This window comes from Bacillus sp. N12A5 (genome assembly GCF_026790125.1).
Taxonomy (GTDB): Bacteria; Bacillota; Bacilli; order Bacillales; family Bacillaceae; genus Bacillus.
On sequence record NZ_JALAMR010000009.1, the window covers coordinates 230,687 to 288,357 of the forward strand.

Below are 57,671 nucleotides of genomic sequence, written 5' to 3' on the forward strand. Positions count from 1 at the left end.
TGCTTTTATTTTTGTTTCTCCAATTTTAGCATAAAAATTAAAACCTTTAGAATTAAACAGTGAGCTCCAAAAGCCTTCTATGTGAACAGAATCCTCATTTTCTTCTAAAATCTCAATAGTTAGTGTTTGATCCGATAATTTCGAAACAATTTTGCCTTCTCTGTATAAATAATAATCCTGTTCAGTTTCTCTTTCATAAACATACCTACTATAATTTTCACCGTGTTTTATTTTTAAAGCATGATATAGATAGAAATGGCTGACGCTTTTTGTATCTATGATGACGTCGTCGTCAATATAAGATAATACCTCTCGAATCAATGCTAAAAATTCGCGGTATTCATTTTCGTCTAAAGGTGTTTCACTAATATCCTTAATCAATAATTTCCACTTCAAATCATGCATAACCATGTATTGAAGAAACAAAGGTATTTTCTGTTCATTATTTTTAGTGATATCGATTAAATTCTTGGAGAAGGTGATAAGTGAATGGTTAAACCAATTCTTATTTGCTTTAGCAGTCTGCATGGCAGACGATCCATCTTCTCTAACTCTATAATGGTATTTTGCCTCCTTAACCAGACCATACTTTTTCTTTTCCGATATAATTAAATTAACGAGTTTGGCATCTTCACCTATTTTACAATTTTCATCAAACCTGATATTTTTCAAGGCATCTTTTTTTATAAAGGTAGAACAGCAATGAGTTAATATATGATGTGGTTCTTTTTCTACATCCAATATTCTCGTAGAAGAAAACTTATTATTAAGATTATGTTCTCCAGTTCTTCCTTCTGCAAAAAAAATAGGGATTGCCACAATATCAATTTCATTCTTATGTTGGTTAAAGAAGGTTAAAACATTTTCGAATGTTTCTTCTGAAACTAAATCATCCGGATCCAAGAATTGGACATATTTTCCTTCAGCGTACTTTAAACCATAATTTCGGGCACTGCTCACCCCGCCATTCTGTTTCTTTACATATACAATGTTTTTTGGATATTTTTGAGCATATTCTTTACAAATGATTTCACTTTTATCGGGGCTATCATCATTCACAAGTATTAACTGAATATTCTCGAAACCTATAGTCTGGTTAATGACGCTTTCTATCGCATCAGTTAGATATAACTCAACATTATAAATCGGCATTATAACACTGAAATCATAGTTAAAACTCTTTTCGTTCATAAAAGATTACTCCTAACAAAATGTTTATATGAATAAGAATCCGGGTAAATAAAAGTAAAAACAAAGAGAGTGCTAAATTTTTGAAAAAACATAATTAATTTAGTAAAATGTATGAAGAGGATTTCTTACCTATTTTTTCAAAACCTTTGTAAGCAAACTTTTAAAAATGTTTACATGGTTAAGTTCGAAAGCATCATTTGGTGTTTTTAGGACAAAGTCAAATACAAAGGCCCAAATCGGTATTTCGACAACAAAGCCAGCATATCTAAAATCTCTTAATCTATACCCCCATACATCAATTGTTTTTTTCAGTTCTTTTCGTTTGCATTTTTTTAATCTATTAAAATATTTTATATATACTCTGTCGTTTTCTTCCATCTCATAATACTGGTTAATAAAGTGCCCTGTTAATTCAAGTCTAAGCCCTTTTATTTTTGTTGAAGTAACAGTACAAGAACTTTGTAGTACTCTTTCTTTTTTTATATTTTCAAGAGCTTCTGTATTTGCTTCTAATAAGTGAAACATAAATTCTTTATAGTACATCGGCATATCTTGTTCTTTTATAAATTGCGGATCAATAAATTTTAAAATTTTAATAAAATTATCAATAAAAACTTTTTGTTCTCGTTGATCTAAAACAGACTTATAAATATCTCTATAGTTCGGATATAAAAACAGTTTCATATGATATACAATTAAAAATTGCAAATAAGGCAGAACGTTATCATATTTTTTTATTGAATCCATCAACAAAGTCATGTAACACTTATTCAGCAAATATGTGTACCTTTTTTTGTTAAACCATGAACGATCAACTAATGAGTTCTGTTCTTTTCGTTTTCTATAAAAATACTTTCCTTCTGCAACTGCTCCGTATCTTTTTTCTTTCAGCAATAATTGGTTAAAAAAGATAGCGTCTTCCCAAAACTTTATAGATTCATCAAACAGGGCGGTACTATTTAGTGTATGTCTTCTGTAAAAAGTGCCGCCAATATAAAAATGAATAGCCTTATAATCGTTGAGAATATTTATAACTCTTGTTCCTTTTTCAAATCTATTATTTAATTTATGTTCGCCTTCTTTTGCACCTGTGTAATAAACAGGCAATACCGCGATATTTACATCTTCGGAATCACAAAAAAAATCATAAACACTTTGCAAAGCATTTTGAGAGAATGCATCGTCAGAATCAAGAAAACCAATGAATTTAGATTTTTCACTTACATTTGATAACCCACAATTTCTTGCAGCAGAAGGCCCTGAATTTTCAATTTTCACGAATTTAATATTATTAGGATATAGATTCTTAAAGGATTCACAAATTTGAGGACTGCGGTCAACACTGCCATCGTCTATTAATATCAGTTCTATATTTTCCTCAAATCCAATTGACTGGTTAATGACACTCTCTATTGAGTCGCTTAAATAATTCTCAGAATTATATATTGGCATTATGATAGAAAACATGTTAGTACCTCTTTATTTAGAAGTTAAAGGATCGTTTCAATTACTCTTTTAGAAGCCTTGCCATCTTCTAAATTGCAAAATTCATTATAAAATTCCTCATAGTTATGATCTATATAAGGATTATGTAACAACTCTTTTACTGTATTTATAAGCTCTTCACTTGTTTGAACCAAATTCCCTGGCGTTTTCTGTTGAAAATTAAAGTAAAAACCTCTGATGGAGTCTCGATAAGCCGGAAGATCATATACAAAAAATACAATGGGTTTTTTTAAATTCATATAATCAAAAAAAACAGAAGAATAATCGGTAATCAATAAATCACTAATTAAATATAAATCTCGAATATCTTTATATAAAGAAACATCTTTCACAAAATCTTTATATTTCCCTAAATTAAATTGTTCTGAAACTAGATAATGCATTCTGAGAAGAATAACCACAGAGTCCCCAAGTTCCCTCTTCATTTCCTCTAAATCAAATTGGAGTTTAAATTTATACTGGCCAACTTTCTTAAACTCATTGTCCCTCCAAGTTGGTGCATATAAGATTATTTTTTTATCTTCACTAATTCCTAGCTCTTGTTTTACCCTATTAATTAATGATTCTTTATTTGGTGAATATAGAATGTCATTTCGCGGATAACCTGTTTCTAAAATTTGTTTATTAAATTGAAACGCCCGTTTAAAGATTTCAGTCGAATAAGCATTAGGAGAAATCAAATAATCCCATTTTCTTGCTTCCCGCAGAAAATTCTGTTTATATTTTTCGGTTGTGGTTCCGGGCATGTGCACTTCATCCATATCATTAGCAAGCTTTTTTAGCGGAGTGCCGTGCCACGTTTGTACATACAATGTGTTTTTTGGTTTTGGAATCCATAAAGGAAGCCGGCTGTTTGTAATCCAATATTTCGCTGTAGCCATGTACCAAATCCATTTAAGAGAAAACCTTTTTATATATGCTGCATCTACGCCGTCTAATGCCGACAAATATCGTTTATCAATGCTCCATATCAGTTTATAATCATATTGATCTTTATTTTCCCGCAGATATTCGTAGATTGCTCGGGGATTGCAGCTAAACTGTTTTCCAGAATAGCTTTCAAACAAAATTAGTTTGTTGTTTCTCGGCAGAAGAGCAAAAATCTTAAAAAGAACGGAATAAGCCCTAACTAACAAACTTCTGCATTTATTTAAAATAAAAGATTTCATCATGAACTCCTTAAAGAGTGAAAGATTTATATGTGCGCAAGCAAGAAAAAAAGAAGCAACTGAATTTACTTCAAGCCTCTTTTAGTTAGTACTTCTATAAACTAGCCATGTCTTTTTTGATTTGGGTAGTTGAAATGCCTTCTGTTCTTGGAAGGTAAATGACCTCACAATATTCCTTTAAGAAATCAAATTTCCCTTTCCAGTCATCACCGATGACGAATGTATCTATATTGTACTTTTTAATATCTGAGATTTTTTGTTCCCAGTTTTTTTCGGGAATGACTTCATTAACAAAATCGATTGTTTCTAGCATGAATTTTCGATGTTCATAAGAATGATGCGATTTTTTTTGTTTTTGAAGATTAAATTCATCTGTAGACAATCCTACGATTAAGTAATCACCCAGATTTTTTGCCCTTTCCAGCAGCTTCATATGTCCGTAGTGAAATAAATCAAATGTTCCGTACGTTATCACTTTCTTCATTAGATAACATCACCTTCCAACCGTTTTCAACTGAGAGTACCAGAAAAAAACCAAAAATCTTAACAGATTGTTTATCATTTCGACATATTTTTTACGTACCATTAATAATGAACAATAATAGCATAAGTTCCTATAAAAGTTAAGGCTCTTTAAAAATGTCAATCATCAGCATTTTTTGGCATCTACGTTGTATTGATGTATAAATTTTGCAGGCCTAATGTCTCATCCCTACCCATTATAACAAGTTTTCTTTTTGGGAAAAATCGATTCTTTTGTCGCATTTTTAAGTGAAACGATTTTCTTTCTGCTGCGTCATTTATTCTGTACGCCCTCCTCATATTAATTCATCGTCAAAACGTGAAGGAATTGTAATGTGAATGTTAAAAGTTCCTAAAGATTTTTGTGGTAAGATAGAGTAAAATGTTTTCAGGCAAAGAGCGTTTAATCAAACTATACGAATGACACGTGTTTTTTATAGACATATAGATGAAAAGGAGGGTTGATACGATGCAAACGAAACCCATTAATCAATTAGATTTTGTAGACGGTGAACTGACTTCATTTGTATCACATTTAGAAACGTCATATTTGGACCAGAATAGAGGTGCGTTCATCGTAACAGCGAATCCTGAAATTGGATTTGAGGCGATGCAGAATCAGCGTTATGGAGCGGTTCTTTCTTCTGCTGACTTCATTTTGCCGGATGGCATTGGTGTTGTGATGGTTTCCAAAATGATTGGAAAACCTCTTCAATCCAGAATGGCCGGTTATGATTTGTTTACGTCTCTGCTTGAGAAAGCCAATCAAAAGAAAAAACGGGTTTTCTTTTACGGTGCAGCTAAGCATGTGATTGCGGAAACAATTGAGCGAGTTAAACGTGATTTTCCAGGAATTGAAATTGCCGGATATTCTGACGGCTATGTGAAAGATCAGCGTGAGGTGGCGGACAAAATTGCGGCCTCGAATCCTGATATGGTATTTGTCGCTTTAGGCTATCCTAATCAGGAGTTCTTTATCCATAAATACCGCTATTTATTCCCTCAGGCTGTAGCTGTAGGGCTGGGCGGAAGCTTTGATGTGTTTAGCGGCAATGTAAAGAGAGCGCCCTCATTCTTTATCCGTTTTCACCTTGAATGGATGTACAGGCTGATCACAAATCCTGCGCGCTGGAGAAGAATGCTGAGCATTCCTAAGTATGTTACAGCTGTGCTGAAATATGAACGGGCTTCAGCAAAGCCGCAATATACAGGACAGGTCAAAGATCAATCACGCCATCTGTAATCGGCCTTAAAGGAGCTATGGTATGTAATGAAATGTAAGAATCTTTCGCTGTGCCTGCGGACAATCTGTGACAGCCAATTTGAGCTGATGACAGATTGAAATCCTGGATTGCGTTTTTTTATTATTTGTTTGTCAAAGTCATTGGCACATTGCTGTTTTGGGTCAAACCTGGAAGGCAAGTGACCCTTCTTGTTTCTTTTCCTGATAATGCCCGGGCAATATTAAAGGAATATCAGAAGGGGCACTATTCATTTCCCATTCATGTGCTTCTTACCCAGCATGCCAAATCGCTGGAAACAGAATTTCCTGAGCTTACTGTTTCAGTGATTAACGAAAAACACCCGCTTCATATATATAAAGCGGTCTTTTCTATGCTGAGCAGCAAAGCTGTGATTGTTGATAACTATTTTGTTTTGACAACCGTTTTGACCAGTAGGCCTGATATCGAGTGTATCCAGGTTTGGCATGCGAATGGAGCGTTTAAGCGATTTGGGTTAAAGGATATCAACACACAGAATCGTTCACGGGCTGACGTAAGACGCTTTCGCAAAGTGTATTCTTCATTTGACCGGATTGTCGTCGGTTCTGAACATATGGCTGAGATATTCAAGGAATTTTTCGATATAAAAGGTGATAAATTTCTTCGGTTTGGTGTACCTTTAACGGATGCTTACTATGAGGCGCGGGAAAACAGCAATGACCTTAAAAACAAATATCAACTGCCGGCAGAGAAAAAAATCATTCTGTATTGTCCGACCTTTAGGGATCATCAGTTTGAAAGCTTTTCGCTGCCGTTTTCAGAAAAACAGCTGCAGCATGATTTAAATGGAGACTATTTACTTGCAGTCAAACTTCATCCTGTTATGAAGCAATCTGCTGAATTACCTGAGGATAGTGCGTGGATAAAAGATGTTTCAGATCTCCCGCTTGCAGACCTTTTAAAAATGAGCGATCTGTTAATATCAGATTATTCTTCTGTCCCTTTTGAATTTGCGCTGCTGGACAAACCCATTTTGTTTTATGCGTATGATATGGAGGCATACAACAGAACCCGCGGTTTAATTCAGCATTATACAGAGGTGATTCCCGGGGTGCCTTGCTGTGATTCAGGAATGCTCTTGGACCAGCTGAAAGACATGAACAAGCTCCAAGCTGAAGTGGAGCGTTTTTCACGTGAGTGGAATCAATATTCCAAAGGGGATGCCAGCAGGCAGCTTTTAAGCTATATAAACGAGAAATCAAGCTGATCTTTATATATAATAGAGATCGGAATTGCAAAGAATATGAAAACCCTTTATAAAACATTATGAGCTGTAGTAAGGAAGGAGTCATTTTATGATTTATGCTGAGATTCTAGCCGGTGGAAAAGGTTCCCGCATGGGGAACGTCAATATGCCAAAACAGTTTTTACCGTTAAATAAACGCCCTATTATCATTCATACGGTTGAAAAGTTTTTACTAAATGACCGTTTCGATAAGATTTTAATTGTTTCACCTAAAGAGTGGATTAACCATACAAAAGATATTTTAAAGAAATTCATCGGGCAGGATGACCGCCTGATTGTCGTTGAAGGCGGCAGCGACCGTAATGAATCTATTATGAGCGGCATCCGCTATATTGAAAAAGAATTCGGCATCCAGGATGATGACGTGATCATCACCCACGATTCTGTGCGTCCGTTTCTGACTCATCGCATTATCGATGAAAACATTGATGCAGTTCTTCAATACGGCGCGGTTGATACTGTTATCTCAGCCATTGACACCATTATTGCTTCAGAAGACCAGGAATTTATTTCTGATATCCCTGTCCGCGATAACATGTATCAGGGGCAAACACCGCAAAGCTTCCGGATCAGCAAATTGGTCGAGCTTTATAATAAACTGTCCGATGAACAAAAAGCGGTCCTGACTGACGCTTGCAAAATCTGTTCGTTAGCAGGTGAAAAAGTGAAGCTGGTCCGAGGTGAAGTCTTTAATATTAAAGTAACGACACCATATGACTTAAAAGTGGCTAATGCCATTTTACAGGAGCGAATTTCACAATGATTAATCAAACGTATCGTTTAGTTTCTGCCCGACAATTTGAAGTGACGTATAAAGATAAAGTTGTCCATTCAGATAAGGTCGTCGTCCGGCCTACCCATTTATCCATCTGTGCTGCCGACCAGCGTTATTATACTGGTTCACGCGGTAAAGAAGCGATGGATAAAAAACTGCCGATGGCCCTCATTCATGAAGGAATCGGAAAGGTCATGTTTGATCCGACAGGCACGTTCAAAGTAGGAACCCGGGTTGTTATGGTTCCAAATACACCTGTTGAAGAGCATGAAGTCATTGCGGAGAATTACCTGCGTTCCAGCAGATTCCGTTCAAGCGGCTACGATGGATTTATGCAGGATTACATGTTTATGGCGCCGGATCGGCTCGTTGAACTTCCTGACAGCATTAATCCGCATGTCGCAGCCTTTACTGAGCTTATTACAATTGCAGTACACGCGCTTTCCCGCTTTGAGCGCATGGCGCACAAGAAGCGTGACACATTCGGTGTCTGGGGGGACGGTAATCTCGGATTTATCACGACACTGCTTCTGAAGAAGAAATATCCGGACAGCAAAGTGTTTATTTTCGGAAAAACGCCTTACAAACTTGATCATTTTTCATTTGTTGATGCAGCTTATCAAATCAACGACATTCCTGAAGATGTCAGAATCGATCATGCCTTTGAATGTGTAGGCGGACGCGGCAGTGAAAGCGCAATTGAGCAGATCATTGCCCATGTTCATCCTGAAGCGTGTGTAGCGCTCTTAGGCGTATCTGAATACCCTGTTGAAATCGAAACGAGAATGGTGCTTGAAAAAGGGATTACGCTGATCGGCAGCAGCCGCAGCGGACGCGAGGATTTTGCCCGTACTGTGGACTTTTTAGCTCAATACCCTGAAGTCGTTGATTATTTAGAAACATTAGTTGGCGGACGCTTCCCGGTGCGCAGTATTGAGGAAATTACAAACGCGTTTGAAGCAGATTTGACTTCATCTTGGGGAAAAACTGTTATCGAATGGGAAATTTAAACAGTGAAAACATTCCTTACACGAATCGTAAAAGGAGTATTCAGCACTGCTTATAAACTATTGAGCGCTTTATTACCAGTACAGCACAACAAAGTTGTCATAGCTTCCTATCGTGAGGATCATTTAAGTGATAATTTTAAAGATGTCTATGAAAAGCTGAAGCAAGATCCGTCTCTTCGCATCACCCTGCTTTTCCGCAAGATGGATAAAGGATTGGTCGGACGAGCTGCATATTTGCTTCATCTTTTCAGCTCGTTATATCACCTTGCCACTTGCCGTGTGCTTTTGTTGGATGATTATTATTTTCCTTTGTATGTTGTGCCAAAACGCAAGGAAACTGTCGCCATCCAGCTTTGGCATGCTTGCGGCGCGTTTAAAAAATTCGGTTACAGCATAGTGAACAAGCCGTTCGGTCCATCTTCTGATTACCTGAAGATTGTACCCGTGCATTCTAACTATGATTATGCCATCGTGAGTGCACCCGCTGCCGTGCCGCATTTTGCCGAAGCGTTTCAAATGGAGGAAAAACAGATTTTGCCGCTCGGCATTCCAAGGACGGATTATTTTTATCATAAAGAACATATTCGCAATGTACTGGATGAGTTTCATCAGGCTTATCCAGAACTTAAGCATAAGAAAAAGCTTTTGTATGCTCCTACTTTTCGAGGCAGCGGACATCATCAAGAGGGTGACGCTACACCGCTTGATCTGCTACAATTAAAAACGGCGCTAAACCATAAAGATTATGTCGTGATGCTCCATCTTCATCCGTATATGCGCAATCATGCGCACACGGAAGAGGATGATTTTGTGCTGGATTTATCCGATTCGTACTCTTTGTACGATTTGATGGCAATCTCCGATGGGCTGATAACCGATTATTCTTCAGTCATTTTCGAATACAGCCTATTGAAACGTCCAATGTATTTTTACTGTCCGGATTTAGAAGACTACTTGGAAGAACGTGATTTCTACTATCCGTTTGAATCATTTGTACCCGGGCCGATTTCTAAGGATGTTCCATCGCTTGTACACGATATCGAGAGTCATCACGAGGCTGATAAAAAGCGGATTGAAGCATTTTCACAGACGTTTATTACCCATCAGGACGGCAAATCTTCGGAGCGGGTAGCCGATTTTATTTCATCATTTTTAACATCTGGTGCCGATTAGGAGAAAGTGAGGTACAAAGTGAAGCTGGCCAGAAAGATTAAGAACAGACTTTTCAGATCAAAAAAGAAAACGAAAAAAGAAGATGCAGCTGTCATTGTCCATCCGGCAGATAACAGGGTATTTTCTCTTTTCGATAAAACCAAGCGAATTGAAGAAAACCAGCAAGTCCCTGTCAGAAAAATTTCTGAGTTTTCTTGGAATGGATCAATTCTTAAAATTGCGGGTTATATGTATATCAAGGGCCTGCCGCTTCAAAAAGAGGATCAGGTTCGAAAACGTTTGTTATTGGTGAACAATGGTGTTTTATTTACAGCGATTTCATTGCGTGATGTTCCGGTAGATCAGCTGTCAATTGACACTTCTAATGTGCCTGGGGCCTATAAGTGGGCAGGATTTTCACAGCAAATTAACTTTTCTAAGCTGATGAATGACAAGCCTCTTCCGCAGGGCGAGTATAAGCTGTTTCTCGAAATTGAAGCTGTAGATGACCAAAATGTAAAACACCAGGAAGTGCATACGGTTGGAAACGTCAGCAATTTCCTCTCTAATGATGTGTATGCCACAAAGATGGAATTTCATTCTGCTAAAAAGCTGATGAAGTTCAATCTGATCGTTAACTATGATGAGGGCGAAAAGACGATTAACTTGTCCTGCAACAAACTGCAGGAAATTGATCCGAGCCTTTTAGAGCTGGATACTGGAAAAGAGGCAAACCGCTTTTTGCGCAAGCTGAATACAAGCTTGTTCCATTTTGTTTATGATGTGTGCCGCCTGCTGCCGATTAAGTCCAATAAGATCGTCTTTGCCTCTGACAGCCGGCTAGATATGACAGGAAACTTCGAATTTGTTTATGAAGAACTTCTGAAGCGCGAGGAAAACTTTGATTTCAAGTTTTTCTTAAAGAGCAGTATTCGGGATAGAAAAAGCCTGTCTGAGCTGATGTCTATGGCTTATCACTTTGCGACAAGCAAAATCATTTTTATTGATGATTTTTATCCGATCATTTATCCGTTAAAAATCCGTAAAAATGCTGATCTTGTCCAATTGTGGCATGCTGTCGGCGCCTTTAAAACATTCGGCTACAGCCGAATTGGCCTGCCGGGAGGACCGTCGCCGCATTCGAAAAACCATAGAAACTACACAAAGGTAATTGTCAGCTCTGAAAATATACGGAAGCACTATGCAGAGGGCTTCGGCGTCGATATTGAGAACGTCATCGCAACCGGCGTACCGCGAACAGACTTTTTCTTTGATGAAGCGAAGAAGGCATTTGTGAAAGAACGACTATATACAGAATATCCGTTTCTGAAGGATAAGAAGGTCATTCTATTTGCACCTACCTTCCGCGGAAATGGTCAGCAATCAGCTCATTATCCTTTTGAGGTGCTTGATTTTGACCGTCTGTATCGTGAGTTAAAGGATGAATATATCTTCTTATTTAAAATTCATCCGTTCGTCCGAAACGACGCCAATATCCCTTATCAGTACAGCGATTTCTTTTATGATTTCTCTTCTTTCAGAGAAATTAACGAGCTATTGCTTGTAACAGATGTTCTGATTACGGATTACTCTTCTGTGTGCTTTGAGTATGCCTTATTAAATAAACCGATGATCTTCTTCAGCTATGATGTAGATGATTATATTCGCAAACGTGATTTCTATTACGATTACTTTGACTTTATCCCTGGTCCTCTTGCGAAAACGTCCGAGCAAATGATTTCAATCATTAAAGAAGAGAAGTATAACTTTGAGCAAATTGATTCATTTGTTCATTATTTCTTTGATGATCTTGACGGGAAAGCTAGTGAACGTGTTGTCGATCAAATTGTCTTCCCTCAGGAAGAGGAGCCGTCAGACGATAAAGTCCTTAAAAGATAAATGAAAAACACCTTTTGCAGCTGCAAAAGGTGTTTTTTTTATTGATATTCCGGAACATCAAAGTAAAGCGTATAACCGTCCAGCAATGAATACAGGCTGTACATTCGGTTTACTTGTTTGTACGCCCAGCCGATGTCTGTTGCGTATTGGTGTGTGGCTGTGGCTGACCATCTCATTTTGTACAATGTGTCCTGATTGTAAGCCGTGTTGTGGATATACGATGAGCCTATGAATTTTGCGCCGCCGATTATAGCAGCTTCTGGTGTGAACCAGCCCTGCTCATACGCATATTTCGCGCCGTAGTAATTCGGGTTGCTGTCGTAGGCACCAATTCCGTACATGTTATATACGGTTTTTCCATTATAGGTTAAGCCATTGGCTAAATCAGATGTTCCGTTGCCTGTTTCAAGGAGAGCGTGTGAGATTAAATACAGCTCATTGATTCCGTATTTATTGGCGGCATCAATAAATGCCTTTGCTTCCCCTGTCAGGATGCCTTTGCCGGCAAGCACCTTCTGATTGACTTCAGTAGCGTTTAGCCCGGCTGTCTGTGACAGCTTGAGAAATTGGAAGTAGTATTTGCTGTCTCTGGAAAAGTTATTCGGGTCCACGTATTGAACCACTTCATCACTGCTTGCGTTTCGCCAGCCTAAATTAATCTTGGCCCAGCCGTTTGTCTGGCCGATGATTTTTACCTTATCGCCTTTTTTAAATTGGCCGATCACGTTCGTCGGGCTGACTTCCGGCGTTGACCGGATATTTAGTGCATCAGCCGTAACGGTTGATGTTGCTGTATTAATGTACGTGAGCGATACGTAAGCCGCTCCGTCTGTTTGCGGACTCACTTTCATTTGTTTTTGAACCATATCACGAAGCGAAATATTGTAATTTGTTTTCATGATTTGCGGCCCGTTTTTGACTTTCACGATAGATGATGCCCATCCGTATAATTGTTTTAGCTTCGTTGATGCCGCAGCAGCTGCATCATTGCCCGTGAACTGTTCGTTTACGCTGATTTTATAAAGCGTATTGCTTTTCGTTGTGTAGCTCGGAGTTAAACCTTGCGATTTAAGATAAGTTAACCCATTGTTCAATGCAGTTTTGCTGCTGAGCTGGGCTGTCACGATTTTGTATTGTGTATATGCCGTCTGGCCTGTTTTTGCTGTTGTGCCTGCAGCATTGTTTTGTTTAAAAAATGCTAAAACGCGGTTAATGTCTTCCTGGCTGATGATTGCCTCAGTCATGATGTTATAGCTACTTGCTGTTGTCTGACCAGTTTTCTGGCTTGCTGCTGATATATGATTTGATTTAAAAAACGCGAGTGCCTGATTGACTTTCGCTGTATCAAGCAAGGATTCAGTTGTGATTTTAAACGTGTCAGCCAATTGTTTTTTGACTGATTTTGCAGATGCACTCAACTGATTTTTCTTTAATACATTCAGACCCTTTGTGACTTTTGCTTGATCTGATGTTTCTTCTGAGATGAGCTGATATTGGTATACTGCTGTTGTACCAGCTGTAGTTTTTGTCGCTTTTACTTTTTTCTGGGCAAAGAAGGCCGCTGCTTTGTTTGCTTGCTGCTCGCCTGAAATCTTTGCTGTCGTAATGTGATAGGCTGTAGACGTTGTCGTTTTTTTGATGGCAGATGATGTATAATGCCACTTTTTCTTTTTAAAGAAAGTGTCTACTTTTTGCAGCTGCTGTTTTGTTAAACCTTTCATATTTACGGTATACGAGGCGCTTTTGCCAACCTTTTGATAACTTCCAGATACACCGGTGTTTTTCTTAATTTGGCTGATGGCGTCCTTTACCGTATTCAGCCCTTTGAAATAAGCTGATTGGACATTGTATGACTCTGCAGTTGCGTTTTGATTGATAGGCTTGTAGCTTCCTGTAATGCCAGTGCTTTGTTTCAGCTGATTTAATAGATTCTTGGCATTTGTTTCACCTGAAATGGCGGCTGTTGTGATCGTATAGTAAGCTTGTCCTTTGACCGTTTCTGTTAATGATGCCTTAAGGCCCGTTTCTTTTTGGAATGCGCTTTTGATCTGCTCGGCCTTTCTGTCTCCCACGATTGTGCCAGACTGAATGGTGGTGACAGACACTGTGTGGGTGATGGGCTGATATGAGCTTTTAATCCCCGTTTGCTTAGCCAGGCTTTGGATAAGCGCCTTAGCTTTTGCCTCATCAGCGATGTCTGATGTTATCACGTTCACATAGGGCTGAGCTGCTCCGGAAGCTTTTACAGTGCCGGCCACTCCCGTCTCCTGTTTAAGCTTGGTCAGCAATGAGTTTGCCTGTTTTTCTCCGGAAACGGCTCCCGACGTGATGGTGACATACGGCTGTTTGCTGCCGACAGGGCTTGACGTGCCTGTAATCGCAGTCCGTTTATTGAGTCCGCTCAGTATGGCTTTCGCTTCTGCTTCGCTTTGTATGCCTGCTGCGGAAATTTGGTAGGTCGTTGTCGTGCCTGAAGCCTGATAGGATGCATCCCAGCCAGTATCTTTTTCCAGTTTGGCGACAGCCTGGGATGCCTGGCTGTCTGTACTGAACGTTTTTGACGGCTCTACCTCATATGTCGAGTAGTCCGTATATGCTGCAGCCTGTGCAGAACCAGATATGGCAAAAAAGGCAAGGGACGCGGCGGACAGAAGCATCGGTGCGATTAATCTCTTTTTCATTCCTTCTCCTCTTTCTTTTTCAATGAGTATATAAAACTAGTTTATTTATCGGCACGCGTAAGCTTCATTTATAGGTGCATCACTTCCATTTTTTAAATAAAAAAACTTAATCTCGACGTGAGATTAAGTTTAAATATGAGACACGATCAGTGTACATGTTCCTTTTATTATGAAATCGGGCATTTGGGCAGGCAATATAAAGTGATCACCTTCTTTGAGCGGGCATGTTTCGTCTTCATACATCAGCAAACCGCTTCCTTCTATGACGCTGCATAGCAGAAAGGATTCATCCTGAGATAGCTCAGCCTCGCCATTTATGTCCCATTTATATACTGAAAAATATTCCCCTTGGACAAATGTTTTGATGGTTATTCCTTTTCTTGATTCGGTCGATTCATCTATATACCCGTCCACATGGGGAACGGTGGCCGCATTGACCGCTTTGGCAAAATGAAGCTCTCTTGGCTTCCCGTTGTCATCAACCCGGTCATAATCGTACACCCGGTATGTGGCATCTGAATTTTGCTGTGTTTCTAAAACAAGTGCCCCCTTACACAAGGCGTGCAGCGTTCCGCTCGGCACATAATAGAAATCACCCGGTTTAATTTTGATTCGCCTCAGCAGCCCTTCCCAGTCTCCGCTGTTGATCATTGTGACAAGTTCGGTTTTTGAGCGGGCTGTATGCCCGTAAATGATTTCCGCGTTTTCCTTACAGTCGATAATGTACCAGCATTCCGTCTTGCCGAGCTCACCCTCTTCGTATTCTCCGGCATAGTAATCATCAGGGTGAACTTTAATTGACGTATCTTCCTTCACATCCAGCAGCTTTGTCAGAAGCGGAAATCGCTCCCCCTCCACGCCGCCGAATACTTCCCGATGCTCATCCCAAAGCTCAGTCAGTGTCTTTCCTTTATATGGGCCATCCGCGACAGCGCTCGGTCCATTTGGATGTGCGGAAATGGCCCAGCATTCCCCCGTTTTTTCTGAAGGAATACCGTATCCAAATCTATCTCGTAAAGCGGTGCCGCCCCAGATTTTTTCTTTAAACACAGGCGTTAGAAAAATCGGTGATTGCGTCATGATCCGTACCCCTCCCCTATAAATAGCTGATCATTATTTTCCCGATGCGCCTCCCTTACAAACGCCCGTATGTCTGTCTGCTTTTCGATGACAACATATGTACAAAGCATTATGTATCAATGACCCCTTTTGAGAAAACGCTTCCTATTTATTATATCACTTTCAAAAGAAGGTTTGTTTCAGCCTTTTCCTTATGAAGAATAATTCTCCTTTATTGATACAAATTAAGAAAAACCGTCAATTTATGTTTTATAAAGGGGAGAGAAACTATGCAAATCGACTCTGATCTCCAACGCAATATAGAAACATTGAAAAAAAAGTTGGGACAAAACGACGATATCATGTTTTATACGTTTTCATTTGGAGGCAGCAGACAGAAAGCGTGCCTACTGTATATTGACGGTTTGACAGAAAATAAACTTCTGGCGCAATACGTCATTTCTCCATTACAAAAAGAAGCGTTAGACAAAAAAGAGGGCTTGATTGAAGAGTTATCCGCTTTTTTTTTCGGCTATCGCCACAGCGTTGTTTCTTCAATAAACGAAATTGAACAGCTCGTTTTTTCTGGCCAAGCGGTTTTGCTCGCAGACGGTTACGACGGAGGATTGGCATTTGATACAAAAACGATAATGACGCGCAACCTTGAAGAGCCTACATCTGAAGTCTTGGAACGCGGGCCAAAGGTTGGTTTTATTGAAAAACTGCGGACAAACACGGCGCTTTTGCGGGAGCGGTCTAGTGACCCTAATCTCGTCATTAAAGAAATGACCATCGGCAAAAGGACGAAAAAAAAGGTAGCTGTTGCTTATATTCAGGATATTGCTCCTGATTATGTCGTAAAAGAAGTGTTTAATCGGCTAAAATCCGTCATGACAGATGATGTGTCAGAATCAGGTTCACTTGAACAGCTCATTGAGGATGAACCTTTTTCGATCTTTCCCACAATATTAAGCACAGAACGTCCTGATCGTGTAGAAAGCTCGTTGTTAGAAGGACGGGTTTCGATTTTAGTAGATGGTACGCCATTTGCATTGATTGTACCGGCAACGGTTGATGAATTTATTCATTCACCGGATGATTACAACCAGCGCTGGATTCCCATGTCTCTTATTCGTTTGATTCGCTATACGAGCATTCTGATTACCATTTATTTGCCTGGCTTATATATTTCTCTCGTTACCTTCCATACCGGGCTTTTGCCGACGAGAATGGCCATTTCAATTGCAGGCAGCAGGCTGAATGTCCCTTTCCCGCCTTTTGTTGAAGCCTTTAATATGATATTTACGATAGAACTGATCAGGGAAGCCGGTTTAAGGCTGCCAAAGCCGATCGGACAGACGATTGGGTTTGTCGGAGGGGTTGTTATCGGACAAGTAGCCGTACAAGGCCAAATCGTCAGCGCATTAATGGTCATTGTAGTATCAATTACCGCATTGGCATCCTTTACCGTTCCGTCATACGCTTATAACTTCCCGTTGCGGATTATTCGTATCGCGGCAATGATAAGCGCGGCAGTGTTGGGCATGTATGGCGTCATCATGGTCTTTCTGTTAGTGATCGGCCATTTAATGCGTTTGAAAAGCTTTGGCCAGGATTACATTATTCCGATAATGGCACAGCCCGGACAAGATTTGAAAGACACTGTTATTCGCGTTCCCACCCTATTTTTAAAAAGAAGACCTACCCGCAAAGGCACAAAAGATAAAATCAGACAAAGGTGATGGCTATGAGGCAACCAGAGGACAAGCTTACATTTATGCAGACGCTTATTATGGTAAGCAGTACAATGATCGGTGCCGGTGTCTTAACCCTTCCCCGCTCAGCAGCTGAAACCGACAGTCCGAGCGGATGGATCATGATCCTGCTGCAGGGCGTTATTTTTATTATTTTCGCGCTGCTTTTTTTGCCTTTTCTTCAACGAAACAGGGAGAAAACGATTTTTGAGCTCAACAGCATTGCAGCCGGAAAAGTGATCGGTTTCTTATTGAATGTATTTATTACCTTTTATTTTATCGGTATCGTATGCTTTCAAGCACGAGTTTTGGGTGAGGTTGTCGGATTTTTTCTTTTAAAAAACACTCCGATGGCAGTTGTCGTGTTTATTTTTCTGGCGGTTGCCATCTATCATGTGGCCGGGGGCGTTTACCCCATTGCGAAAGTATATGCGTATATCTTTCCTATCACTATTATTATTTTCCTTATGCTTCTGATGTTTAGCTCTCGGTTATTTCAACTTGATTTTATCCGGCCTGTATTTGAAGGCGGCTATCGAAGTTTTTTCTCTTTATTTCCTAAAACTCTTTTATATTTTTCAGGATTTGAAGTCATTTTTTATCTCATTCCCTTTATGAAAGATCCCAAGCAGGTAAAAAAAGCTGTCGCTTTAGGCATTGCAACCACGACTGTTTTCTATAGCATTACTTTGTTTATGGTCATTGGCTGTATGAGTGTAGCTGAGGCAAAAACAGTGACGTGGCCGACGATTTCACTCATTCATGCATTAGAAATCCCGGGTATTTTTATTGAACGGTTTGACCTGTTTTTACAGTTAACTTGGACAGCCCAGCAATTTGCATGTATGCTTGGCTCCTTTAAAGGGGCGCATATCGGATTAACAGATATCTTTCACCTGAAAAATAAAAACAATCCGTGGCTGCTTGCTGCATTGCTGGCTGTTACATTTTTCCTGTCAATGTTTCCTGAAGATCTTAATGCCGTGTTTTATTACGGTACACTTCTCGGATATGTATTTCTAGGTGTCATTGCAATACCATTTCTTATCTGGTTTTTAAGCTGGGTACAGAAAAAACTGGGGAGGGATCAGCTGCAATGAAGACAATGATGAAGCTTGCAGCTATGGTTTTGATGCTGCAGATGCTTTGCGGATGCTGGGATGTCAAAGATATTGAAAAACTGTCTTTTGCCAGAGGACTTGCCATCGATGAGACCGATGACCATCAGTATAAATTAACGTATCAAAACCTTCTTCCCCAAAGTGAAGACAGCCAAGCATCCGGAAAACCCGAATTTGTCAATGTGACGTCCTACGGGAAAACCATTTTAGAAGCAGTCAGTGATGTATCCATCAAGGACCCTCCTATCTATAGCGACCATTTAAAAGTCATTCTTTTGGGAGAAAAGCTAATGAGGAATCAAAACATTGATCAGGTCTTCAACCATTTCATCCGGGATGATGAGCTCCGGCGCAGCAGCTATTTGATGGCTGCCAGAGGGAAAGCCGGAGATGTTTTTACGAAAGGAAGTCCGAAGCAGCAGCAGACGATGCCTTCCGAAAAGCTGATTGAACTGACCAATAACAGCGGGTATAACGGGAAGATTATGATGCCGCTTCGCATCGGCAGGGCTTCTATCTATTGCCAAAATGGCTACAGTTTTCTCATTCAAGCCGTAAAAAATCAAAAGGGAAAAGCGAAGTATGACGGGGCAGGCATTATCAAAAGCGGCAGCAATAAACTCGTTGGATTTCTTTCAGCTGATGAAATCCAGACACTGACATGGGTCATGGGAACGATCCAAGGCGGCGTCATGCCGACGACAGATAAAGGACATCCGATAACGTTTGAGATTAAGAAGTCGAAATCTAAAATCAAGCCGGCGATTGAAAACGGAAAGCCTGTCTTTCAGGTTTCTGTCAAAACAAAGGGTATCCTGACAGAAGACCAAAATCCGAATGAAAACTCCTTTCATAAAAGCTATTTACACAGGCTTGAGAACATTTTTGAGAAAAAGCTTGAACGCGATGTAAAGAAGGTTATGGATAAACTGCAGCATGAGTATAAAAGCGATCCGATCTTTTTATCCGACTACATCCGGATTCAATATCCTGAATACTGGCATAAAGTAAAAGGACATTGGGATGACATATTTTCTGAGGCTGATTTTAAATATGATATTTCTTTCAAAATCATTAACTTTGGCACCGTCGGGAAGTAAACGCTGAAAAGGGTGCGCCTAATTACGCACCCTTTTTTTATGTTCCGGCAGTCTGCTGTTTTCCAGCTGATCCTCCCTGCCCGTTTTTGTTTCTTAAATCCTGCTCAATTTCTTCAAGGCTTTTTCCCTTTGTCTCTGTCACTTTAAAACGGACAAATAAGAACGCCATGATACCGATCGCCGCATAAATCAGGAATAAATAACTGATGCCGATCGCTTCCATTAATACTGGATAGGTTAATGAAACAATCAATGTCCCAACGTGCAGCATCAAGGTAGATACCCCGGTTCCGATCCCTCTGACATGGAGCGGGAATAATTCAGGGAGCATCACCCAGACCACCGGGCCCCAGCTGACCGCAAAGACAACAATAAAGACACCTAAACAAATGACTGTCGTCCATGAGGCAGCAGGAGTGTTATCGAAAAAGAGATTCACCAGAGCGAGTACGATCAAGCTGATGACCATCCCGGCATTCCCGAATAACAATAGCGGCTTTCTCCCGATCTTATCTATGATTTTTATTGCTACTAGTGTTATGAGAACATTAACTGCGCCAATACCGACCGTTCCTAATATCGAAGCAGAGTTTCCGAACCCGACGTTTGTAAAGGTTTTTGGCGCATAATAAATGATCGTATTCGTTCCAATGAATTGCTGCAGAAACGCCAGCCCCAAGCCGGCAATCAGCGCGGGCCTCACCCAAGGATCGAACAGCTCCTTCAGGCCCCCTTCATCCTGCTTTTCCGCCTCCTCAATATCATGTATTTCCTGATCAATATCTTTCGTTCCGCGCAATTTTTCAAGAACCTTTTTCGCTTTTCCTTCTTCGCCATTCGTGAACAGCCAGCGCGGACTCTCCGGCATAAACAAAATGCCAATAAGCAGGAGCAGTGACGGCACAGCAGCCAATCCAAGCATCCAGCGCCACGCTTCGGCATCGGCAAATATGTAATTGACAATGTAAGAAAGAAGGATGCCGACCGTGATCATCAGCTGGTTCAGAGATGACAGCGCCCCGCGCTTATGTTTTGGCGCCAATTCAGATAAATAGAGCGGCACGATCGTAGTCGATGTTCCGACTGCAAGTCCTAAAATGATACGAAACAGCACCATAACTCCCGTATTCGGGGCGAGTGCCACACCCAGCCCTCCTATGCAAAACAGCAAGGCGGCCGCCATAATCGCTTTTTTTCTTCCGAAACGGTCAGTCAGCTTACCGGCCGCCCCTGAACCTAATATCGCCCCAACCAATAAGGAGCTGACGACAAGGCCTTCCGTAAAGGCATTCAAGCCTAAGTCCTTTTTCATAAACAAAATAGCTCCGGAAATCACTCCGGTATCATAACCGTATAACGCGCCTCCAAGAGCGCCGAAAAAATATAGCCATATATTCGACTGCTTTTTCATAAAAATGACTCCCTTTCTCCCTCAGCTGCAATACCTTTGTCTGTAGAGTTTTTTAGAAATCTTTTAACCTCTTTTTCTGGCCGTTAAACCTTTTCAATCCTGCCGATCATGAGTTTCCAATTATTCACTTGTATTTTTTTCAATAGCACCGAAACATTTTGCCTTCTGCGGCGTCCAATATAAGGTGGTTCAGCACTTCATCATTATTCATTTTCAAAAACAGGAACTTATAAATATAGGAATTTTTATCGAAAAATGTCTTTCGAGTAGTTGCCCTATGGCAAAATGAGTGGTACGCTTCAAATATTAAAGAAACGAGAGGTATAGATATGGAAGAACGATCACAGCGCAGAAAGAAAAAAAGACGGCTTAGAAAATGGGTGAAAGTCGTTGCCGGTTTGATGGCTTTTCTTGTCATTGCGGCAGGCTCTGTCGGCGCCTATGCTTATGTAAAGCTGAATCATGCTTCTAAAGAAGCCCACGTCAGCCTGGCGCGCGGAGAACAATCCGTAAAACGGATTAAAGAATTTGACCCTGGGAAAGATTCTTTCTCTGTATTGCTCTTGGGGATTGATGCCAGAGAGGAAAACGGTGAGAGTGTCGATCAGGCAAGAAGCGACGCGAATGTGCTGGTAACATTTAACCGGAAAGAAAAAACAGCTAAAATGCTGAGCATTCCGCGTGACGCCTATGTCAACATTCCAGGCCACGGCTACGATAAATTTACACACGCTCATGCCTACGGCGGCGTTGACCTCACTGTGAAGACAGTTGAAGAAATGCTGGATATTCCCGTCGATTATGTCGTAGAAAGCAATTTCACAGCTTTTGAAGACGTCGTAAATGAACTGAACGGCGTCAAAGTAACGGTAAAAAGCGATAAAGTCATTCAGCAAATCAAAAAAGATACAAAAGGAAAAGTGGTTCTTCAAAAAGGAACACATACGCTTGATGGAGAAGAAGCGCTCGCTTACGTAAGAACACGTAAGGCGGACAGTGACCTTTTACGCGGACAACGGCAAATGGAAGTGCTGAGCGCGATTATCGATAAATCAAAATCATTGAGCTCAATTCCGGCTTATGATGATATTGTAGATACGATGGGACAAAATCTGAAAATGAATTTATCTCTGAAAGATGCCATCGGCCTGTTCCCGTTCATCACTTCATTGAAATCAGTTGAGTCTATTCAGTTGACGGGTTATGATTATAAACCTGCCGGAGTTTATTATTTCAAATTGAATCAGCAAAAACTGCAGGAAATCAAAGAAGAGCTGCAAAACGATTTAGGTGTGTAATGAACGGGATGGCGATGATGCCATCCCGTTTTTACATACTTCCTTGTTGAAAATTATTTGAGTAACGTTTAGCCTTGATTTATATGGTTTATGTTTCTCAGAAAAGCTGAACATACTACACGAAGCAGCTTCATTTTTAAGGAGGTTTCCCCTACATATGAAATTAATTGCGATTGATTTAGACGGTACATTACTAAATAAAGAAAGCGTCATTTCTGCTGAGAACAGAGCGGCTATCAAACGGGCCGTTGATGCCGGCATCCTCGTCACCATTTGCACGGGAAGAGCAACATTTGATGTAAAAGCGCTGCTGGAAGACTTGGATATCCCTATCATTGCGGCAAATGGCGGAACGATCCACGATAAGGGTTACCGTTTGATCAGCCGGACATTAATGGATCAGGAGGCCGGCAAAGCGATCGCTGATTACTTACTCTCAAAAAATATTTACTTTGAGGTCTATACAGATGACCATCTGCTGTCTCCTTTTGACGGCGAAGCCAAGCTGCAAGCGGAGCTTGATATTCTAAAAAGCGCGAATCCAAACGAAAAGACGGATGAATTGTGGCAAGGAGCCATGACGCAGTTCAAGCAGTTTGGCATTAAGCCAATCCCGCATATCGAATCGGTTTTTGACGGCAGCGAAAACATTTATAAGCTTCTTTGCTTCTCCTTTGATATGGACAAGCTGAAACAAGCGAAGGAAGAATTGAAGCATCACAAAAAACTGGCACAAACCTCTTCCGGAAAACATATCATCGAAATCCTGCCGGCCTCTTCAGGTAAAGGACGCGCGCTGACAGAGCTTGCTGACATATACGGAATTGACACACAGGATATCTATGCAATTGGCGACAGCCCGAACGATTTGTCCATGTTTGAAGTCGCGGGACACCGTATCGCCATGGAGAATGCGATCGATGAATTAAAAGAAAAAAGCACCTTTGTTACAAAAAGCAATGACGAAAATGGTGTGGCTTACTTTATTGACCAGCTTCTTTCCGGCCAATATGCATAAAGAAAAGACTCCAGAGATTCTGGAGTCTTTGTCTTTTATTGCACCCGTATACTTCCCGCATATTTATCTTTCCAATACGTGCTCGTGTTCATATTGGTGATGGTCACACCGTTTGATAATGTGACATGAACAACTTGTCCGTTTCCGATATAGATGGCCGGATTTAGGCTTGTTGACTGGAAAAACACGATGTCTCCCGGTTTCAGGTCCGCCTTCTCAATCTTAGTTCCGGCTTTGAACTGGCTTGTTGCGTAGCGAGGCAGAGAAATACCGGCTGCTTTCTGGTACACATACTGGACAAAGCCCGCTGTATCAAAACCTGTCTCTGGAGACACTCCGCCCTGTTTGTAGGGAACTTCTCCGACATAAAGCGTTGCCTCCGACACAATCGGATTTTCTTTTGGAATGGTCAGATTGTCAAACCGGCGAATGCCAGTCATCTTCGATTTCCAGTAATCCTCTGACAAGTAGGAAATGGTTACTTTTTCTGACCGGCTTGCCTGAATAAATCTTCCTCCGCCAGCATAAATGCCTGCATGTGAAATTCCCGTTTTGTACGTATTGCTGAAATAGACGACATCACCAGGCTTTATGTTCTGAGGCGCTATCTTCTCGCCCACTGCCCACTGCTGTTCGGCTGATCGCGGCAGATAAATGCCGAGTGCCTGTTGAAACACATATTGCACGAGCCCCGAGCAATCAAAGCCCTCTGACGGCGTGCTTCCGCCAAACACATATGGAATGCCGATATATTTTTCAGCCTCTTGAACAACAGGGACGTCAGCTGTTGCCGGATCGGCTGCGATTCGTCTCGCCCCGATATAAGTCCCGCTCCAATAGCTGCTTTTTGTGTAATTGGTGATGATAACCCCTTTTGATTGCGTACTGTGAATCATTTGGCCGTCTCCGATGTAAAGAGCGACGTGTGTCGGAGCAGTCCCGCTGCTTCCCTCTTTTTTGAAAAACAATATATCGCCCGGCTTCAGGCCCTCCGGCTTGACGGCCGTTCCGACTTTATATTGGTCGTTCACAGATCTCGGCAGATGAATATCAGCCTTACTGAAGACATATTGAATCAATCCCGAAGGATCGAATCCCTCTTTCGGCGTTTCGCCGCCGTATTTATACTGATACCCAAGCAGTTTGTTTGCTTCGCTGACGATCAATTCAGATGATGTATCAGCCTCCGCAATCTCCGCTTTTGTCATAATTGGAACCAAAAAACAAATGATAACCGCCACAAGCAAAAACTTCTTCCAGTTTGCCAGTGTGTTCACTTTTATTATCTCCTCCTCTTTTTGCAGTTTTAACATCGGTATTTTTTTGAATATGTTAAGAAACTTTTTGATATTTTTACAGAATGAGTATGCTGGGCAAATAAAAAGAGAATGTCTCATCAGACACTCTCTTTTTTGAATTATTTACTTGCGTTTACCATTTCTTCCTGCTGCTGGATTTTATGCATTTCCGTATCAATCTTCTGCTTTTCCTGGTCTGTCAGCTGATCGTTGAATTTAAAAGCTGACATAAACATGAACACGATGGCTACGGCAACAAACGGCCAGATGGCTTTGACAAATTTCATCTTTATCACTCCAATTATTTAGATTTTAGTTTGTGGCTATGATCAACATCAAACATCAATTTTCCGTCTTCTACCTTCCATGCGAAATTAGAATCTTTCGTCAGTTCGCGAATAATGGTTTTCTGTTTAAGGCTGTCTTTTTTCACCGGTGCAGGTGTTGCTTCATGGATATCAATCGGTGTCACTTCAAAGTGGCCTGTTCCATTTTTCTTCAGATGATACTGAACCAGTGCACTGTCTCTCGTTCTTGTCCAGCCTTGGTCAAAGACAAAGTTGCCGAGGCTGTAGAAAATGACAGTTCCGTTATACACTTCAATCGGTTCTAAGACGTGCGGATGATGGCCGACGATGATATCAGCTCCCGCATCAGACATGGCTCTTGCAAGCTGGCGCTGACGGTCGTTTGGATCATTGTCATATTCTTGTCCCCAGTGTGACTGCACAACGACGATGTCTGCGTGTTTTTCTGCTTCTGAAATCATAGGGATAAAGATTTCAGGATCTGCTGGCAGCACGCCCGGTGAATTCTTTTTAGCCGCAAAGCCTTTTCCGGACACATCCGTAAAGCCAAGCGTCGCAATTGTTACCCCATTGACTTCCTGATACGAAATCTTCTTTTTCGCATCGCTTAAGCTGTATCCTGCTCCAACGATATCAAGACCTTGCTTCGCGAATTCTCCAAGTGTATCTTTCATGCCCTCAGCGCCGTAATCCATTGCGTGGTTGTTTGCGCTGTTGAGAACCGTGAAGTTCATATCTTTTAAGACTTGCACTGATTCCTTATTCGTCTGCAGATGAATTTCTTTATCTGCTTGTTTATAATTCTTTTGATAGGTTACCGGGTTTTCGAAGTTCCCTGCTACATAATCCGAAGCTTTAAAGATTGGTTCCACATATTGAAAAATACTGTCTGCCCCTTTTTGGTCCGTTACTTTTTCAACATAGCGCCCCATCATAATATCACCGACAAATGAGGCTGAGAGAACGTCGTCAGAATACGTTTTGACCTTTGGCGTTTCTGCTTTTCCCGCCCACATAAACGCGAACATGAGAACAAAAACGATCGGAATAGCAATAAATACGTGCTTATTGGTTTTCTTTTTTTGCTGTTTTGTCAGCTTCAGCAGCTTTTCATGAAAGCTCAGTTCTTTTTTCATCGTTTGACACACCTTACATTAAATTAAGTAGTAAACAAACATGATAGCAAAGGTCGCTCCGCTCAACAGCAGCGTGCTTCCGAACGTAATGGTTAACCCTTGTTTCTGAATGGTATTGGCAATTAAACCTGGCACGATGATGCCGATTCCTCGAAATTCTGCGATTTCAAATGGTACAATCGGGTATAGGAAATCAAACGCAATTTTCAGGACAATCCCTGTTATCAGCATGGCAGCGAATTTTCTGCGGCCGTACAAAATCATAAATTTGGATAAACCATATTTCACAATGACATAAGTGAGCAAGCTTACTAACAAAACAAGTAAAATAAAGACCGGCTGATTAAACACAAGTCCTAAATATCCCGGTACAACAAGTCCTGCCGGCACGATTCCTGTTTTTTCTGCAAAAATCAAACTGAGTAGTACACCTAAAATTAGTGCAATGTATAAATCTGATCCGAACATGTCTGCATTTCCTCCTAGCTTACGAGCTGCTTAACCTTGTATTCGTGGATTTTTTCAATTAAAGGCTCTGCGGCACCATGAATATTGCCGACGCCATATATGACACGGTTGTGCATTCTTTTCTTTAACAATTCCATAATTTCATCTGTTGACTTATACTCTAGATCATGCAGTTTGTCTGCAGGAATTTTGCCTTCTTCATAGGCTTTTACAATCGGTTCTGTTGTTTCACCGATTAAGATCAGTTCACTTGCTTCAATATAAGGCAATACGTCATTTGCAAATTGCTGTGTCCGATCGACACGGTCTGCGCGGCAGTTCATGATGATGATCGGATCATCGGTCGGGTAACCGATTTCTTTTACACGTTTCCATATATTCAAAGTAGAAGAAGCGTCGTTTGCGGCAAACCCATTAACAAAGTGCCCAGGCTCGCTCGGACTGATCAGCGGAAGAATTCTCATTGCTCCCGGATCTGGCGGCGCATTCAGCATTCCCTTAAATGCTGTTTCTTCGTCAATGCCGAGTGCTTGAGCCACACCCAGTGCCAGAGAAGCGTTATCAGGGAATACCATGTATTCAAATTTACGCAAATATTCATCTGTAATTTTTGAGTTATCAGCAATGATGACTTTTGTGTTTCGTTCTTTTGCTTTTTGTTTAAAGAACTCGGTATATTCACTATCTGTAATAACAAGATGGCCATTATAAGGAATTGTAGCGGTAAACGCTTCCGCAATTTCATCAAGCGTCGGCCCCATGACATCCATATGGTCTTCTAAAACGTTAACAATCACACCAATATTGGCTTGCAGAAGTTCTTCCTGAAAGATAATTTGATAATCGGGGTTAACAGCCATGCATTCACTGACAATCGCATTAGCCCCTCTTTCTACTGTTTCTTTCATGACTTCTTTTTGCTCTCCGATATTCGGTCCCTGAGGTTTCCGTTTAATCGGCTTTTCCTCCGGTGTATCCCAGTAAATCATTCTTGCATCTGTTCCTGTTGTTTTTCCAACAGTCTTGTAACCGGCTTCTATTAAGATACCGGTTGTCAGCCTTGTCACAGTCGATTTTCCTCGGATGCCGTTAATATTCACCCGAACAGGGAGGGCATCAATGTTTTTCTGATGTCGTCGTTTTTCTAATATTCCGATGACCAGTATGACAGCACAGGCTATAATGAGTAACCACATTGCTTTTCGACATCTCCTTCTATATTGTTGTAAATTCATTCATCAGTATATAGAATCACTATGAATTCTCAATCGGCATTATGTAACATAATCTTCCCTAATCCACTAAGCCAAACTTCTCTTTTGGAAGAGATTTTGTACCTATAAACCATTTTCTATTTTTGGAAAAAGACAGGACTTACACCTTATTACTTTTTTTAAAAAATATGAGGAATGCGCTTTCATTTTTCTCCTGATATCCTTCTGGACGAATAGTCACACTATGGTATGTGCATTTAATATGTATTCCAAATCAATCTTTTTATCAGCCCGTGATATCAAGCTTTCCCTGCTGGCATGCGTATTTCCGGTTCTTATGAACATAAAATATTTATCACCTGTTTCTTAAGGACAAGGTCATAATGTCATCCTTTCTGCATGGAAGCGGCAAAATTAGGCCCATTCCAAAATGACTAATGGGACCAGCCATGAAAATGCTAAACATCCGGGTCCGAATTCTCTAACATTATTAAACATTTTCTGGGCGGATAGTCTTTTCTGTTTCTCCTTATTTACAGGTCTAAAAGCATAACTTTGAAACAATTTTAATAAAACTTAATATTTGTTCAAGAAATCTTCATCCAGAAAAGTGAAGACTTTGTCAAAAAAAGAGTGAAAACCTCAAATTTCTCAATTTTATACACAATTTACAATTAGATTTTTAATGATATTTTTATTGCCAACTTCGGATTGCTCATGATAATCTATCTATGTAAACGGTTACATAAACAAGGAGGAGCTGTTTTGGCTACAATTAAAGATGTCGCCGGAGCGGCGGGCGTTTCTGTTGCGACGGTATCCCGCGTCCTGAATGACAACGGCTATGTACACGAAGAAACGCGAACACGTGTCTTAGAGGCGATGGAGAAGCTGAACTATTACCCGAATGAAGTCGCCAGATCTCTTTATAAAAGAGAATCCCGGCTGATCGGACTTTTGCTCCCGGATATCACAAACCCTTTCTTCCCCCAGCTAGCCCGCGGTGCGGAGGATGAATTGAACCGGGAAGGCTATCGCCTTATTTTCGGCAACAGTGACGAAGAATTGAAAAAAGAACTTGAATACCTTCAAACCTTTAAGCAAAATCATGTCGCTGGCATTATTGCCGCAACAAATTACCCGGATCTTGAGGAATACAGCGGCATGAATCACCCAGTCGTGTTTCTGGACAGAACACCAGAAGGGGCCCCTTCTGTGTCCAGTGACGGCTATACAGGAGGAAAATTAGCAGCCGAAGCCATCATTCACGGAAAAAGCAAGCGCATTACGTTATTGAGAGGACCCGCTCACCTTCCGACCGCTCAAGACCGCTTTAACGGTGCCTTAGAGGTCTTACAGCAGGCTGAAGTGAATATTCAAGTCATCGAGACCGTTTCATTTTCTTTCAAGGATGCGCAAGCGATGGCGAAGGAACTGTTTGCCTCATATCCTGAGACAGACGGTGTGATTGCGAGTAACGATATTCAAGCCGCAGCAGTTTTACACGAAGCATTGCGGCGCGGAAAAAACGTGCCGGAGGATATTCAAATTATCGGTTATGATGATATTCCGCAAAGCGAGCTGCTGTTTCCGCCCCTGTCTACAATAAAACAGCCCGCATATGATATGGGGAAAGAAGCAGCCAAACTGCTTTTGCGTATCATCCAAAAGCAGCCGCTGGCAGAAACGGCAATTCAAATGCCTGTCACCTATATAGGAAGAAAGACGACAAGAAAGGAAGATTAAGATGCATAATATTTGTGTGATTGGTAGCTGCTCTATGGATTTAGTGGTCACCTCGGACAAACGCCCAAAAGCCGGTGAAACGGTTCTTGGCACGTCATTTCAAACTGTGCCGGGCGGCAAAGGCGCAAATCAGGCTGTTGCCGCAGCCAGACTTGGGGCGCAAGTGTTTATGGTCGGCAAGGTTGGAGACGATCATTATGGAACAGCTATTTTGAATAATCTCAAAGCTAACGGCGTTTGCACTGACCATATGGAACCGGTTACACATACGGAAAGCGGAACCGCTCATATTGTGCTTGCTGAAGGCGACAACAGCATTGTCGTTGTCAAAGGCGCGAACGATGACATCACCCCAGCGTATGCGTTAAACGCGCTCGAACAGATTGAAAAGGTCGATATGGTGCTGATTCAGCAGGAAATCCCGGAGGAAACGGTTGATGAAGTGTGCAAATACTGCCATTCTCACGATATCCCGATTATGCTCAATCCGGCACCAGCCCGCCCGCTGAAGCAGGAAACAATTGATCATGCCACCTATATCACGCCGAATGAGCATGAGGCTTCGATTTTATTCCCTGAGCTTACCATTTCCGAAGCCTTGGCGCTTTATCCGGCAAAGCTCTTTATTACGGAAGGAAAACAAGGCGTCCGCTACTCTGCAGGAAGCAAAGAGCGGCTCATCCCGTCCTTCCCTGTTGAGCCCGTTGATACAACCGGAGCAGGTGATACGTTTAACGCAGCCTTCGCCGTTGCTCTGGCAGAGGGAAAAGACATTGAAGCCGCATTGCTGTTTGCCAACCGTGCCGCTTCCCTTTCTGTCTGCTCCTTCGGCGCCCAAGGCGGAATGCCGACAAGAAATGAAGTAGAGGAGCTGCTGACATGAAAAAACACGGTATACTGAACAGCCATCTTGCCAAGATTTTAGCCGACCTTGGCCACACTGATAAAATTGTCATCGCGGATGCAGGACTGCCGGTACCTGACGGCGTTTTGAAAATTGATCTTTCACTGAAGCCGGGCCTTCCGGCTTTCCAAGATACAGCGGCAGTACTGGCTGAGGAAATGGCGGTCGAAAAAGTCATTGCTGCAGCTGAAATAAAAGCATCCAATCAGGAGAATGCAAGATTTCTAGAAAATCTTTTCTCTGAACAAGAGATTGAATACCTTTCTCACGAGGAGTTTAAGCTGCTGACAAAAGAAGCAAAGGCAGTCATAAGAACAGGAGAATTCACACCATATGCCAACTGCATCCTGCAGGCAGGTGTGCTTTTCTAGAAAGGAGGATGAAACATGCAAATTGAAATGAAAGACATTCATAAAGCATTCGGAAAAAACCAAGTATTGTCAGGTGTTTCCTTTCAGCTCATGCCTGGCGAGGTACATGCATTAATGGGAGAAAACGGCGCCGGCAAGTCCACGCTTATGAACATTTTGACAGGCCTGCACAAAGCAGATAAAGGACAAATCAGCATAAACGGAAACGAAACGTATTTTTCCAATCCAAAAGAAGCGGAACAGCATGGAATAGCCTTTATCCATCAGGAATTGAATATCTGGCCGGAAATGACCGTTCTTGAGAATCTATTTATCGGTAAAGAGATATCCTCCAAGCTGGGCGTCTTACAAACAAGAAAAATGAAAGCGCTAGCAAAGGACCAGTTTGACAAACTCTCCGTCTCTCTTTCTCTAGATCAAGAAGCAGGCGAGTGTTCTGTCGGACAGCAGCAAATGATCGAAATCGCAAAAGCGCTTATGACAAATGCCGAGGTAATCATTATGGATGAACCGACCGCAGCGTTGACTGAACGTGAAATCAGCAAGCTCTTTGAGGTCATGACAGCGTTAAAAAAGAACGGCGTCTCAATTGTCTATATTTCGCATCGCATGGAAGAAATTTTTGCGATTTGCGACAGAATCACCATTATGCGTGATGGAAAAACCGTAGACACAACAAACATCTCAGAAACAGATTTTGATGAAGTCGTCAAAAAAATGGTCGGACGCGAGCTGACTGAACGATATCCGAAACGCACTCCTTCTCTCGGCGACAAAATGTTCGAGGTAAAAAACGTCACCGTCAAAGGACGTTTTGAAGATATCAGCTTTTCTGTTCGTTCCGGTGAAATCGTCGGTGTTTCCGGATTGATGGGAGCCGGCCGTACAGAGATCATGAGGGCGCTGTTCGGCGTTGACAAACTGGATTCGGGTGAGATATGGATCGCTGGAAAAAAGACAGCCATTAAGAACCCGCAGGATGCTGTGAAAAAAGGGCTCGGCTTTATCACAGAAAACCGCAAAGATGAAGGGCTTCTGCTCGACACATCAATTCGCGAGAATATCGCCCTGCCCAATCTGTCCAGTTTTTCTCCAAAGGGTCTCATTGATCACAAACGGGAAGCTGAATTTGTCGATCTCTTAATCAAGCGCCTGACCATCAAAACGGCATCATCTGAAACACATGCACGCCATTTATCAGGAGGCAACCAGCAGAAAGTAGTGATTGCCAAGTGGATCGGCATCGGACCGAAAGTGCTCATCTTGGATGAGCCGACCAGGGGTGTGGATGTGGGTGCGAAACGGGAAATTTATTCGCTGATGAACGAGCTGACAGAGCGCGGCGTCGCCATCATTATGGTGTCATCAGAGCTGCCGGAAATTCTCGGGATGAGCGATCGCATTATCGTTGTCCATGAAGGCAGAATCAGCGGAGAAATCGATGCGCAGGAAGCAACACAAGAACGAATTATGACACTTGCCACGGGAGGGCGGTAATATGAAAACGGAACAACTGCAAACAGAACAAAAACGGATTCACTTCGACGGAGTCATGCAAAAACTGGGCCCGTTTCTCGGTTTATTTATTCTCGTGATCATTGTATCGATTTTAAATCCCAGCTTTCTTGAACCGCTGAATATTTTAAACCTGCTTCGCCAGGTCGCCATTAACGGATTAATCGCATTCGGCATGACCTTTGTGATTTTAACAGGCGGCATTGATCTTTCTGTCGGCGCTATTCTTGCCCTGTCCAGCGCTTTAGTTGCCGGAATGATTGTATCCGGTGTCGATCCGGTTCTTGCGATCATCCTCGGCTGTATCATTGGTGCCGTACTCGGGATGATCAACGGACTATTGATCACAAAAGGAAAAATGGCGCCCTTTATCGCTACGCTTGCAACCATGACTGTATTTCGCGGACTGACGCTTGTGTATACAGATGGAAACCCGATTACCGGACTTGGCACAAACTACGCTTTTCAGCTGTTCGGACGCGGTTACTTTTTAGGCATTCCTGTACCGGCGATTACGATGGTTCTTGCCTTTGCCATCCTGTGGGTGCTTCTTCACAAAACACCGTTCGGGCGCCGAACATACGCAATCGGAGGCAATGAAAAAGCCGCGCTCATTTCAGGCATTAAAGTAACGCGTGTGAAAGTGATGATCTATTCCTTAGCCGGGCTTTTATCCGCCCTTGCCGGCGCAATCTTGACTTCCCGGCTGCATTCAGCCCAGCCGACTGCCGGGGAATCGTATGAGCTGGATGCTATCGCGGCGGTCGTCTTAGGAGGAACAAGTCTTTCCGGCGGCCGTGGACGCATTGTCGGCACGTTAATCGGGGTGCTGATCATCGGCACACTGAATAACGGGCTCAACCTGCTTGGTGTCTCATCGTTCTACCAGCTGGTTGTCAAAGGGATAGTCATCTTAATTGCGGTGTTATTAGACCGAAAGAAGTCAGCATAGGAGGGGTTTTTCATATGAAAAAGGCTGTATCCGTCATTTTAACGTTGTCATTGTTGTTATTAACCGCCTGTTCGCTTGAGCCGCCTCAGTGGGCAAAGCCGTCAAACTCAGGGAACAAAAAGGAATTCACCATCGGCTTGTCTGTCTCAACGCTTAACAACCCCTTTTTTGTCTCATTAAAAAAGGGCATCGAAAAAGAAGCTGAAAAACGGGGAATGAAAGTCATCATTGTTGATGCACAAAATGATTCATCGAAACAGACGAGTGACGTGGAAGATTTAATTCAGCAAGGTGTTGATGCATTGTTAATCAACCCGACTGATTCCTCAGCGATCTCAACGGCAGTAGAATCTGCAAACGCAGTCGGTGTGCCCGTTGTAGCAATCGATCGATCTGCCGAACAAGGAAAAGTTGAAACCCTCGTCGCTTCCGATAATGTGAAAGGCGGTGAAATGGCCGCGGCGTTTATTTCCGACAAACTTGGAAAAGGAGCAAAGGTGGCAGAGCTTGAAGGCGTGCCCGGTGCATCTGCCACACGGGAACGCGGTTCAGGATTTCATAACATCGCAGACCAAAAGCTCGACGTTGTTACCAAGCAATCAGCTGACTTTGACCGCACCAAAGGCCTGACGGTCATGGAAAACCTGCTGCAGGGCCATCCGGATATCCAAGCTGTTTTTGCTCACAATGATGAAATGGCGCTCGGTGCTCTTGAGGCAATTAACAGCTCAGGAAAAGATATTTTAGTGGTCGGCTTTGATGGCAATAAAGATGCGCTCGCTTCCATTAAAGACGGAAAGCTATCGGCCACCGTCGCTCAGCAGCCTGAATTGATCGGTAAACTGGCTACAGAAGCAGCAGATGATATTTTGCACGGAAAAAAAGTGAAAAAATCAATATCCGCACCTCTCAAACTAGAAACGAAAAAATAAATGCCATGGGTCAGATTTTCATCTGATCCTTTTTATGTTTAGGAATCTTCTAAAACGTGAATAGGGATATAGAATGAATTATTTCTCTTACGTGAGGAGAGGAACGAAATGAACAAAACAACAAAAGTATTATCAACTTTAGCACTTGCAGCTGGAATGACTGCGGCTTCTGCAGGGACTGCAAGCACACTCCATGCACAACAGCCAGAAACAAGTGTAAGCATTGATGATTTATACAGCTATCCGATTGATTCTTATTTGGTATCAGCAGAGGCTCTAAATGTCAGAACGAAGGCTTCCGCATCAAGTCATAAAGCCGACACGCTGCATTTGGGCGACAGCTTAAAGCTAATTTCCTTCGCAAACGCTGACTGGGCAAAGGTTCATTATAAAAACGGCAAAACAGGTTTTGTCTCTACTCATTACATTGTAAAAGAAGCGACAACAGTAAAAACCAAAACATCAACGAAAGTATATACTTCCGCTGAAGGAAAAAACATCAAGACTTTACCGGCAGACACAAGCGTTTCTTTTTTAGGCTGGAGTAAAACGAAAAAAGGCGGTTTTGATTTTGATTGGGTATTCGTTGATTACGGCGGTTCGACAGGCTATATGAAAACAAAAGACTTGCAAATGACAAAATAACTTAAAGGGATTCCGTGTTTTGCGGAATCCCTTTGATTATGGATTGATTTGTCACATTCCCACGATATTTCTCAGGAAATATTGTCGTATGCCGTGCGAAACCATACATGAACATCACCATTTTTGATCACGTTAAAAAATGGAGGTGTAAATATGGATCAATTTGAATCAGCATATGAATCGTATAGAGCTCGGCAAACAGCCGATCAGCAAGCTGCTCCATCTGGAAAAGAAGAAATTATTGCGGTCAGAAGAAATGAGGAAGATAATATTATCGCCGTGAAAACGAACACAGGTAGAGAGCTCGATTATCCCACTGCGCTGTCAGAAGCAAAAGCAGGAAACCTCGCTCATGTTGATGTCTTCCATAAATACGGGCGTGACATATTGCGGAGTGAACCGGACGGCATAAAAGAAAACAATCTTTCTGAGCTGCCTGATTTTTAAATTAAGAAAATGCCCTGCCGCATGCCGGACAGGGCGTTTCTTTTTAAGCAAAAGGCTGCTGAATGTACTCGGCTAACCGCTTTGCACTAAGTGATATATCCTCTGCAGTTGCATAATTCACGCCATAGAAGACATATGGAGGCAGGTACTTCATGCCGATCAGATTACTCGTGGCCTGAAATGGTTTCAAAAGCTCACTGATCGAATAATGATTTGCTCCGCCCGCTTGATATTTTTCCGCTTCGCTTCCTGTTGAGACAGCCAGCATCAACTCCTTGCCATGCAAGGCGTTTCCTTCTGAACCAAAGGCCCAGCCGTAAGTCAGCACAAGATCCTGCCATTTTTTTAAGAGCGGCGGAGAGCTGTACCAGTAAAGCGGGAATTGGAAGACAATCCGGTCGTATTCCTCGCACAGCTGCTGCTCCTTCCCAACATCTATCGCTTCATCCGGGTATTCCTTATAAAGCTCCCGTACTGTGATATTGTCATGTTTACTCAATTCCTCTGTCCATGCCTTATTAACGACTGAGGTTTCCATATGTGGATGAACTGCCAGAACCAATATTTTCATCAGACCACACCTTTACCGTTTTGACATCATTTTATCTAAAATCAGGAATAGAGCCAAATAAAAAGAAAGCCCTGCGTACAAGAGGCTTTCTTTTTTCTTTTATTCAGGGCTTCCTTCAGTTGTTTCAATATCTTTAGCAAAATCAGGATTATCCAGATTTGCATTAAAGAAATCCGCTGTATTCGGAAGTCTGAGATTCATGTTCATTTTTTGAGAAATCGAAACCGTGCAATCCTCAAGCACATAGTCAAAAACGTGTCCGCCTGAATTGCGTCCTTCGTCAATGAAGTGCAGGTGATAGCCGGAAACGGCGATTCCGTTTGCATAAGCTGGCGTCAGAAAACCTACGATCGTTCCTCTCACGTTGTCGAAGTTGAAAATCGGCTGCGTTTTGACCGCTTCAACCATCGGCACGTAAGGTTTTTCTTGGAGTTCTACCGTTCTTGTCTGCACTTTTTTAAACAATCCGTCAATGCGGATCGCATAAAATAAGTTTTTGCTTGGCAGAATGCTGTTGATCTCTTTTTCAAATTCTTCACGTGTCATTGCCGCATCGATTTTATGCGTCATGTCCGGTGTAAAGAACGTAAATGAGCAGAACGGAGAACGGTCCCCGTTTTGGACCGGTGTCGCAGTTCCGTCCGAACGGAGACGGTAAAATTCACCGTCAAACCCAATCAGCTCTCCGTCAAGCTTGTTAAAGGTTCCAATACCGAAGTCTCCGTATTTCGGAATCTCTGACAGTTCAAAGTCTCCGTCATATACTCCGTCTAATAGAGAAGTCATTGTTGATACTTGATAAATCTGGCTCACAGGCTGGTCTTTTTGGCCGCGGCTGAGCACTTGAATATTGCTTTCGCGTTTCATAATTCCCTTCACTCCTTTTGTTTAGTGCTGTTCATAAAACAGTGTCGTGATGCGCAGAGTGCTAGAGAGCTTTTGTTTTCATCCGTTCTCCGAATTCTTTCGGAAGCTTGTCACTTGCTAAAGTAATGTTATCACTGTAGTCAACCGGGACATCAATGATGACAGGACCCTCAGCGTTCATGCCTTGACGCAGAACATCTGCCAGCTGGTCTGGTGATTCTACGCGCAAGCCAGTTGCTCCGAAGCTTTCCGCATATTTCACGATATCAATATTACCGAAATCAACTGCAGATGTACGATTATATTTTTTCAATTGCTGGAATGCAACCATGTCATATGTGCTGTCGTTCCATACAATGTGTACAATTGGCGCTTTTAAGCGTACCGCTGTCTCTAGTTCCATTGCTGAGAATAAGAAACCGCCGTCACCAGAGACGGATACCACTTTTTCTCCCGGTTTTACCAATGAAGCACCGATTGCCCACGGAAGCGCAACGCCGAGTGTTTGCATACCGTTACTGATCATTAGTGTTAACGGTTCGTAGCTGCGGAAATACCGTGACATCCAAATTGCATGGGAACCGATATCGCAAGTCACTGTAACATGATCATCGACTGCGTTTCGCAATTCTTTTACGATTTCAAGGGGATGCACTCTGTCTGATTTCCAATCTGCAGGCACCTGCTCACCCTCATGCATATATTGTTTTAAATCAGAAAGAATATGCTGCTCACGTTCAGCAAGGTCCACCTTAACAGCATCGTGTTCGATTTGATTGACCGTAGATGGAATATCACCGATTAATTCAAGTTCCGGCTGGTAAGCATGGTCGATATCTGCCAAAATTTCATCTAGATGGATGATCGTCCGGTCCCCATTTACATTCCAGAATTTCGGATCATATTCAATTGGATCATAGCCGATTGTCAGAACAACATCTGCCTGCTCAAGCAGTAAATCGCCAGGCTGGTTGCGGAACAAACCGATACGGCCAAAATACTGGTCCTCTAAATCTCTCGTAAGCGTACCTGCAGCTTGATAGGTTTCGACAAATGGAAGCTGAACCTTTTTCAAAAGTTTGCGAACAGCTTTAATCGCTTCCGGTCTTCCGCCCTTCATGCCGACTAAAACAACAGGAAGTTTCGCTGTTTGGATTTTCGCAATGGCCGCACTGATGGCATCGTCTGGTGCAGGACCTAGCTTTGGTGCCGCGACAGCCCGCACGCTTTTTGTATTTGTGACTTCATTCACAACATCCTGCGGAAAGCTCACAAAAGCGGCCCCAGCCTGACCTGCTGACGCTATCCTAAATGCATTTGTAACAGCTTCCGGTATATTTTTTACATCTTGAACCTCTACACTGTATTTTGTAATCGGCTGAAATAGTGCCGCATTATCCAAAGATTGATGTGTCCGTTTTAAACGATCTGCACGAATCACATTCCCAGCAAGCGCAACGACAGGGTCACCTTCAGTGTTTGCTGTCAGCAATCCTGTTGCCAAGTTAGAAGCACCCGGTCCTGATGTGACTAACACGACTCCCGGTTTTCCAGTTATACGGCCGACTGCTTGCGCCATAAATGCTGCATTTTGTTCATGCCGGGCAACGATAATTTCTGGCCCTCTATCTTGTAAAGCGTCAAATACCGCATCAATTTTTGCACCTGGAATGCCAAATACATGTGTGACACCTTGCTCCACTAAGCAATCAACAACAAGCTCCGCCCCTCTGTTTTTCACAAGGGATTTTTGTTCTTTTGTTGCTTTTGTCAACACCCTCACTCCTTATTATGCATTTTAAACATTAAATTTTAAATATATCTTGTGATACGTTTCACTATACACTCTTTGGAAATTGACCTCCAATATCGATTCGCCTTATGATTAATATGTATTACGAATTATTAACCTATGGAAAGGAATGCATATTCATGGAGCTTCGCCATCTTCAATACTTTATCGCAGTAGCCGAAGAGCTTCATTTCGGAAAAGCTGCGCGGCGGCTGAATATGACACAGCCTCCTCTCAGCCAGCAGATCAAACAGCTGGAAGAAGAAGTCGGGGTGACGCTTCTAAAGAGGACAAAACGATTTGTGGAGCTTACCGCAGCCGGCGAAATCTTTTTAAATCACTGCCGGTCAGCTTTGATGCAGATTGAACAAGGAATTGAACTTGCACAGCGGACAGCCCGCGGCGAACACGGCCATCTTGTCATTGGTTTTGTCGGATCGGCTACATATGAATTTCTGCCGCCGATTATCCGGGAATACCGCAAAAAGTTCCCTTCTGTGAAAATTGAACTGAAAGAAATCGCTTCTTACCGGCAGCAGGAGGAGTTGCTTAAGGGAAATATCGATATCGGCATTCTCCATCCGCCGTTAGAGCATCCCGAGCTGCAAATTGAGACAACCCAGAGCAGCCCATGCATCCTTGCATTGCCAAAACAGCATCCGCTTGCATTGAAAGAATCAATCGACATCACAGATTTGGAAAACGAACCGATCATCACCCTTTCCAAAGAAGCGTGGCCTACGTTATATACCGACTTTATTCAGCTCTGTGAAAAGGCAGGTTTTAAGCCGAATGTCGTTCAGGAAGCGACAGAATATCAAATGGTGATCGGGCTGGTGACAGCGGGCATCGGCATTACCATTGTCCCATCCTCGGCCAGACGGCTGTTTAATCTTGATGTTACGTATCGAAGCGTTGACCATTTTCAGCTCAAAGCAGAATGGATCATCGCATATAGAAAAGACAGCCAAAACCCTGTATTGGGACAATTTGTGGATATATGCAAATCATTAAACGAACGGAAATAATCCGCCCGTTCATCGTCAGGATAAAAGATCAAGCTCGCTTTTAAGATAATCAGCTCTATTTACAATATATTCACATATCACATCCGGCTCACGGTCAAAACGCTCAATATCATTCTTTTTATATGGGTCCATCAGGACAAATGGTCTAATTTGCTCATACATCGTCATAATTTTCGGTTTCATATATTCTATCGTAAAAAGAGATTGGAGCGTATTTTCTAACAGATGTTTGTAGGACCTGCGAAAATCGGGTTCATCCAAAATTCGGGCGGTTAATGTATTAAATCCTTGAATTCTTACATAATCGGCAGCCATCCGCTCTCCATGAATATCCCTGCCCCAGGTCGCATCATAATCCCAAGGAATCACCTCAAATAATCCGGTTTCACTGCTTCTGTACAGCGCGTAGTTGTGGACAAACCCGTCATAGTTTGAGGTGAATACAATGCCGGCGAGCCAGCGCAAATACTTATCGATATCAACATGCTTTGTCACTTCTGATTTAAATTGGGCTTTAGGGACCGTATTAATTTTAAAGATCATATCCTGTAAATAAAAATCGTCTTCCTCAGTCCCTGTTTTCTTTTCATATCCATGCTCAAGGGACGTCTTCGTTTCCCTTTGCAAATCGCTCATCAGAGAGAAATTCGCATCATCATCAACCGCGTAAAAAATCGCCCCGTCCGCCAGCTTCCTCTTCGCTAAATAAAACTCATCGACGGATTCAAGTTCAAGATATACCCCTTCGTTTTTCCCATTCACCTTTAAAAACACAAACTCTGCCTTTGGAGACAGTGTTCCAAGCTCTGAGAAAAAATCCAAAGACAATTTGTTCCTCATCATAGAAGGGTCTTTATACTCCGCATTTAAGTGAATCTCCCGTGCACCCCGGAATGTTTTCGGCTGATAGAAGGAAACATGGTACGACTTCTTTTTGAAGTCTCTGATATGTGAACCCCGATAAGCGATATCAATATCAAGCCTTTTCTGATTCACTTTCAGCACTGCCGGAACCGGCTCATCGTCCCATATATCCTTTTTCAATTCCCGTAAATCTTTTGGATGAACAAACAGCTGATAAAGCGGCAAATTGGATTGGTTCTCCATCCGTAATCCCCCTTACAAATTTTAGGCTTTTATTTTTGTGAGATCTCAGCGGAACACTTATACACTTTTTCAAACCGTGCGTACTATGTGGGTAATAAGGATATTCATCCTTAACACATTTTGTAGAAGGAGGAGTTCGAATTGGGCCACTATTCCCATTCTGACATCAAAAAAGCGGTGAAATCCGCAAAAAAAGAAGGTTTGAAAGATTATTTATACCAAGAGCCTCACGGAAAAAAGCGCAGCCATAAAAAGTCGTACCGCTCTCACAAAAAATCTCGCAGCTTCAAAAAATCATACCGCTCCAAGTCAAGCAGCTATAAGAGCTATTCCAAGAAATCACGCAGTTTCAAAAAATCATACCGTTCTTTCAGAAAGTCTCGCAGCTTCAAAAAATCGTATCGTTCATTCAGTAAATACCGCAGCAAAAAATCGTATCGTTCTTACAGCGTACACCGCAGCAAAAACAAATCGTACCGTTCCAAGAAAAAATCATACAGCTCTAGCAAAAAGTCATACCGTTCACACAAAAAATCGTACCGTTCTTTCAGTAAATCGTTCCGGACGCACAAAAAATCACATCGCACACACAAAAAATCATACCGCACGCACAAAAAGTCATACCGTTCACCTAAGAGATACTACGACAAACACAAAAGCTCACATCACTACAAGAAACACGATGATTATCACAGCAAAAAAGAATTCTGGAAAGACGGCAATTGCTGGGTAGTCAAAAAGAAATACAAATAAGCTAAGTTTCATTTTTCAATAGGCTGCCGGCTAACGTACGGAAGCCTATTTTTACATTTCCCCTGTATTAGATATATGTCATGACATAACATATGCAACCCGCATCATTTGGTTTCCTTGAAACCATTTCGTTATAATCAAAATATCCTAACGATAAAGGCGGTTGTTGCCATGTACATATTTGAAGCGGATCAGCTTAGCGCCAAAGACACATACAAGTTATTATCAGGTGCCGTCATCCCCCGCCCCATTGCATTTGTGACCACACTTTCTTCAAGCGGAGCGGTAAATGCCGCGCCTTTCAGTTTTTATAACGTTGTCAGCTCAGACCCTCCGCTTCTCAGTATTTCTGTTAACCGGACGGAAGGACGCCAAAAAGATACAGCCCGAAACGCAGTAGAGAACGGAGAATTCGTTGTTCATGTCAGTGATGAGGCCATCATTGAAGACATCAATGAAACGGCGGCAAGCTTAAGCCCCGACGAAAGCGAACTTTCACGCACCTCGCTTCATCCTGTCGAAAGCAAAGCTGTTTCGGTCCCCGGGATTAAAGAAGCACGCATTCGCTTTGAATGCACATTAGAGCGGCATATCACGTTCGATAATGATCAAGGTGTGACTACAGCAGACCTGCTCATCGGCAGAGTTCTCTGCTTCCACCTCGATGCAAAGGTGTATGATGCAGATAAAGGGTATGTTTTGACAGATGAATTAAAGCCGGCCTCAAGATTGGCGGGAAATCACTACGCGAAGCTTGGCGAAGAATTTACGCTGATTCGTCCCAGCTGAATAAAAGGACTATTTAAATAGAAGAAACTAGTCAAAAAGACCTTATGATTACAAAATATTGTCTGTACAACACTGAAAAAAATAACATAAAAAAGGAACACCCAGAGCGTGCTCCGGGTGTTCTTTTATGAAACATTTTTCCTCTGTCCACCGTATATACAGGTAGATTAGGAGGGATTTATATGACAGGCACTCATTTTTTGATTGTGATACTTATCGGCGCTTTTATCAATACTGTTTTTTATATTTATGCTCGAAAAAAACTAGGCATCCCTAAATTGCCTTGGTGGTACAAACCTGTAAATAGCACACAAGGATTGCTGGAAATCGTCTTGCTTATTTTATTAGGTTTTTCTCTTTTACGGTTTCCTCCAGAGATTATGCTTTTTCTCTTTCTATTTCTGTTAAATTGTTTACGTACATTTATGGAATGGACATATGAGCGTAAAGAAAAACAATATTTACACTACTTATTTAGCACTGTCCTTTCTCTAGTCATTTTTATTTATATTTGTATTTTGTTCTAATATCTCAAATCCCAACAGCTGCCCCATCTCCCCGAGGATCGGCTCCGCCTTGGAGAAAGCCTTCCTCATCCACTTTGATCGCTGCTGCGTGTCCCATCAGCGGATCATAATCACCGACAACCTCCACGAGATGGCCGCTGTCTTTCAGCTTTTGGATTGTGTCCTCTGTGAATCTGCCCTCGACTCTAAGACCTTCATAATCCTCTCCCCACGTTCTTCCCCATACCCAGCGCGGTTCGCTGATTGCCTGCTGTGGATTCATTCCGTAATCCAGCATTCGGGTAATAATGGCCGTCTGGGTCTGCGGCTGGCCCTCGCCGCCTTGCGTGCCGTACAAAATGACCGGTTTTCCGTCCTTGCAGGCCATAGCCGGCATAAGCGTATGGAAGCTGCGTTTTCTCGGTTCAAGCGTATTGACATGTTCTTGATCCAAAGAGAAAAATGACCCGCGGTTTTGCAGTAATATCCCTGTATCACCAGCAGTGACTGCCGAGCCAAATTCAAAGTACAGGCTTTGAATGAATGACACTGCGTTGCCTTCCGCATCGATTACAGCCGCATATGCCGTATCGCTTCCCACCGGCCTGCTTTCTGCCGGTTCTGCCAGATAGCCGATTTCTTCCGCCAATTGTTTTGCATAATTTTTGTCCAAAAGCCTTTCAAGCGGAATGTAAGCAAATGCCGGGTCAGTCAGGAAAGCATTCCGGTCTGCGAAACTCTTTTTCAACGCCTCCACAAGCACATAATAGTATTCAAATGAACCGTGCTCGATATGGTGAAAATCATAGTTTTCCAAAATGTTCAGTGTTAATAAACCGGTAAACCCCTGAGAATTCGGCGGCGCCTGGTACACACTATACCCTCGATAATCACTTGATATAGGCTCCGCCCACTCACCCCGGTGCGCTTTAAAGTCATCGAGTGTCATGTAGCTGCCGTTATGCTGCAAATACGAAACAATCCGCTGAGCGATATCTCCTTCATAAAATGCGCTTCTCCCTTTTTCGGCAATCATGTTCAGACTGTCTGCAAGCTCTTTTTGCACAAACCGCTCTCCCGGGATAGGCGCTTTTCCGCTTCTTGTGAAAATGTCGGCCGTGTAGGGTATGGAGGCCAGCAGTTCAAGATTCGTTTCCGTGTGACGGCACTGATCGGCTGATACTGGAAACCCATTTTGGGCATAATCGCGTGCGGGCTCCAATACATCCGCAAGAGACATACGCCCGTACTCCTTCAGTACCGCATCCCAGCTGTCAACCATCCCCGGCACGGTAATGGCACTGTCGATTCCCCTGAGCGGAATCGCGCTTTTTCCCTTATATACATCTCTCGTTATATTTTTACCTGAACGGCCGCTGCCATTGTAGACTTTTACTGCCTTTGTTTCCTGGTGAAAGGTCAGCCAAAAGGAATCCCCGCCAAGCCCCGTCATATGCGGATACACAACAGCCAGACAAGCACTTACCGCAACAGCGGCGTCAAACGCGTTTCCTCCCTTGTCCAGTATGCGATTGCCGGCTTGAGAAGCGAGATAATGCGGACTGACAACCATTTGCTTTGTACCGATGACAGATTTGTTCATCACAAGTCCCCTTTTTAAGAGATTTTCTTCAGTATAGGGAGCCTGATGTATTGCATCTACTGATCCGGCAGAAAAACTGACGAACTTTCTCCTTTTCGCAAACAACGAGGTTTATTTCTATTCATTTTGAAAACAAATGAAAACTTTTTCGTTCAAAACGTAACTTTTTGTGATAAAATGATGTCTAAAAGGCTACGAAAGCAGGTGGAACAATTGAGTGAGGAATATCAAATTCCCAACCTTGTTCTTGATGAGATCGACAAACAAATTCTCACCATTTTACACGAGGAAGGCAGGATATCTTATACGGATCTTGGCAAAAGAGTCGATTTATCACGGGTCGCTGTCCAGGCTCGAATAAACCAATTAATCGAAGCCGGTGTGATTGAAAAATTCACCGCAGTCATCAATCCCGCTAAAATCGGCATCCATGTATCCGTGTTTTTTAATGTCGAGGTCGAGCCGCAATTTTTAGAAGAGGTGGCACTTAAGCTTGAAAAAGAGCCTGCGGTCACCAGCCTATATCACATGACAGGCCCGAGCAAGCTGCATATGCATGGGATCTTTGCCAACGATCAGGAAATGGAAGAGTTTTTAACAAAACGGCTGTATCCGCTGCGAGGCGTCGTCAGCGTTGATTGCCAGATGCTCATCAAACGCTACAAAAGCCGTATGGGCATGAAGCTGTAAAGGAGAGAAACAAATGAAAAACCATCCATATCGGGATATGACGGCCGCAATGGTGCGCACAGGAATATTAGGGTTTGGGGGCGGACCTTCCGTGATTCCGCTGATTCGCCATGAAGCGGTGAATAAATATAAATGGATTGATGATGATGAATTCGGAGAAATATTAGCGATCGCCAATGCGCTTCCCGGACCGATAGCCACAAAAATGGCCGCGTACCTTGGGTTCAAACTAAAAGGCACGTTGGGCGCAATCGTGGCAACCCTCGCTCATATTCTGCCTACATGCCTTGCGATGGTAGGATTGTTTGCAGCTGTAAACGTGCTAAGCCATTCAGCAGTTGTTGCAGGCATGATAGGTGCCGTCACCCCGGTGATTGCGGTAATGCTCGGCATCATGGCGTACGAGTTTGGTCAAAAAACGCTTAAAGGTTTCGGCTGGGTCACTGGCATCCTGTTTTTCATCATCGCTTTTATCGGACTGCAAACTTTACAGATCAATCCAGGTCTTGTCATTATCATTTTCTTAGCGTACGGGGCGTTTCATTTTAAACTGAAAGACAAAATCACAAATAAACATTCAAAAGATAAAGGAATGTCGGCCTCATGATCATGATGTATTTATTTATGGCATTTTTTATTGCAAACGTACTCGGATACGGCGGCGGCCCCGCGTCTATCCCGCTGATGTTTGAAGAAGTCGTAAACAGATACGGCTGGCTGTCAAACGACCAATTCTCAAACATGCTCGCACTTGCGAACGCATTGCCGGGCCCGATCGCCACCAAAATCGCCGCATATGTCGGCTACAGCGCAGGCGGGTGGCCCGGCTTCCTGATTGCCCTGATCGCAACCGTTGTACCGTCGGCGCTCGCATTGATCGTCCTGCTGCGCATCATCCAGCGCTTCCGCCAATCTCCTGTTATCAAGGGCATGACGCTGTCCGTGCAGCCTGTCATCGCGGTCATGATGCTCATTCTTACCTGGCAAATCGGCGCAGACGGCATCCAGGCGATTGGCTGGGTTCAATCGATCGTGATTGCGGGAATTTCCCTCCTCGCCATGACAAAGTTCAAGATGCATCCCGCATTCCTGATTATCGCGGCGTTTTTGTATGGGGGGCTTGTGATCCCTCATTTATAGAAAAAAGCACCTCTAAAGGTGCTTTTTTATTTTGGCCCTGCAATATAGGGTTTCTCTCATTCTCCCAGATTGACAGCATGAGGCGAATCGATGTTTAAGCCGAAGGCTGCCTATATATAGGAATTAATTAAAAACTTGCAGCTCCGGGCCTGCAAGTGTTACCTGTGTTTTTTCTGATAAAACGTTCGCAAGACATGTGTTTCAAGGTCAGCAAGGCGGACAGGGATCGGCAGTCTGCTTTCATGACTGATCATGCTCATCGTGATTTGATAGCTGCTTTCTAAATCAATGTTATGTCCGCAAGACAAGAAAATAGGCTTCACGTCTCGCCGCGTCCGCAGCGCCCGGCCATATACCTCACCGCCAATGATAATATCTGTGTATGAACCGACTTCATTTTCAGGCATTATGAAATCACAGCCTTTGATTTTGAGATAGGTTTTCGCAATCCCAATTGTCGGCTTACCCAGAAAAAAAGCCGCATGGGTGGCAACGCCCATATGGTTGTAATGCAGATACCCGTTGCCATCAAACAAAAACACATCCGGTTCCGTCTCCAGCTTTTTGGCCGCCTCGATGATTAGCGGCAGCTCGCGAAACGCAAGGAAACCAGACACATACGGCACGCTGATTTTCCCCATGCTGTGCACTTTTTCAATAACTTCTTTTGTATCAGCGTCAATGACGATGATACTGCACACTCCATACGGTTCTCCGTCCTGTTCCCAATAGGCAAGGTCGACGCCTGCGCAGGTTTTGATGGAGTCTGGATGGATCGTGGGGGATAGGTTGATACGATTTTTAAGGGATTGTTGTGTTTGAACAATATCCGATTCATCTTTTAGATGAAAATCGTGAATTTGATGTATTTCCATTTTACTTGTTTCCCTCTCTTCGCGCTCAATTGTCCTGCATGTCGATTCTAGCAATGACACCAAATTATATCATTGAAAAAAGCAGATAGTATAATCTGCTTTTTTATTAATATTCATTTTTCATTTCTTTCATAAAAATATAATCCAATTGTTTAATTAATTCTTTAAGTTCAGTACACATAATATCCTCTAAAGGATTTTCCCAATCTTCGTTTTTTATCAGTTCAATTCCATAGCTTCCGGCTGGATCACCTTCTGGGTACCACCCTACGTCAAGCAGCAAATTTTTTGTCTTATGAGAAATCTGCAGGAGATCTTGATTAAAGTCAAATAACCAAGCATCATCATTTGCCTCTAGCTTCTTAGGATCAGTATCCTTTAATGTAATGTAATCAACAGTCCAACCAGCCGGTATCTTTAGCCTTAAAAAATTGGGAATCTGTTGGCTTAGTGGCTGCAAACCCTCTAAAACCCCGCTTCCCACACTCCAGATTTGATATTCTAACTCTTCTAATAATTGTTCTATTTCATCAAAAGACTCATCTTCATAAATCTTATCTATTTTTAAGCCAGCTACTTTGATATGGTATTGATTATTTTCATATACTGCCTTCATAACAGCATTACGTTTTTCATTTTGTAGTATTAGTAATTCACATTTTTCTTGCATTCTTTTTTCTGAACATAAATTGTTCAGAACTACAGACCAGCCATTACAGATTTTTAATGGCTGCAGTTGAGAAATATGATCTCTTTCCATCCCGCTTCTCCTTCATTATTCTAAAAAATCTGCCAATTGACAACCTAGAAAGAAATTTAAACTATTCTAATATATCAGTAAACAAGGCACTTCTAACGTTAACCTCCTATTGAAAGCTGTATACAATGAGAAACAAAAACGCCAGCCCTTGGTGTCCATAGACTGACGTTTCTTGAAAACCTCTCTTAACCTTTATTAAAAACGATAAAATTCCCGTTAGGATAATCGCCATTCCAACCACACGGGAAATAACCCGCTTTATAAATTTCAAAAACCTTTTCAAAAAAATTATTTGTATTACCATTAATTGCTCTATTAATAGCACAATTGTTTAGGTCAGCTACTATATCCTCAAAAAAAGTCTTGAATTCAGTAGAAGCATGTCTGATGCTCTCAGAAAAAATATCTAATAATGCGTCTATATTTTCCGGCTTTTGATTATCTTCTAATTCGTAAAACCGCTCCCATACTTCACTCATTTCAATTTCCCTTATATCTTTCCATGTATACTCATCTTCTCCATATACTTCTTCATAAGCCAAGTATTCAGCCTTTTCTTGGTCATTAATTATTTGAGTAAAATTAGATACATTAACTGAATTTATAGGCTTGAAGGTTTTTGAAAATTCAATTACCTCTTCCACCAGATTATGATATTTTCCAAAATTCATTACTTGTTATACCACCTTTCCCAAAGATCAACTGTTGCTCCACCGCCTCTTTTCCAAACGGGTTTTCTTGAGGCGCTATCTTCTTTCCTTTCTAGTTTATATGCTTCTAATCCTTTCTCCTTTATTTTCTTTAATTCTGTTTCTAAATAATCATCCCTCATATAAAGAGGCAACCCTTTTTCTTGTAATTCTCTTAATTTTTGTTGTAAATCATATACCTGTTTTTCAATGACGTCTACACTTTGGTTAACATTAATCTCATCTAATTTTTTTCTCACAAAACTACTATAAACTGAATGATATCCCTTATGCCGTGAAGTAGCACTTATATCATCATCCGGGACCCTTAAGAAAAAGCCATTTGACGCATCATCCATATCCATTCCTAACTTCTTCAAAACAGGATGACTTCGAAACTCCTTCGGGATAATATGTTGAGCCTGATATGGAGTACGTTTTGTTGAACGTGGAAGTCCCATTTGCTCAAACATATTTTTACCTAATTTAGTTGAACTCCCCCCTGTAACCTTTCCTGGGGTCCCTGGAATTAATCTTGTGGTAGTGCTTCCACTGCTACCTCTACCCACCATCTTCACAACCCCAAGATCTTTCACAGCTTTCGTTTTCACATCAGCGTGAACAATTGGGAAAGTTGTCCCATCCGGTGTGACAGTCTTGTGGACACGAATTTTCACATTCGTCGGCACTTTGAATTCTTTTACTTGATCTAGAATCTTTCTCCCTTTTTCAACTTTTGCTACTTGTGGCGATTTAGCAAGCGGTATGCCTTTATCTATATGTTTCGCCAATGCACCGGCTCCAACCAGGCTTAACACTGCTTCCAACGCACCCGTTTTCCTCTTCTAACCGCTTTTCTAGTTTTGCAGATGGCTTTTCCGCCTTTGAAAGCACGGCCCTGCCCAGCCGACGACCGGCATGAATCCAGCTGCGGCCATAGCTCCTGCGGTCACACGTTCTGCGGTGGAGAGTTTTTTCTCCGGTAACCGGTCAACGCCTTCGGTTTTTTTAAATCATAATAACCAGTGACTTCGCCACCGATTTCACGAGGCACAGCCATTACGAATTATCTATTTCAAGTAAACATTTTTAATTTTTCAAGCATAAGTACTTTGTAAAAAACAAAAGCACTTGTTGCCTAAAAGGAAATCAAGTGCTTTTTTCTATGCATTAGGAATTCCTGCAACTATTAACTGCAAACATCCTTTTCAATTGAGTAAATAATTAGTTTTGTATTTGAAGTTCCCTTAAAACCTCTGTCCGTAGATCACTCGCAATGTTCCCATTCTTGTATCTATCCAATAAAATATTCATTTTTCTAATATAACTATCTGCATTATCTATGCATTTTGTAAAACAATCCATAAAATGGTCTACTAATGTATCATCAACTAAAGCAATTGGTTCAGGATAATATTTGACGCCTTCTCTTTCATATGCTTTTCTACTAGTATAAGCAACTGCATCTATAATACAGTTCCAAGCTGTTACATCTGTTTCATTAACTGACATCTCTTGAAGTAATGTTATCCCATTTTCTTCATTATCTAGTGATTCATAAAGAATATCCCCTATATTTTCTTTTTCTTTTAGCCAATCCCAACATTTATATATAACTTTCTGAGCTAAAACTTGATCTTCCTTTTGAGAAAATACCGTCAAAACTTTTTCTGAAAGTCCAAGGAAAAATACTACTTTACCGTCTTCTGTTAAACTACTGAAATTTGTATTAGCCATAATTAACCTCCAACTATTCAATATACTTTCCATTTTTAATCATTAGATTAAGCCTACCAGTTACTTTTATACTTTCATCCATTTCCGATGTTACTTCAATTTTCAGATTGGGATATTTTAAACTTAATTGTTTTAATACACCAGGCGGAACTTTATCGTTTGCCAATCCCTGATAACACTTTCTACATACACCGGAAGGATTCGATTGATGAAGTCTTAATGTTCCCGTTACATCTTCTGGTTTTATATCTGCCTTTATTACTGCTGAATCAAATTCATTCAGAACTCCTTCTTCTGCATGCCTAGTGAACAATGGGTTATTACCTGGAGCTTTAATATTCCTGTCAGGCATTATTTCATCTAAATCAGGTAATCCAGCTTCTTTTCTGACTTTCGGCGAACCTCCTTTAAAAGTCAAATCTTCTAACCCTTTTATATCTGTCTTTCCAACTGCAATTGTTTCAGTTTCTGGAACATTCCATTTCTTTCTCAGTGCATCTAGATCAGCTTTTCCAATATCAATGTTATTTCGTTTACCCGTACCCTTAATACCTTTACCACTACTAACCATCTTCACAATCCCAAGATCCTTAACAGCCGTCTTTTCCACATCGACACGTACTGTCGGGATTCCGAATGTAAAGCCCTCCGGAGTTACTGGGCGTTCTGCGTACACGCGGACGTTTGTTGGGACTTTGAATTGTTTTACTTTCTCTAGTGTTTTGTTTGCTTTTTGGACTTTTGAATGGGTTGCAAGCGGGATGCCTTTATCAATGTGTTTCGCCAATGCACCGGCTCCAACGAGGCTTAATGCCGCTTCCAGCGCGCCCGATTTCCGCTTCTCCTCAGACACTTTGTTTCCAAACATGTCTCTTCCTGTCACGGCTTCTGAGAATCCGTTTGAAGCAACAAGGCCGTATGCGCCCATTTCAGACATTTTGAGAATGTCTAAGGATTTGCCTGTTTTGTAGGCATCTAAAGCGTGTTCGGCCGCGATAGCCGCTTTTCCGGTTTTGTAGATGGCTTTTCCGCCTTTGAAGGCGCGGCCTGCCCAGCCGACGACCGGTATGAATCCGGCAGCGGCCATAGCTCCTGCGGTCACTCGTTCTGCGGTGGAGAGTTTTTCGCCGGTAACCGGATCAACGCCTTCGGTTGCTCTTTTATAATCATAATAGCCAGTGACTTCTCCAGTAAAGTTGCAAACTCCATCCCATGTTTTTTCGTACCATGGTTTATTTGCTTCTTCTTCAGCCTTTTCCTGAAGCCGTCTTGCTTCGGCTTGCTGGGCTTTTGCATCAATATAGGTTGTTCCTTGCTTTTCTACTTCAATGACGCTTTTGTAGACTTCATTGCTGTGGAAGGCTTTTTTGTCATAGTACATTGGGGATGCGCTCTTCCCATTGCTGGTGGCCTGCATGAGAACAGAATATTTGGTGAGCACTGCGTTGTCGAGAGATTCTAAATTTTGATATTCAGTGGTCAGGGATTCATCAAGCTGATCGACTGCCGTAATCGTGTCACGCCTGATTTTTTGGGCATCGCCCATCTTATCTGCATAGTCGTCAAGCGTGTACATGTCGAGATCAATAATATCGCTGATGCCTGACAAAATAGAATCGATTTCTTCTTTATGAGCGGAGACTATCTCTGAGGCTTTCAGGTCTCCATTGGGCAGCTCATGATCCAAAAAAGAAGTTTCCACATATGAATCATTCAGTTCTTGATCTTTAATATCTCCTGAAATGCCATTTAAAAACGCAATTTGAGCAGAGACAAGCGTCAGCCAGCTGTCAACGATTTCCCCCTGCCCCTGAAAGAACGCTTTAATATTGTCCGCGCCTTTGCCTTTAAAATTATCGCCTAAATCCGCCACTTCCTGAAACGCTTTTTTCAGCGTGTTCAGCTGCTCTTCAAGCGTCTCATATTGCTTTTTTCTGCTCTTCGCTTCTTCAATTAAAGATTTAGATTCAAATACTTTGCTCATCGCACTGCCCTTTCTGTTCTATTTTACCGCTATCGCCTCGTCCTGCTCTTTGAGTGAATCTACGTTATCCTTTGTATCCTCAATATTTTTCTGTACCGCTTTTTTGTAGTCCCCGAGCATGGTTTTGATGTTCTCCTCACGCTCATGATATTTTTTCGTATAATCGAGGCTGTTTTTTCCGTTGGAGCCCGCGGCGCCGATTGATACGTCAGCAAGCGCGTCTTTGACAGACTCTAATGTTTTGATGACTGTGTCGTACTTCAGCTTAATTTCTGACATAAGAAAAGATCACCACCATTTCAGTTTACTTATATGTTTTCCTGCTTCTTCCACGAAATCTTCTCCCTTAGCAAGAAGATCGCCTGCGGTATTTGCTAACACCAATTCTCCTGCATAAGTGGCTTTTTGGATTTCAAGATCTAAAATTTTCCCACTAATAGACGCCATATACTCGTTATATTTATCATTCACAATCTTGGATGCTTCCGATTTCGCCTCTTCTCTCCCTTTGTCGAAATCATCCGCTTTTGTTCCCGTCCAGTGCTTGCCCAATTCCGGTTTCACAATTTCTTTGATTTCAGTGATGGCCTCTTCTTGCAGTGTGTCTATGTCCTTTTTTGCTTTTTTCAGCTTTTCGATCTTGTCTTCCACGTCGGAAATTTTTCCGTTGAGCGAACTTTTGATATCCGCCAGCATACTTTCATAACCCATCTGAATCACCTCTTAATACTCAAAAAGTCGTATGGAGGGGCTGATGAAGATAGACTTTTCCATACTTTATTTCCATATATTATATTTTAAAATAGCCAGATGGCGGCTTAAATAGGGTAAATGACTTAATTTAGGCGTATAACGCTCTCGAAATGTAGGTATATGATCTTGTTTTTGTTCGTTATACAGCTGATGAAAACGCTTTATAAAATGAAAACTCCTAAAGTCATAGTTAAAAAGGCACTTGAAAGAGACAGATTCTGTTGATCTGTCTCTTTCTATTTAGTGGTAATTAATGTAAAATGATATAAGGTGATGATGATGAGTTTTTTCAGTCCGATGATGTTATTTTTTGTTGTCTTTCCTTTTCTGTCCTTCTTTGTTTTCGGTGTTGCAGGCGCATTGTTATTTCATAAACACGGCCTTTGGTCAATGCCTCTTACGGTGCTCAGCTTATTGGTCATATTTATGTTCTGCATTGACTCGGCAACGCCTGATTTTGTTGTGTGGCTTATTTCATTTCCGCTTTTGACCCTATTGGCATCAGGTGTGACCCTGTTGATCAAAAGCTTGTATTAGCTGCAGTCCCAGTTGTACAGCACGTTTGAAAAGTCTTTTTTCCTTAAATCGTCAGGTGTGATGAAAAAATTGGCGATGCCAACGTCTCCCCACATTGAATCGATATCATCGTCTGAATCAATTTGCAAAAGGAGAACGGTATGTTCTTTATACGCATATTCCCGCGGGTCATGCTGGGTAAAAGATGCGTACCCGCCAATTTTATGGCCGAATCCGTTTTCAGCCAGTTCATTATAAATGTCTTCTTCATCCTCGCCGAACTGATCAAAGAACTCCATTGTTTCCATGCCCGTATATTGCTCAAATTGAAAATCTGTAGGCAGGACCCATTCCGCAGATTTCACAGGCTCGACTGCTGCTTCTGATAAAATCGGAAAATCACATTCGTCTGTGCCGATAAATGAAAAATCCGAAACAAGCTCCTCTTCGTTTTCTATGATATTTTCAAAATAAATCACCCTGAAATTCTTTTGTTCACATTGATCGTCAAAATTCAACCCATACACGTCATCATGCACAGAAATATAAAACTGCAGGATACCCGCGGAAGGAAAGCTGGCAAGCTGGGGAATTTGCGAGAAATTAATCTGCGCCAGAAGCTTCATCGGCCGTCCATTTTCGTCAGTCGGGTATGTTTCATGCTTGGGGAAATAGGGATCACCGGCAATTTTGCTGTCATATCGTCCTGTTGCCCCTTTTCGGAGATTCAATTTCACATATTCTTTTGCTGATTTCTCCAACATGTCTCGATACGGTCCCATTTTTTCAGGCAGATGATTCATCAGATAACTCTCCTTTTCCGGCATCTCCAATTGATTTAGAAGATCTTGTTTTCTAGTTTTTCTATTGCTTCTTCGAATGCTTTTCTTCCTTTTGTTTAAGGAACCTAATTCTGTATCCTTTTCCAAACAATAGTTAAATAGTAGCAAATGAATTCAGCCCCCGCAATAGACGAAAAAAAGACTGGTTCACAACCAGTCTTTGCTATTACATCTATTGAATTGCACCAGACGGAACAACCGCCTTCCGCCCCACTGAATAATACTCTACCCCTGCAGCTGCGGCTTCATCCAATGTGTAGCAGTTTCTGCCGTCAAAAATGAGCGGCGTCTCCATTAAATCCTGATAAGCTGCTAACGGGAATTGTTTAATGTCAGCCCAGTCGGTTAAAATCATGACGGCGTCGGAGCCTTTGACAGCTTCCTCGATCGTCTCCATATATTCAACAGCTTGCGGGAGAACATGCCTCGCATGGCTTGCGGCAATGGGATCGTAGGCTTTAATACGGGCGTCGAGCGCAGCGAGACGGTCTGCAATGACAATCGACGGCGCTTCCCTCATATCGTCCGTATTCGGTTTAAATGACAGCCCTAAAAGGGCAATCGTTTTTCCCGTGACCCCGCCGAGCCTGTTCAGCGCTTTATCCACCAGCATCGCCTGCTGATTGTTGTTGACTTTAATGACCGATTTCAGCAGTTCAAAATCATGCTCGACATTTCCTGCAATTTGCACGAGAGCGTTTGTGTCCTTTGGGAAACAAGAGCCGCCGTAGCCTATGCCCGCTTTTAGGAACTGGCTCCCGATCCGCTTATCCTGTCCCATGCCGTACGCGACTGCTTCAATATCGGCGCCGACCTTTTCACATATATTCGAAATTTCATTTATAAAACTGATCTTAGTGGCCAGAAATGCATTTGAGGCATATTTGATCATCTCGGCGCTTCTGATATCCGTTTGGTAAATCGGGATTTGAAATGGGCGGAAAAGCTCCTCAAGCGTCTTGGCTGTTGTCTGATCTGCTGTTCCGATCACGATTCTGTCGCCGTGAAACGTGTCATAAATCGCCGATCCTTCACGTAAAAATTCCGGATTGGATGCGACAGATATGCTGACAGGCTCCGCAAGATGTTTAGAGATCAGCCCCTCAATCAAATCGTTTGTCCCGACGGGCACTGTGCTTTTCGTTACCACGATGGCATCCCGTTTGATATGCCGGGCGATGCGTTTGGCCGCATCTGTAATATGCTCCAGGTTGGCATGCCCGTCGCTTTTCTGCGGTGTGCCGACCGCTATAAAAATAATGTCTGCCTGTGCCAAGCCTGACTCATAGCTCGTTTCAAAGCTAAGCCGCCCATCAGCTGCATTTTTTCTCATCAGCTCTTCAAGACCCGGTTCAAAAATGGGGGAAATGCCCTTTCTCATTTCATCAATCTTGTGAGCGTCAATATCTAAGCAGGTTACATGATGTCCAATCTCAGAAAGAGAAACACCTGTCACAAGACCGACATAGCCTGTTCCGATGACTGTTATATTCATTGTTTCCCTCCAACAGTTAAATTGCTGCTTTGCAGCTTCCGTATTATCGTATGAGAACATCCTATCATGAATGCGGATGATCTCCCGCATAGCCTGTCGGGTACAGCCTGTACAGATTTCTGAAATGTGATTCAATCATACAATATACTATTATATCGCTCTCAAAAAGAATGTGGTGAAATGAGAACCGGCTGTTTAAAAAAGCCCAAATAATTTTTTTCTTTTGACCGGCTGTGCGGGCTGTCTGATAATCGTCTGATTCTGCAAGAGAAGCTCGGCGTTTTCCGTTAGCATATAAGGAAATTCCGGACCGAATTCTTTCTCTAGCACATATAGGGCCTCTTGAGTGTGGAAAGTTCTCGTTTTCACATTATGGGCATCTGAGGCTACGAAATGGATCAAATTGGCTTCAGCCAGCCGGAGAGAAAATGCTTTCAGCTGTCTGCCGAAAGTCCCCGCAAGACTTCCTGAAGTTATCTGAGATGCTGCTCCTTTTTCTACAAGATGATACAGCAAGGACGGATTCTCGCGAATTTCCCTGTTGCGTTCAGGATGGGCGATGACCGGAATATATCCTTTCAGCTGCAAATCATAAAACAGCTGCTCCGCATATCGGGGAACCTGGTCAAACGGAAATTCAATCAGAATGTACTTCGTACCGTTAAGCGAAAGCAGCTGCCTTTCCGCAAGGTCCCGTTCCAAATTGCCGTATATTCTGATTTCTTGCCCCGGAAGCACGGTTAAAGGGATGTCTTCTTTGATTAAACGTTTGTTTAACTGATCTGCCGCTTCTCTGACTGCGGCTGGTTCGTTTTCATACACACCGTTCTTATGATGCGGTGTCGCAATGATAGTCCGAATCCCCTGGCAAACAGCGGCTTTTGCCATTTCTATGCTTTCGGCTGAATTACCTGCCCCGTCATCCATTGCCGGAAGAATGTGACAGTGAATATCTATCATGTCTTAGCCCCCTTTTTACGCAAAAATAAATAACGGGCAAGATGCACGTTATTTATTTTTGTATGAAATTTTCCTTATTTCCGTAATATCCGTACTCGGAATGCTTCGAAAGCTTTTTGCCGTTCATAATCGCCCCAAGGAGCTTGCTTGTGCACGATTCAAGTGCCTCTTTCGCTTTTGCAGCTTGTTCCTTATCGGTTTTCCCGCTTGAAATGACCAGAACAGAACCGTCTGCCACGTTGCCTAAAATTTGTGCATCCGCTACGGCAAGAATAGGCGGCGTATCAAAAATGACCATATCATATGCCGCACACGCTTCGTCCGTCAGTTCTTTCATCCATTTTGAGGAAAGAAGCTCAGCCGGGTTTGGCGGGACCGGGCCGCTCGTCAGCACGTCTAGATGTTTTTCATTAGAAGCTTGTACAGCCTGTTCCAGTGAGCTTTTCTTTAATAAAACGGATGTTAAGCCAATCATATTTTCAAGGTGGAAGGCCGTATGTACTGTTGGTTTTCGCAAATCAGCATCAATCAGAAGCACTTTTTTTCCCTGCTGGGCAAATACGACAGCCAGGTTAGCAGCCGTCGTTGACTTTCCCTCCCCGGGACAGGCCGATGTGATCATCACTGATTTCATCTGGCGGTCTACTGAAGCAAACTCTATATTCGTACGAATCGTCCGATATTGTTCAGAGTTCAAGGATTTCGGCTCTGTCATCGCAATGACATTCCTGCGCATCCAAGAACCCCTGCTTTTTCTAAACGCCAAAATGTCCACTCCCCGTTTTTTCAGATTGCATACCATGCAAGCTCTTCGCTGTTTTCGGCTCATTGGCAATGGTGGAAACCGTGCCTAAAACCGGTATATCCAGCAAGGATTCGAGCTGCTCTTCCGATTTGATCGTATTATCCAAATGCTCAAGCAGGAAGGCCAGTCCGATGCTTCCCGCCAATCCCGCCGCAAACGCGATGGCAATGTTGAGAAGCGGCTTTGGCGATACAGGGGACGGATGTTCTGAAACCTCGGCTTTTGACAGAATGCTGACATTGTCAACATTCATAATGGATGTAATTTTGTCTTGAAAA

Annotated in this window: 56 protein-coding genes and 1 pseudogene (2 of these 57 running past the window's edge); 26 read left to right on the plus strand and 31 right to left on the minus strand. The window is 42.3% G+C overall.

Annotation, left to right across the window (positions count from 1 at the left end; translation table 11 throughout):
- The 4 genes from ggaB to tagD all read right to left on the minus strand — a co-directional run.
- Positions 1 to 1,191, minus strand: partial view of a poly(glucosyl N-acetylgalactosamine 1-phosphate) glucosyltransferase gene (ggaB, locus tag MOC09_RS12680; RefSeq protein WP_268370715.1) — the 5' portion only. It extends 1,512 nt beyond the left edge of the window; only the first 1,191 of its 2,703 coding nucleotides appear in the window; the start codon lies at positions 1,189 to 1,191; its stop codon lies beyond the left edge, outside the window.
- 129 nt (positions 1,192 to 1,320) lie between these two features.
- The gene (locus MOC09_RS12685; protein ID WP_268370717.1) at positions 1,321 to 2,658 is read right to left on the minus strand and encodes a glycosyltransferase family 2 protein; all 1,338 of its coding nucleotides are present in this window, start codon (positions 2,656 to 2,658) and stop codon (positions 1,321 to 1,323) included.
- Positions 2,659 to 2,681: 23 nt separating this feature from the next.
- A complete protein-coding gene (locus MOC09_RS12690) occupies positions 2,682 to 3,866 on the minus strand; it encodes a CDP-glycerol glycerophosphotransferase family protein (RefSeq protein WP_268370719.1) in 1,185 nt (394 codons plus the stop codon).
- A 94-nt stretch (positions 3,867 to 3,960) separates the two neighbouring features.
- Positions 3,961 to 4,350: a glycerol-3-phosphate cytidylyltransferase gene (gene tagD / locus MOC09_RS12695; protein WP_268359662.1), complete on the minus strand. Its 390-nt coding sequence runs from the start codon at positions 4,348 to 4,350 to the stop codon at positions 3,961 to 3,963.
- Positions 4,351 to 4,857: 507 nt separating this feature from the next.
- Here tagD and MOC09_RS12700 point away from each other — a divergent pair.
- From MOC09_RS12700 to MOC09_RS12725, 6 genes are all read left to right on the plus strand, one after another.
- Entirely contained in the window at positions 4,858 to 5,631 is a 774-nt protein-coding gene (locus MOC09_RS12700) for a WecB/TagA/CpsF family glycosyltransferase (protein WP_268370721.1), read from the plus strand.
- A 95-nt stretch (positions 5,632 to 5,726) separates the two neighbouring features.
- Positions 5,727 to 6,878, plus strand: coding sequence for a CDP-glycerol glycerophosphotransferase family protein (locus MOC09_RS12705; protein WP_268359657.1), 1,152 nt, complete (start codon positions 5,727 to 5,729; stop codon positions 6,876 to 6,878).
- A gap of 88 nt (positions 6,879 to 6,966) precedes the next feature.
- Positions 6,967 to 7,680: a 2-C-methyl-D-erythritol 4-phosphate cytidylyltransferase gene (locus MOC09_RS12710; protein WP_003235520.1), complete on the plus strand. Its 714-nt coding sequence runs from the start codon at positions 6,967 to 6,969 to the stop codon at positions 7,678 to 7,680.
- Complete coding sequence (locus MOC09_RS12715; protein WP_268370723.1) at positions 7,677 to 8,702, plus strand: ribitol-5-phosphate dehydrogenase; 1,026 nt, start codon at positions 7,677 to 7,679, stop codon at positions 8,700 to 8,702. Before MOC09_RS12710 ends, MOC09_RS12715 begins: the two co-directional genes overlap by 4 nt.
- 3 nt (positions 8,703 to 8,705) lie before the next feature.
- Positions 8,706 to 9,875 (plus strand): CDP-glycerol glycerophosphotransferase family protein, encoded by a 1,170-nt coding sequence (locus tag MOC09_RS12720; protein ID WP_268370725.1) that lies wholly within the window; start codon positions 8,706 to 8,708, stop codon positions 9,873 to 9,875.
- Positions 9,876 to 9,893: 18 nt separating this feature from the next.
- Complete coding sequence (locus tag MOC09_RS12725) at positions 9,894 to 11,753, plus strand: CDP-glycerol glycerophosphotransferase family protein (RefSeq protein WP_311766270.1); 1,860 nt, start codon at positions 9,894 to 9,896, stop codon at positions 11,751 to 11,753.
- A 38-nt stretch (positions 11,754 to 11,791) separates the two neighbouring features.
- Here MOC09_RS12725 and MOC09_RS12730 read toward each other — a convergent pair whose 3' ends face one another.
- Complete coding sequence (locus tag MOC09_RS12730) at positions 11,792 to 14,434, minus strand: N-acetylglucosaminidase (protein WP_268370728.1); 2,643 nt, start codon at positions 14,432 to 14,434, stop codon at positions 11,792 to 11,794.
- 129 nt (positions 14,435 to 14,563) lie between these two features.
- Positions 14,564 to 15,514 carry a mannose-6-phosphate isomerase, class I gene (manA, locus tag MOC09_RS12735; RefSeq protein WP_268359640.1) on the minus strand — a complete coding sequence of 317 codons (951 nt, stop codon included), beginning with the start codon at positions 15,512 to 15,514 and terminating at the stop codon, positions 14,564 to 14,566.
- A gap of 269 nt (positions 15,515 to 15,783) precedes the next feature.
- On the opposite strand from manA, the gene MOC09_RS12740 reads away from it, so the two are divergent.
- Genes MOC09_RS12740 through MOC09_RS12750 form a run of 3 tightly spaced genes read left to right on the plus strand, consistent with a single transcriptional unit; the run spans position 15,784 to position 19,468 of the window.
- On the plus strand, positions 15,784 to 17,235 hold the full coding sequence (locus MOC09_RS12740; RefSeq protein WP_268370729.1) for a spore germination protein: 1,452 nt from the start codon (positions 15,784 to 15,786) through the stop codon (positions 17,233 to 17,235).
- 5 nt (positions 17,236 to 17,240) lie between these two features.
- The gene (locus MOC09_RS12745) at positions 17,241 to 18,347 is read left to right on the plus strand and encodes a spore germination protein (protein WP_268359635.1); all 1,107 of its coding nucleotides are present in this window, start codon (positions 17,241 to 17,243) and stop codon (positions 18,345 to 18,347) included.
- Positions 18,344 to 19,468: a Ger(x)C family spore germination protein gene (locus MOC09_RS12750; protein WP_268359632.1), complete on the plus strand. Its 1,125-nt coding sequence runs from the start codon at positions 18,344 to 18,346 to the stop codon at positions 19,466 to 19,468. Before MOC09_RS12745 ends, MOC09_RS12750 begins: the two co-directional genes overlap by 4 nt.
- Positions 19,469 to 19,505: 37 nt before the next feature.
- Here MOC09_RS12750 and MOC09_RS12755 read toward each other — a convergent pair whose 3' ends face one another.
- A complete protein-coding gene (locus MOC09_RS12755; RefSeq protein ID WP_268359630.1) occupies positions 19,506 to 20,879 on the minus strand; it encodes a sugar porter family MFS transporter in 1,374 nt (457 codons plus the stop codon).
- Positions 20,880 to 21,208: 329 nt separating this feature from the next.
- Here MOC09_RS12755 and tagT point away from each other — a divergent pair, with 329 nt between their 5' ends.
- Entirely contained in the window at positions 21,209 to 22,177 is a 969-nt protein-coding gene (gene tagT, locus MOC09_RS12760) for a polyisoprenyl-teichoic acid--peptidoglycan teichoic acid transferase TagT (protein ID WP_268359628.1), read from the plus strand.
- Positions 22,178 to 22,334: 157 nt separating this feature from the next.
- Positions 22,335 to 23,195, plus strand: a complete 861-nt coding sequence (ywtE, locus tag MOC09_RS12765; protein ID WP_268359626.1) for a 5-amino-6-(5-phospho-D-ribitylamino)uracil phosphatase YwtE — start codon at positions 22,335 to 22,337, stop codon at positions 23,193 to 23,195.
- 35 nt (positions 23,196 to 23,230) lie between these two features.
- On the opposite strand, the gene pgdS is transcribed toward ywtE, so the two are convergent.
- From pgdS to pgsB, 5 genes are all read right to left on the minus strand, one after another.
- Positions 23,231 to 24,472 (minus strand): gamma-DL-glutamyl hydrolase, encoded by a 1,242-nt coding sequence (pgdS, locus tag MOC09_RS12770; protein ID WP_268359624.1) that lies wholly within the window; start codon positions 24,470 to 24,472, stop codon positions 23,231 to 23,233.
- 140 nt (positions 24,473 to 24,612) lie between these two features.
- Positions 24,613 to 24,780, minus strand: coding sequence for an extrachromosomal elements maintenance protein EdmS (edmS, locus tag MOC09_RS12775; RefSeq protein ID WP_268359621.1), 168 nt, complete (start codon positions 24,778 to 24,780; stop codon positions 24,613 to 24,615).
- A 14-nt stretch (positions 24,781 to 24,794) separates the two neighbouring features.
- Positions 24,795 to 25,937, minus strand: coding sequence for a capsular polyglutamate synthetase PgsA (gene pgsA / locus MOC09_RS12780; RefSeq protein ID WP_268370731.1), 1,143 nt, complete (start codon positions 25,935 to 25,937; stop codon positions 24,795 to 24,797).
- A gap of 18 nt (positions 25,938 to 25,955) precedes the next feature.
- Positions 25,956 to 26,405: a poly-gamma-glutamate biosynthesis protein PgsC gene (pgsC, locus tag MOC09_RS12785; RefSeq protein ID WP_003227889.1), complete on the minus strand. Its 450-nt coding sequence runs from the start codon at positions 26,403 to 26,405 to the stop codon at positions 25,956 to 25,958.
- 14 nt (positions 26,406 to 26,419) lie between these two features.
- The gene (gene pgsB, locus MOC09_RS12790; RefSeq protein ID WP_174227759.1) at positions 26,420 to 27,601 is read right to left on the minus strand and encodes a poly-gamma-glutamate synthase PgsB; all 1,182 of its coding nucleotides are present in this window, start codon (positions 27,599 to 27,601) and stop codon (positions 26,420 to 26,422) included.
- A 783-nt stretch (positions 27,602 to 28,384) separates the two neighbouring features.
- Between pgsB and MOC09_RS12795 the strand changes: the two genes are divergently transcribed.
- From MOC09_RS12795 to MOC09_RS12830, 8 genes are all read left to right on the plus strand, one after another.
- Positions 28,385 to 29,365: a LacI family DNA-binding transcriptional regulator gene (locus tag MOC09_RS12795; RefSeq protein WP_268359617.1), complete on the plus strand. Its 981-nt coding sequence runs from the start codon at positions 28,385 to 28,387 to the stop codon at positions 29,363 to 29,365.
- Between the two features lies 1 nt (position 29,366).
- Positions 29,367 to 30,248, plus strand: a complete 882-nt coding sequence (gene rbsK, locus MOC09_RS12800) for a ribokinase (RefSeq protein ID WP_268359615.1) — start codon at positions 29,367 to 29,369, stop codon at positions 30,246 to 30,248.
- The gene (rbsD, locus tag MOC09_RS12805; RefSeq protein ID WP_014478163.1) at positions 30,245 to 30,640 is read left to right on the plus strand and encodes a D-ribose pyranase; all 396 of its coding nucleotides are present in this window, start codon (positions 30,245 to 30,247) and stop codon (positions 30,638 to 30,640) included. The genes rbsK and rbsD overlap by 4 nt, the downstream gene beginning before the upstream one ends.
- 15 nt (positions 30,641 to 30,655) lie before the next feature.
- Positions 30,656 to 32,137, plus strand: a complete 1,482-nt coding sequence (gene rbsA / locus MOC09_RS12810; RefSeq protein WP_268370733.1) for a ribose ABC transporter ATP-binding protein RbsA — start codon at positions 30,656 to 30,658, stop codon at positions 32,135 to 32,137.
- A gap of 1 nt (position 32,138) precedes the next feature.
- Positions 32,139 to 33,107 carry a ribose ABC transporter permease RbsC gene (rbsC, locus tag MOC09_RS12815; RefSeq protein WP_268359611.1) on the plus strand — a complete coding sequence of 323 codons (969 nt, stop codon included), beginning with the start codon at positions 32,139 to 32,141 and terminating at the stop codon, positions 33,105 to 33,107.
- Positions 33,108 to 33,121: 14 nt separating this feature from the next.
- Positions 33,122 to 34,039, plus strand: coding sequence for a ribose ABC transporter substrate-binding protein RbsB (rbsB, locus tag MOC09_RS12820; protein WP_268359608.1), 918 nt, complete (start codon positions 33,122 to 33,124; stop codon positions 34,037 to 34,039).
- 108 nt (positions 34,040 to 34,147) lie between these two features.
- Positions 34,148 to 34,684 carry an SH3 domain-containing protein gene (locus tag MOC09_RS12825; protein WP_268359606.1) on the plus strand — a complete coding sequence of 179 codons (537 nt, stop codon included), beginning with the start codon at positions 34,148 to 34,150 and terminating at the stop codon, positions 34,682 to 34,684.
- A 153-nt stretch (positions 34,685 to 34,837) separates the two neighbouring features.
- The gene (locus MOC09_RS12830) at positions 34,838 to 35,131 is read left to right on the plus strand and encodes a DUF3892 domain-containing protein (protein ID WP_268359603.1); all 294 of its coding nucleotides are present in this window, start codon (positions 34,838 to 34,840) and stop codon (positions 35,129 to 35,131) included.
- A gap of 43 nt (positions 35,132 to 35,174) precedes the next feature.
- On the opposite strand, the gene MOC09_RS12835 is transcribed toward MOC09_RS12830, so the two are convergent.
- From MOC09_RS12835 to alsS, 3 genes are all read right to left on the minus strand, one after another.
- A complete protein-coding gene (locus MOC09_RS12835; protein ID WP_268367352.1) occupies positions 35,175 to 35,702 on the minus strand; it encodes an NAD(P)H-dependent oxidoreductase in 528 nt (175 codons plus the stop codon).
- A 99-nt stretch (positions 35,703 to 35,801) separates the two neighbouring features.
- Positions 35,802 to 36,569: an acetolactate decarboxylase gene (budA, locus tag MOC09_RS12840; protein ID WP_268367351.1), complete on the minus strand. Its 768-nt coding sequence runs from the start codon at positions 36,567 to 36,569 to the stop codon at positions 35,802 to 35,804.
- A gap of 61 nt (positions 36,570 to 36,630) precedes the next feature.
- Positions 36,631 to 38,343, minus strand: coding sequence for an acetolactate synthase AlsS (gene alsS / locus MOC09_RS12845; RefSeq protein ID WP_268370735.1), 1,713 nt, complete (start codon positions 38,341 to 38,343; stop codon positions 36,631 to 36,633).
- A gap of 158 nt (positions 38,344 to 38,501) precedes the next feature.
- Between alsS and alsR the strand changes: the two genes are divergently transcribed.
- The gene (alsR, locus tag MOC09_RS12850) at positions 38,502 to 39,389 is read left to right on the plus strand and encodes an acetoin biosynthesis transcriptional regulator AlsR (RefSeq protein ID WP_268370737.1); all 888 of its coding nucleotides are present in this window, start codon (positions 38,502 to 38,504) and stop codon (positions 39,387 to 39,389) included.
- 15 nt (positions 39,390 to 39,404) lie between these two features.
- On the opposite strand, the gene cotH is transcribed toward alsR, so the two are convergent.
- Complete coding sequence (gene cotH, locus MOC09_RS12855; RefSeq protein WP_268370738.1) at positions 39,405 to 40,496, minus strand: spore coat protein CotH; 1,092 nt, start codon at positions 40,494 to 40,496, stop codon at positions 39,405 to 39,407.
- Positions 40,497 to 40,637: 141 nt separating this feature from the next.
- Between cotH and cotG the strand changes: the two genes are divergently transcribed.
- From cotG to MOC09_RS12870, 3 genes are all read left to right on the plus strand, one after another.
- Complete coding sequence (cotG, locus tag MOC09_RS12860; RefSeq protein ID WP_268367345.1) at positions 40,638 to 41,249, plus strand: spore coat protein CotG; 612 nt, start codon at positions 40,638 to 40,640, stop codon at positions 41,247 to 41,249.
- 171 nt (positions 41,250 to 41,420) lie between these two features.
- Entirely contained in the window at positions 41,421 to 42,038 is a 618-nt protein-coding gene (locus tag MOC09_RS12865) for a flavin reductase family protein (RefSeq protein ID WP_268367344.1), read from the plus strand.
- 182 nt (positions 42,039 to 42,220) lie between these two features.
- A complete protein-coding gene (locus tag MOC09_RS12870; RefSeq protein WP_268362971.1) occupies positions 42,221 to 42,565 on the plus strand; it encodes a DUF4181 domain-containing protein in 345 nt (114 codons plus the stop codon).
- Between the two features lie 4 nt (positions 42,566 to 42,569).
- Here MOC09_RS12870 and ggt read toward each other — a convergent pair whose 3' ends face one another.
- On the minus strand, positions 42,570 to 44,147 hold the full coding sequence (ggt, locus tag MOC09_RS12875) for a gamma-glutamyltransferase (protein WP_268367343.1): 1,578 nt from the start codon (positions 44,145 to 44,147) through the stop codon (positions 42,570 to 42,572).
- Positions 44,148 to 44,360: 213 nt separating this feature from the next.
- On the opposite strand from ggt, the gene chrS reads away from it, so the two are divergent.
- Genes chrS through chrA form a run of 3 tightly spaced genes read left to right on the plus strand, consistent with a single transcriptional unit; the run spans position 44,361 to position 45,977 of the window.
- Positions 44,361 to 44,837: a chromate efflux transcriptional regulator ChrS gene (gene chrS, locus MOC09_RS12880; protein ID WP_268360242.1), complete on the plus strand. Its 477-nt coding sequence runs from the start codon at positions 44,361 to 44,363 to the stop codon at positions 44,835 to 44,837.
- Positions 44,838 to 44,850: 13 nt separating this feature from the next.
- On the plus strand, positions 44,851 to 45,444 hold the full coding sequence (gene chrB, locus MOC09_RS12885) for a chromate efflux transporter subunit ChrB (protein WP_268360241.1): 594 nt from the start codon (positions 44,851 to 44,853) through the stop codon (positions 45,442 to 45,444).
- Positions 45,441 to 45,977: a chromate resistance efflux protein ChrA gene (gene chrA, locus MOC09_RS12890; protein ID WP_268360240.1), complete on the plus strand. Its 537-nt coding sequence runs from the start codon at positions 45,441 to 45,443 to the stop codon at positions 45,975 to 45,977. Before chrB ends, chrA begins: the two co-directional genes overlap by 4 nt.
- A 158-nt stretch (positions 45,978 to 46,135) precedes the next feature.
- On the opposite strand, the gene MOC09_RS12895 is transcribed toward chrA, so the two are convergent.
- The 14 genes and pseudogenes from MOC09_RS12895 to tkmA all read right to left on the minus strand — a co-directional run.
- Positions 46,136 to 46,852, minus strand: coding sequence for an endonuclease V (locus tag MOC09_RS12895; RefSeq protein WP_268370740.1), 717 nt, complete (start codon positions 46,850 to 46,852; stop codon positions 46,136 to 46,138).
- Between the two features lie 106 nt (positions 46,853 to 46,958).
- Positions 46,959 to 47,612, minus strand: coding sequence for a hypothetical protein (locus tag MOC09_RS12900; RefSeq protein ID WP_268370743.1), 654 nt, complete (start codon positions 47,610 to 47,612; stop codon positions 46,959 to 46,961).
- Between the two features lie 185 nt (positions 47,613 to 47,797).
- Positions 47,798 to 48,283, minus strand: a complete 486-nt coding sequence (locus MOC09_RS12905; protein WP_187956482.1) for a hypothetical protein — start codon at positions 48,281 to 48,283, stop codon at positions 47,798 to 47,800.
- A complete protein-coding gene (locus MOC09_RS12910) occupies positions 48,283 to 49,119 on the minus strand; it encodes an AHH domain-containing protein (RefSeq protein WP_419900973.1) in 837 nt (278 codons plus the stop codon). Before MOC09_RS12910 ends, MOC09_RS12905 begins: the two co-directional genes overlap by 1 nt.
- A gap of 32 nt (positions 49,120 to 49,151) precedes the next feature.
- Positions 49,152 to 49,337 (minus strand): annotated as a pseudogene (locus MOC09_RS20245) (pre-toxin TG domain-containing protein); the annotation flags it as partial.
- A gap of 188 nt (positions 49,338 to 49,525) precedes the next feature.
- Positions 49,526 to 50,038 carry an Imm6 family immunity protein gene (locus MOC09_RS12915; RefSeq protein ID WP_268360237.1) on the minus strand — a complete coding sequence of 171 codons (513 nt, stop codon included), beginning with the start codon at positions 50,036 to 50,038 and terminating at the stop codon, positions 49,526 to 49,528.
- A 13-nt stretch (positions 50,039 to 50,051) separates the two neighbouring features.
- Positions 50,052 to 52,022 carry a T7SS effector LXG polymorphic toxin gene (locus MOC09_RS12920; RefSeq protein WP_268370745.1) on the minus strand — a complete coding sequence of 657 codons (1,971 nt, stop codon included), beginning with the start codon at positions 52,020 to 52,022 and terminating at the stop codon, positions 50,052 to 50,054.
- 18 nt (positions 52,023 to 52,040) lie between these two features.
- Positions 52,041 to 52,301 (minus strand): YwqI/YxiC family protein, encoded by a 261-nt coding sequence (locus MOC09_RS12925; RefSeq protein WP_010332154.1) that lies wholly within the window; start codon positions 52,299 to 52,301, stop codon positions 52,041 to 52,043.
- Positions 52,302 to 52,310: 9 nt separating this feature from the next.
- Complete coding sequence (locus tag MOC09_RS12930) at positions 52,311 to 52,733, minus strand: YwqH-like family protein (RefSeq protein WP_268360235.1); 423 nt, start codon at positions 52,731 to 52,733, stop codon at positions 52,311 to 52,313.
- A 575-nt stretch (positions 52,734 to 53,308) separates the two neighbouring features.
- Positions 53,309 to 54,094, minus strand: coding sequence for a YwqG family protein (locus MOC09_RS12935; protein ID WP_268370747.1), 786 nt, complete (start codon positions 54,092 to 54,094; stop codon positions 53,309 to 53,311).
- A gap of 211 nt (positions 54,095 to 54,305) precedes the next feature.
- Complete coding sequence (uglF, locus tag MOC09_RS12940) at positions 54,306 to 55,628, minus strand: UDP-glucose 6-dehydrogenase UglF (RefSeq protein ID WP_268370749.1); 1,323 nt, start codon at positions 55,626 to 55,628, stop codon at positions 54,306 to 54,308.
- Between the two features lie 195 nt (positions 55,629 to 55,823).
- Positions 55,824 to 56,588 carry a tyrosine-protein phosphatase gene (locus MOC09_RS12945; protein ID WP_268370750.1) on the minus strand — a complete coding sequence of 255 codons (765 nt, stop codon included), beginning with the start codon at positions 56,586 to 56,588 and terminating at the stop codon, positions 55,824 to 55,826.
- A gap of 52 nt (positions 56,589 to 56,640) precedes the next feature.
- The gene (locus MOC09_RS12950; protein WP_268360232.1) at positions 56,641 to 57,354 is read right to left on the minus strand and encodes a CpsD/CapB family tyrosine-protein kinase; all 714 of its coding nucleotides are present in this window, start codon (positions 57,352 to 57,354) and stop codon (positions 56,641 to 56,643) included.
- Positions 57,344 to 57,671, minus strand: the 3' portion of a protein-coding gene (tkmA, locus tag MOC09_RS12955; RefSeq protein WP_268360231.1) for a protein-tyrosine kinase activator TkmA. Its footprint extends 419 nt past the window's final position; only the last 328 of its 747 coding nucleotides appear in the window; the start codon falls outside the window, past its right edge; its stop codon occupies positions 57,344 to 57,346. Before tkmA ends, MOC09_RS12950 begins: the two co-directional genes overlap by 11 nt.

Bases quoted from the DNA above. Each gene is read 5' to 3' on its own strand.
- cotH (WP_268370738.1), bottom strand. From the start codon at position 40,496: ATGGAGAACCAATCCAATTTGCCGCTTTATCAGCTGTTTGTTCATCCA.
- rbsK (WP_268359615.1), top strand. From the start codon at position 29,367: ATGCATAATATTTGTGTGATTGGTAGCTGCTCTATGGATTTAGTGGTC.
- MOC09_RS12915 (WP_268360237.1), bottom strand. From the start codon at position 50,038: ATGGCTAATACAAATTTCAGTAGTTTAACAGAAGACGGTAAAGTAGTA.
- MOC09_RS12930 (WP_268360235.1), bottom strand. From the start codon at position 52,733: ATGGGTTATGAAAGTATGCTGGCGGATATCAAAAGTTCGCTCAACGGA.
- MOC09_RS12710 (WP_003235520.1), top strand. From the start codon at position 6,967: ATGATTTATGCTGAGATTCTAGCCGGTGGAAAAGGTTCCCGCATGGGG.
- MOC09_RS12945 (WP_268370750.1), bottom strand. From the start codon at position 56,588: ATGATAGATATTCACTGTCACATTCTTCCGGCAATGGATGACGGGGCA.
- MOC09_RS12925 (WP_010332154.1), bottom strand. From the start codon at position 52,301: ATGTCAGAAATTAAGCTGAAGTACGACACAGTCATCAAAACATTAGAG.
- tagT (WP_268359628.1), top strand. From the start codon at position 21,209: ATGGAAGAACGATCACAGCGCAGAAAGAAAAAAAGACGGCTTAGAAAA.
- alsR (WP_268370737.1), top strand. From the start codon at position 38,502: ATGGAGCTTCGCCATCTTCAATACTTTATCGCAGTAGCCGAAGAGCTT.
- MOC09_RS12730 (WP_268370728.1), bottom strand. From the start codon at position 14,434: ATGAAAAAGAGATTAATCGCACCGATGCTTCTGTCCGCCGCGTCCCTT.
- tagD (WP_268359662.1), bottom strand. From the start codon at position 4,350: ATGAAGAAAGTGATAACGTACGGAACATTTGATTTATTTCACTACGGA.
- pgsC (WP_003227889.1), bottom strand. From the start codon at position 26,405: ATGTTCGGATCAGATTTATACATTGCACTAATTTTAGGTGTACTACTC.
- pgsB (WP_174227759.1), bottom strand. From the start codon at position 27,601: ATGTGGTTACTCATTATAGCCTGTGCTGTCATACTGGTCATCGGAATA.
- MOC09_RS12690 (WP_268370719.1), bottom strand. From the start codon at position 3,866: ATGAAATCTTTTATTTTAAATAAATGCAGAAGTTTGTTAGTTAGGGCT.
- MOC09_RS12935 (WP_268370747.1), bottom strand. From the start codon at position 54,094: ATGAATCATCTGCCTGAAAAAATGGGACCGTATCGAGACATGTTGGAG.
- MOC09_RS12920 (WP_268370745.1), bottom strand. From the start codon at position 52,022: ATGAGCAAAGTATTTGAATCTAAATCTTTAATTGAAGAAGCGAAGAGC.
- manA (WP_268359640.1), bottom strand. From the start codon at position 15,514: ATGACGCAATCACCGATTTTTCTAACGCCTGTGTTTAAAGAAAAAATC.
- MOC09_RS12745 (WP_268359635.1), top strand. From the start codon at position 17,241: ATGAGGCAACCAGAGGACAAGCTTACATTTATGCAGACGCTTATTATG.
- MOC09_RS12895 (WP_268370740.1), bottom strand. From the start codon at position 46,852: ATGGAAATACATCAAATTCACGATTTTCATCTAAAAGATGAATCGGAT.
- MOC09_RS12685 (WP_268370717.1), bottom strand. From the start codon at position 2,658: ATGTTTTCTATCATAATGCCAATATATAATTCTGAGAATTATTTAAGC.
- MOC09_RS12755 (WP_268359630.1), bottom strand. From the start codon at position 20,879: ATGAAAAAGCAGTCGAATATATGGCTATATTTTTTCGGCGCTCTTGGA.
- MOC09_RS12865 (WP_268367344.1), top strand. From the start codon at position 41,421: ATGTACATATTTGAAGCGGATCAGCTTAGCGCCAAAGACACATACAAG.
- MOC09_RS12830 (WP_268359603.1), top strand. From the start codon at position 34,838: ATGGATCAATTTGAATCAGCATATGAATCGTATAGAGCTCGGCAAACA.
- MOC09_RS12870 (WP_268362971.1), top strand. From the start codon at position 42,221: ATGACAGGCACTCATTTTTTGATTGTGATACTTATCGGCGCTTTTATC.
- MOC09_RS12900 (WP_268370743.1), bottom strand. From the start codon at position 47,612: ATGGAAAGAGATCATATTTCTCAACTGCAGCCATTAAAAATCTGTAAT.
- MOC09_RS12825 (WP_268359606.1), top strand. From the start codon at position 34,148: ATGAACAAAACAACAAAAGTATTATCAACTTTAGCACTTGCAGCTGGA.
- rbsA (WP_268370733.1), top strand. From the start codon at position 30,656: ATGCAAATTGAAATGAAAGACATTCATAAAGCATTCGGAAAAAACCAA.
- ywtE (WP_268359626.1), top strand. From the start codon at position 22,335: ATGAAATTAATTGCGATTGATTTAGACGGTACATTACTAAATAAAGAA.
- MOC09_RS12700 (WP_268370721.1), top strand. From the start codon at position 4,858: ATGCAAACGAAACCCATTAATCAATTAGATTTTGTAGACGGTGAACTG.
- MOC09_RS12905 (WP_187956482.1), bottom strand. From the start codon at position 48,283: ATGAATTTTGGAAAATATCATAATCTGGTGGAAGAGGTAATTGAATTT.
- MOC09_RS12835 (WP_268367352.1), bottom strand. From the start codon at position 35,702: ATGAAAATATTGGTTCTGGCAGTTCATCCACATATGGAAACCTCAGTC.
- chrB (WP_268360241.1), top strand. From the start codon at position 44,851: ATGAAAAACCATCCATATCGGGATATGACGGCCGCAATGGTGCGCACA.
- ggt (WP_268367343.1), bottom strand. From the start codon at position 44,147: ATGAACAAATCTGTCATCGGTACAAAGCAAATGGTTGTCAGTCCGCAT.
- MOC09_RS12750 (WP_268359632.1), top strand. From the start codon at position 18,344: ATGAAGACAATGATGAAGCTTGCAGCTATGGTTTTGATGCTGCAGATG.
- rbsD (WP_014478163.1), top strand. From the start codon at position 30,245: ATGAAAAAACACGGTATACTGAACAGCCATCTTGCCAAGATTTTAGCC.
- MOC09_RS12740 (WP_268370729.1), top strand. From the start codon at position 15,784: ATGCAAATCGACTCTGATCTCCAACGCAATATAGAAACATTGAAAAAA.
- rbsB (WP_268359608.1), top strand. From the start codon at position 33,122: ATGAAAAAGGCTGTATCCGTCATTTTAACGTTGTCATTGTTGTTATTA.
- chrA (WP_268360240.1), top strand. From the start codon at position 45,441: ATGATCATGATGTATTTATTTATGGCATTTTTTATTGCAAACGTACTC.
- rbsC (WP_268359611.1), top strand. From the start codon at position 32,139: ATGAAAACGGAACAACTGCAAACAGAACAAAAACGGATTCACTTCGAC.
- uglF (WP_268370749.1), bottom strand. From the start codon at position 55,628: ATGAATATAACAGTCATCGGAACAGGCTATGTCGGTCTTGTGACAGGT.
- edmS (WP_268359621.1), bottom strand. From the start codon at position 24,780: ATGAAATTTGTCAAAGCCATCTGGCCGTTTGTTGCCGTAGCCATCGTG.
- MOC09_RS12715 (WP_268370723.1), top strand. From the start codon at position 7,677: ATGATTAATCAAACGTATCGTTTAGTTTCTGCCCGACAATTTGAAGTG.
- pgsA (WP_268370731.1), bottom strand. From the start codon at position 25,937: ATGAAAAAAGAACTGAGCTTTCATGAAAAGCTGCTGAAGCTGACAAAA.
- budA (WP_268367351.1), bottom strand. From the start codon at position 36,569: ATGAAACGCGAAAGCAATATTCAAGTGCTCAGCCGCGGCCAAAAAGAC.